Source organism: Pseudomonas sp. lyk4-TYG-107, from assembly GCF_030209055.1.
Lineage (GTDB): Bacteria > Pseudomonadota > Gammaproteobacteria > Pseudomonadales > Pseudomonadaceae > Aquipseudomonas > Aquipseudomonas putida_A.
Genome location: NZ_JARVST010000023.1, coordinates 57672 through 110492, shown reverse-complemented (window position 1 = coordinate 110492; position 52821 = coordinate 57672). Strand labels below are relative to the sequence as shown.

At 59.8% G+C, this 52821-nt stretch carries 60 protein-coding genes (1 of these 60 cut by a window edge); 10 read left to right on the top strand and 50 right to left on the bottom strand.

Annotated elements, in window-relative coordinates:
• Positions 1–117: 117 nt before the first annotated feature.
• Positions 118–1959 (bottom strand): potassium transporter Kup, encoded by a 1842-nt coding sequence (locus QRN61_RS19940; protein ID WP_409347906.1) that lies wholly within the window; start codon positions 1957–1959, stop codon positions 118–120.
• Between the two features lie 349 nt (positions 1960–2308).
• On the opposite strand from QRN61_RS19940, the gene rimO reads away from it, so the two are divergent.
• The 5 genes from rimO (at position 2309) to tsaA (ending at position 6486) form a co-directional block, all read left to right on the top strand.
• On the top strand, positions 2309–3646 hold the full coding sequence (rimO, locus tag QRN61_RS19935) for a 30S ribosomal protein S12 methylthiotransferase RimO (protein WP_003222282.1): 1338 nt from the start codon (positions 2309–2311) through the stop codon (positions 3644–3646).
• A 219-nt stretch (positions 3647–3865) separates the two neighbouring features.
• A complete protein-coding gene (locus QRN61_RS19930; protein WP_096795874.1) occupies positions 3866–4339 on the top strand; it encodes a GNAT family N-acetyltransferase in 474 nt (157 codons plus the stop codon).
• Between the two features lie 188 nt (positions 4340–4527).
• Positions 4528–5238, top strand: coding sequence for an rRNA pseudouridine synthase (locus tag QRN61_RS19925; RefSeq protein WP_096795873.1), 711 nt, complete (start codon positions 4528–4530; stop codon positions 5236–5238).
• A gap of 72 nt (positions 5239–5310) precedes the next feature.
• Complete coding sequence (locus QRN61_RS19920; RefSeq protein ID WP_027611093.1) at positions 5311–5778, top strand: YehS family protein; 468 nt, start codon at positions 5311–5313, stop codon at positions 5776–5778.
• A gap of 9 nt (positions 5779–5787) precedes the next feature.
• Positions 5788–6486, top strand: coding sequence for a tRNA (N6-threonylcarbamoyladenosine(37)-N6)-methyltransferase TrmO (gene tsaA, locus QRN61_RS19915; RefSeq protein WP_027611092.1), 699 nt, complete (start codon positions 5788–5790; stop codon positions 6484–6486).
• A 171-nt stretch (positions 6487–6657) separates the two neighbouring features.
• Here tsaA and fpr read toward each other — a convergent pair whose 3' ends face one another.
• Complete coding sequence (gene fpr, locus QRN61_RS19910) at positions 6658–7437, bottom strand: ferredoxin-NADP reductase (RefSeq protein ID WP_007908723.1); 780 nt, start codon at positions 7435–7437, stop codon at positions 6658–6660.
• Between the two features lie 133 nt (positions 7438–7570).
• Here fpr and QRN61_RS19905 point away from each other — a divergent pair, with 133 nt between their 5' ends.
• Positions 7571–8497: a LysR family transcriptional regulator gene (locus tag QRN61_RS19905; protein WP_007964377.1), complete on the top strand. Its 927-nt coding sequence runs from the start codon at positions 7571–7573 to the stop codon at positions 8495–8497.
• Here QRN61_RS19905 and QRN61_RS19900 read toward each other — a convergent pair.
• The 3 genes from QRN61_RS19900 to QRN61_RS19890 form a co-directional block, all read right to left on the bottom strand.
• Positions 8494–8856, bottom strand: coding sequence for a diacylglycerol kinase (locus QRN61_RS19900; RefSeq protein WP_003222276.1), 363 nt, complete (start codon positions 8854–8856; stop codon positions 8494–8496). The two genes, QRN61_RS19905 and QRN61_RS19900, sit on opposite strands and share 4 nt — an antisense overlap.
• 74 nt (positions 8857–8930) lie before the next feature.
• Positions 8931–9581, bottom strand: a complete 651-nt coding sequence (gene erdR, locus QRN61_RS19895; protein ID WP_027611090.1) for a response regulator transcription factor ErdR — start codon at positions 9579–9581, stop codon at positions 8931–8933.
• 224 nt (positions 9582–9805) lie between these two features.
• The gene (locus QRN61_RS19890; RefSeq protein WP_285374871.1) at positions 9806–10552 is read right to left on the bottom strand and encodes a tRNA-uridine aminocarboxypropyltransferase; all 747 of its coding nucleotides are present in this window, start codon (positions 10550–10552) and stop codon (positions 9806–9808) included.
• A 189-nt stretch (positions 10553–10741) separates the two neighbouring features.
• Between QRN61_RS19890 and QRN61_RS19885 the strand changes: the two genes are divergently transcribed.
• Complete coding sequence (locus tag QRN61_RS19885; RefSeq protein WP_027611088.1) at positions 10742–11167, top strand: PA3611 family quorum-sensing-regulated virulence factor; 426 nt, start codon at positions 10742–10744, stop codon at positions 11165–11167.
• Here QRN61_RS19885 and QRN61_RS19880 read toward each other — a convergent pair whose 3' ends face one another.
• A complete protein-coding gene (locus QRN61_RS19880) occupies positions 11168–11362 on the bottom strand; it encodes a hypothetical protein (protein WP_027611087.1) in 195 nt (64 codons plus the stop codon).
• A 358-nt stretch (positions 11363–11720) separates the two neighbouring features.
• On the opposite strand from QRN61_RS19880, the gene QRN61_RS19875 reads away from it, so the two are divergent.
• Complete coding sequence (locus tag QRN61_RS19875) at positions 11721–12839, top strand: LOG family protein (protein WP_027611086.1); 1119 nt, start codon at positions 11721–11723, stop codon at positions 12837–12839.
• Positions 12840–12895: 56 nt separating this feature from the next.
• Here QRN61_RS19875 and recX read toward each other — a convergent pair whose 3' ends face one another.
• From recX to QRN61_RS19655, 43 genes are all read right to left on the bottom strand, one after another.
• Positions 12896–13366: a recombination regulator RecX gene (gene recX, locus QRN61_RS19870; RefSeq protein WP_027611085.1), complete on the bottom strand. Its 471-nt coding sequence runs from the start codon at positions 13364–13366 to the stop codon at positions 12896–12898.
• An 8-nt stretch (positions 13367–13374) separates the two neighbouring features.
• A complete protein-coding gene (recA, locus tag QRN61_RS19865) occupies positions 13375–14433 on the bottom strand; it encodes a recombinase RecA (protein WP_003222269.1) in 1059 nt (352 codons plus the stop codon).
• Between the two features lie 83 nt (positions 14434–14516).
• A complete protein-coding gene (locus QRN61_RS19860) occupies positions 14517–15017 on the bottom strand; it encodes a CinA family protein (RefSeq protein WP_285374844.1) in 501 nt (166 codons plus the stop codon).
• Between the two features lie 68 nt (positions 15018–15085).
• Entirely contained in the window at positions 15086–15604 is a 519-nt protein-coding gene (locus QRN61_RS19855) for a lysis system i-spanin subunit Rz (protein WP_285374843.1), read from the bottom strand.
• Positions 15583–16149: a glycoside hydrolase family 19 protein gene (locus tag QRN61_RS19850; RefSeq protein WP_285374842.1), complete on the bottom strand. Its 567-nt coding sequence runs from the start codon at positions 16147–16149 to the stop codon at positions 15583–15585. Before QRN61_RS19850 ends, QRN61_RS19855 begins: the two co-directional genes overlap by 22 nt.
• Before the next feature lie 33 nt (positions 16150–16182).
• Positions 16183–16437, bottom strand: coding sequence for a hypothetical protein (locus tag QRN61_RS19845; protein WP_285374840.1), 255 nt, complete (start codon positions 16435–16437; stop codon positions 16183–16185).
• Positions 16437–17597, bottom strand: coding sequence for a glycine-rich domain-containing protein (locus tag QRN61_RS19840; RefSeq protein ID WP_285374839.1), 1161 nt, complete (start codon positions 17595–17597; stop codon positions 16437–16439). The genes QRN61_RS19845 and QRN61_RS19840 overlap by 1 nt, the downstream gene beginning before the upstream one ends.
• A gap of 18 nt (positions 17598–17615) precedes the next feature.
• On the bottom strand, positions 17616–18062 hold the full coding sequence (locus QRN61_RS19835; protein WP_097086504.1) for a tail fiber assembly protein: 447 nt from the start codon (positions 18060–18062) through the stop codon (positions 17616–17618).
• Positions 18063–18959, bottom strand: a complete 897-nt coding sequence (locus QRN61_RS19830; RefSeq protein WP_097086502.1) for a gp53-like domain-containing protein — start codon at positions 18957–18959, stop codon at positions 18063–18065.
• Between the two features lie 22 nt (positions 18960–18981).
• Positions 18982–19548, bottom strand: coding sequence for a tail fiber assembly protein (locus tag QRN61_RS19825; protein WP_183781444.1), 567 nt, complete (start codon positions 19546–19548; stop codon positions 18982–18984).
• Between the two features lie 7 nt (positions 19549–19555).
• Positions 19556–20635 carry a tail fiber protein gene (locus QRN61_RS19820; protein ID WP_183781442.1) on the bottom strand — a complete coding sequence of 360 codons (1080 nt, stop codon included), beginning with the start codon at positions 20633–20635 and terminating at the stop codon, positions 19556–19558.
• A gap of 137 nt (positions 20636–20772) precedes the next feature.
• Positions 20773–21288, bottom strand: a complete 516-nt coding sequence (locus tag QRN61_RS19815) for a phage tail protein (protein WP_096795862.1) — start codon at positions 21286–21288, stop codon at positions 20773–20775.
• Positions 21285–22436, bottom strand: a complete 1152-nt coding sequence (locus tag QRN61_RS19810) for a phage tail protein (protein WP_285374836.1) — start codon at positions 22434–22436, stop codon at positions 21285–21287. Before QRN61_RS19810 ends, QRN61_RS19815 begins: the two co-directional genes overlap by 4 nt.
• A 14-nt stretch (positions 22437–22450) precedes the next feature.
• Complete coding sequence (locus QRN61_RS19805) at positions 22451–23050, bottom strand: YmfQ family protein (protein ID WP_007964344.1); 600 nt, start codon at positions 23048–23050, stop codon at positions 22451–22453.
• Positions 23038–24084: a baseplate J/gp47 family protein gene (locus QRN61_RS19800; RefSeq protein ID WP_135295076.1), complete on the bottom strand. Its 1047-nt coding sequence runs from the start codon at positions 24082–24084 to the stop codon at positions 23038–23040. Before QRN61_RS19800 ends, QRN61_RS19805 begins: the two co-directional genes overlap by 13 nt.
• Positions 24074–24472: a phage GP46 family protein gene (locus QRN61_RS19795; protein WP_103367828.1), complete on the bottom strand. Its 399-nt coding sequence runs from the start codon at positions 24470–24472 to the stop codon at positions 24074–24076. The genes QRN61_RS19800 and QRN61_RS19795 overlap by 11 nt, the downstream gene beginning before the upstream one ends.
• A complete protein-coding gene (locus tag QRN61_RS19790) occupies positions 24472–24981 on the bottom strand; it encodes a phage baseplate assembly protein V (protein ID WP_285374829.1) in 510 nt (169 codons plus the stop codon). The genes QRN61_RS19795 and QRN61_RS19790 overlap by 1 nt, the downstream gene beginning before the upstream one ends.
• 140 nt (positions 24982–25121) lie before the next feature.
• A complete protein-coding gene (locus tag QRN61_RS19785) occupies positions 25122–26165 on the bottom strand; it encodes a phage baseplate assembly protein (protein ID WP_285374826.1) in 1044 nt (347 codons plus the stop codon).
• Between the two features lie 3 nt (positions 26166–26168).
• Positions 26169–27404, bottom strand: coding sequence for a DNA circularization protein (locus tag QRN61_RS19780; RefSeq protein WP_285374823.1), 1236 nt, complete (start codon positions 27402–27404; stop codon positions 26169–26171).
• Complete coding sequence (locus QRN61_RS19775) at positions 27391–29388, bottom strand: phage tail tape measure protein (protein WP_285374820.1); 1998 nt, start codon at positions 29386–29388, stop codon at positions 27391–27393. Before QRN61_RS19775 ends, QRN61_RS19780 begins: the two co-directional genes overlap by 14 nt.
• A gap of 130 nt (positions 29389–29518) precedes the next feature.
• Positions 29519–29815, bottom strand: a complete 297-nt coding sequence (locus QRN61_RS19770; RefSeq protein WP_003222226.1) for a phage tail assembly protein — start codon at positions 29813–29815, stop codon at positions 29519–29521.
• The gene (locus tag QRN61_RS19765; protein WP_007964335.1) at positions 29812–30159 is read right to left on the bottom strand and encodes a phage tail tube protein; all 348 of its coding nucleotides are present in this window, start codon (positions 30157–30159) and stop codon (positions 29812–29814) included. Before QRN61_RS19765 ends, QRN61_RS19770 begins: the two co-directional genes overlap by 4 nt.
• Positions 30160–30226: 67 nt before the next feature.
• Positions 30227–31723 (bottom strand): phage tail sheath subtilisin-like domain-containing protein, encoded by a 1497-nt coding sequence (locus QRN61_RS19760; RefSeq protein WP_115988104.1) that lies wholly within the window; start codon positions 31721–31723, stop codon positions 30227–30229.
• Positions 31723–31902, bottom strand: coding sequence for a DUF2635 domain-containing protein (locus QRN61_RS19755; protein WP_027611066.1), 180 nt, complete (start codon positions 31900–31902; stop codon positions 31723–31725). The genes QRN61_RS19760 and QRN61_RS19755 overlap by 1 nt, the downstream gene beginning before the upstream one ends.
• Entirely contained in the window at positions 31899–32483 is a 585-nt protein-coding gene (locus QRN61_RS19750; RefSeq protein WP_285374816.1) for a phage tail terminator protein, read from the bottom strand. The genes QRN61_RS19755 and QRN61_RS19750 overlap by 4 nt, the downstream gene beginning before the upstream one ends.
• A gap of 172 nt (positions 32484–32655) precedes the next feature.
• Complete coding sequence (locus QRN61_RS19745) at positions 32656–33684, bottom strand: phage late control D family protein (protein ID WP_285374815.1); 1029 nt, start codon at positions 33682–33684, stop codon at positions 32656–32658.
• Between the two features lie 9 nt (positions 33685–33693).
• Positions 33694–33906, bottom strand: coding sequence for a tail protein X (locus tag QRN61_RS19740; protein ID WP_096795852.1), 213 nt, complete (start codon positions 33904–33906; stop codon positions 33694–33696).
• The gene (locus QRN61_RS19735; protein WP_285374812.1) at positions 33899–34282 is read right to left on the bottom strand and encodes a phage tail protein; all 384 of its coding nucleotides are present in this window, start codon (positions 34280–34282) and stop codon (positions 33899–33901) included. The genes QRN61_RS19740 and QRN61_RS19735 overlap by 8 nt, the downstream gene beginning before the upstream one ends.
• Positions 34282–36537: a phage tail tape measure protein gene (locus QRN61_RS19730; protein ID WP_285374810.1), complete on the bottom strand. Its 2256-nt coding sequence runs from the start codon at positions 36535–36537 to the stop codon at positions 34282–34284. Before QRN61_RS19730 ends, QRN61_RS19735 begins: the two co-directional genes overlap by 1 nt.
• A gap of 128 nt (positions 36538–36665) precedes the next feature.
• The gene (locus QRN61_RS19725; protein WP_183781414.1) at positions 36666–37247 is read right to left on the bottom strand and encodes a phage tail assembly protein; all 582 of its coding nucleotides are present in this window, start codon (positions 37245–37247) and stop codon (positions 36666–36668) included.
• Positions 37248–37398: 151 nt separating this feature from the next.
• Positions 37399–37905 carry a phage major tail tube protein gene (locus QRN61_RS19715; protein WP_103367835.1) on the bottom strand — a complete coding sequence of 169 codons (507 nt, stop codon included), beginning with the start codon at positions 37903–37905 and terminating at the stop codon, positions 37399–37401.
• Positions 37905–39071 carry a phage tail sheath protein gene (locus QRN61_RS19710; RefSeq protein ID WP_183781406.1) on the bottom strand — a complete coding sequence of 389 codons (1167 nt, stop codon included), beginning with the start codon at positions 39069–39071 and terminating at the stop codon, positions 37905–37907. The genes QRN61_RS19715 and QRN61_RS19710 overlap by 1 nt, the downstream gene beginning before the upstream one ends.
• Positions 39072–39073: 2 nt before the next feature.
• Entirely contained in the window at positions 39074–39259 is a 186-nt protein-coding gene (locus tag QRN61_RS19705; protein ID WP_007964321.1) for a hypothetical protein, read from the bottom strand.
• A gap of 103 nt (positions 39260–39362) precedes the next feature.
• A complete protein-coding gene (locus QRN61_RS19700; RefSeq protein WP_096795847.1) occupies positions 39363–39872 on the bottom strand; it encodes a DUF4376 domain-containing protein in 510 nt (169 codons plus the stop codon).
• 10 nt (positions 39873–39882) lie between these two features.
• Positions 39883–42720, bottom strand: coding sequence for a phage tail-collar fiber domain-containing protein (locus tag QRN61_RS19695; RefSeq protein ID WP_096795846.1), 2838 nt, complete (start codon positions 42718–42720; stop codon positions 39883–39885).
• Positions 42721–43356 carry a phage tail protein I gene (locus QRN61_RS19690; protein WP_096795845.1) on the bottom strand — a complete coding sequence of 212 codons (636 nt, stop codon included), beginning with the start codon at positions 43354–43356 and terminating at the stop codon, positions 42721–42723.
• Positions 43353–44348, bottom strand: a complete 996-nt coding sequence (locus QRN61_RS19685; RefSeq protein WP_096795844.1) for a baseplate J/gp47 family protein — start codon at positions 44346–44348, stop codon at positions 43353–43355. The genes QRN61_RS19690 and QRN61_RS19685 overlap by 4 nt, the downstream gene beginning before the upstream one ends.
• Entirely contained in the window at positions 44345–44677 is a 333-nt protein-coding gene (locus tag QRN61_RS19680) for a phage baseplate protein (protein ID WP_003222189.1), read from the bottom strand. Before QRN61_RS19680 ends, QRN61_RS19685 begins: the two co-directional genes overlap by 4 nt.
• Before the next feature lie 14 nt (positions 44678–44691).
• The gene (locus QRN61_RS19675; protein WP_285374799.1) at positions 44692–45300 is read right to left on the bottom strand and encodes a phage baseplate assembly protein V; all 609 of its coding nucleotides are present in this window, start codon (positions 45298–45300) and stop codon (positions 44692–44694) included.
• 3 nt (positions 45301–45303) lie between these two features.
• On the bottom strand, positions 45304–45825 hold the full coding sequence (locus tag QRN61_RS19670; protein ID WP_285374796.1) for a hypothetical protein: 522 nt from the start codon (positions 45823–45825) through the stop codon (positions 45304–45306).
• Between the two features lie 72 nt (positions 45826–45897).
• Complete coding sequence (locus QRN61_RS19665; protein WP_003222183.1) at positions 45898–46239, bottom strand: phage holin family protein; 342 nt, start codon at positions 46237–46239, stop codon at positions 45898–45900.
• A 141-nt stretch (positions 46240–46380) separates the two neighbouring features.
• Positions 46381–46785 carry a tail fiber assembly protein gene (locus QRN61_RS19660; protein ID WP_096795841.1) on the bottom strand — a complete coding sequence of 135 codons (405 nt, stop codon included), beginning with the start codon at positions 46783–46785 and terminating at the stop codon, positions 46381–46383.
• Positions 46786–47297: 512 nt separating this feature from the next.
• Entirely contained in the window at positions 47298–48032 is a 735-nt protein-coding gene (locus tag QRN61_RS19655; RefSeq protein WP_027611049.1) for a LexA family transcriptional regulator, read from the bottom strand.
• A 209-nt stretch (positions 48033–48241) separates the two neighbouring features.
• On the opposite strand from QRN61_RS19655, the gene mutS reads away from it, so the two are divergent.
• Both mutS and fdxA read left to right on the top strand, forming a co-directional pair.
• On the top strand, positions 48242–50824 hold the full coding sequence (gene mutS, locus QRN61_RS19650) for a DNA mismatch repair protein MutS (RefSeq protein ID WP_285374792.1): 2583 nt from the start codon (positions 48242–48244) through the stop codon (positions 50822–50824).
• A gap of 163 nt (positions 50825–50987) precedes the next feature.
• Positions 50988–51311, top strand: coding sequence for a ferredoxin FdxA (gene fdxA, locus QRN61_RS19645; RefSeq protein WP_003222178.1), 324 nt, complete (start codon positions 50988–50990; stop codon positions 51309–51311).
• 613 nt (positions 51312–51924) lie between these two features.
• Here the strand turns inward: fdxA and rpoS are convergent.
• Positions 51925–52821, bottom strand: partial view of an RNA polymerase sigma factor RpoS gene (gene rpoS / locus QRN61_RS19640; protein ID WP_007964304.1) — the 3' portion only. The gene runs 114 nt beyond the window's last position; only the last 897 of its 1011 coding nucleotides appear in the window; the start codon falls outside the window, past its right edge; the stop codon is at positions 51925–51927.

Sequence of the window (52821 nt, the reverse complement as noted above, 5' to 3'; positions counted from 1 at the left end):
ATTGAATCCTCCTGAAGATTGGTCAGAAGGTGTAAACCTTATTCAGGACGCGACAGCGGGCACAAAAAAGCCCCCGCCAGCCTTGAAGCTGACGGGGGCTTTTCAGTTGAGGCGGGGTTACATCTCGACCTGCGTCCCCAGTTCAATCACCCGGTTCAGCGGCAGATTGAAGAACCGCAGGTTGCCGTTGGCATTTTTCAACATGAACGCAAACAGCGCCTCGCGCCAGCGGGCCATGCCTTCGAGTTTCGAGGCGATGACCGTTTCGCGGCTGAGGAAGTAGGTGGTGCGCATCGGGCTGAAGTCGAGGTCTTCGAGGTGGCACAGTTTCAGCGCCTGCGGCACGTCCGGCTCGTCGGTGAAGCCGAAGTGCAGGATCACCCGGAAGAAGCCTTCGCCGTGGGCCTCGACTTCGAAGCGGCGCGATGGCGGCACGCGCGGGATGTCTTCGTAGACCACGGTCAGGAGCACCACTTGCTCATGCAGTACCTGGTTGTGCAGCAGGTTGTGCAACAGCGCATGCGGCACCGCGTCGGAGCGTGCGGTGAGGAACACCGCCGTGCCCTGCACGCGGTGCGGTGGTTGCACGCGGATGCTGCTGATGAAGATCGGCAGCGGCAACGCGCCTTCGTCGAGGCGTTCGACCAGCAATTGCTTGCCGCGCTTCCAGGTGGTCATCAGCACGAACAGCGCAATACCGGCGATCACCGGAAATGCACCGCCCTGCACGATCTTCGGCACGTTGGCGGCGAAATACAGACCGTCAACCAGCAGGAAACCGATCAGCACCGGCACCGCGAGGACCGGCGGCCATTTCCACAGCAGCAGCATGACGGCCGACACCAGAATGGTGGTCATCAGCATGGTGCCGGTCACTGCCACGCCGTAGGCCGAAGCCAGGGCGCCAGAGGATTCAAAGCCGAGTACGAGCAGCACTACGCCGACCATCAGCGACCAGTTCACCGCGCCGATGTAGATCTGACCTTGTTCATCGCTGGAGGTGTGCTGAATGTACATGCGCGGGATGTAACCGAGCTGGATCGCCTGACGAGTCAGGGAGAACGCGCCGGAAATCACCGCTTGCGAGGCGATCACCGTGGCCAGCGTCGACAGCCCCACCAGCGGAATCAGCGCCCAGCTCGGCGCCAGCAGGTAGAACGGGTTACGCGCCGCTTCCGGATTTTCCAGCAGCAAAGCACCCTGACCGAAGTAGTTCAGCACCAGTGCAGGCAGCACCAGCAGGAACCACGCACGGGCAATCGGCTTGCGCCCGAAATGGCCCATGTCGGCGTACAGCGCTTCGGCACCGGTCAGCGCCAGTACCACCGCGCCGAGGATCGCCACGCCCATGCCGGCGTGCACCATGAAGAAACGCACCGCCCAGACCGGATTCAACGCATGCAGCACTTCCGGGTAATGGCTGATGCCATACACCCCGAGGGCGCCGAGCACCAGAAACCAGGTGACCATGATCGGCCCGAACAGAATGCCGATCCGCGCCGTACCGTGGCTCTGGATCAGAAACAAGCCGACCAGCACCACCAGCGACAGCGGCACCACCCAGTGGTCGATGCCGTCGAACGCCAGGCCCAGGCCTTCGATCGCCGACAGCACGGAAATCGCTGGGGTGATCATGCTGTCGCCGTAAAACAACGCCGCGCCGATCAGTCCGCAAACCACCAGCAACGAACGCAACCTCTTGCGCTTGCCCGCCGCACGGCGTGCCAGTGCGGTGAGCGCCATGATGCCACCCTCGCCCTGGTTGTCGGCGCGCAGGACGAACATCATGTATTTGATCGAAACGACCCAGATCAGCGACCAGAAGATCAACGACAGAATACCCAGTACCCCATCGTGATTGACGGGCACGCCATACGCGCCGGAAAACACTTCTTTGAGGGTGTACAACGGGCTCGTGCCGATGTCGCCGTAAACTACCCCGACTGCCGCGACCAGCATGCTCAGCGGTTTTGCAGCCGAATGCTCGGCGCCCGCCGCCTGACTACTTGCCTGACCCATCCAACACTCCTGATTCTCGAACCGGCTTCTTTGAATGAAGCACTATGCTTTGTGGTGCAGCATGCGCTGTTTTACCTGTTGTTACAGACGTTTTGTTGACTGTAAAAAATTGGTAAAGCTCAACGGCGCGAAGCATAGCGCAGCACTCGTCGTATTTCCCTGCATAAAGCTGGTCAAGTGCGTTGCTCATCGCTAGAATTGCGCACTTTTTGATCAGAGGCGCACCCTAAGCGCCCATCCGTCGGCTTTCCCACACGGCAAGCGACGTCACAAAACACCGAGGTTAGACATGTCCACCACTCCTGCGCCGGCCAATCCAAAGGTTGGCTTCGTATCTCTGGGTTGCCCGAAAGCACTGGTCGACTCCGAGCGCATCCTGACCCAGCTGCGTATGGAAGGCTATGACGTGGTGTCCACCTATCAGGACGCCGACGTGGTGGTGGTCAACACCTGCGGCTTCATCGACTCGGCCAAGGCTGAGTCGCTGGAAGTGATCGGTGAAGCGATCAAGGAAAACGGCAAGGTGATCGTCACCGGTTGCATGGGCGTGGAAGAAGGCAACATCCGCGACGTACACCCGAGCGTGCTGGCCGTGACCGGTCCGCAGCAGTACGAGCAAGTGGTCAACGCCGTGCACGAAGTGGTGCCGCCGCGTCAGGATCACAACCCGCTGATCGACCTGGTACCGCCGCAAGGCATCAAGCTGACCCCGCGTCACTACGCGTACCTGAAAATTTCCGAAGGCTGCAACCACAGCTGCAGCTTCTGCATCATCCCGTCGATGCGCGGCAAACTGGTCAGCCGTCCGGTGGGTGATGTGCTCGACGAAGCTCAGCGTCTGGTCAAGTCCGGCGTCAAAGAGCTGCTGGTGATTTCGCAAGACACCAGCGCCTACGGCGTCGACGTAAAGTACCGCACCGGCTTCTGGAACGGCGCGCCGGTGAAAACCCGCATGACCGAACTCTGCGAAGCGCTGAGTACCTTGGGCGTGTGGGTCCGTCTGCACTACGTTTACCCGTACCCGCACGTCGACGAGCTGATCCCGCTGATGGCCGCCGGCAAGATCCTGCCGTACCTGGACATCCCGTTCCAGCACGCCAGCCCGAAAGTGCTGAAGGCGATGAAACGCCCGGCGTTCGAAGACAAGACCCTGGCGCGGATCAAGAACTGGCGCGAGATCTGCCCGGATCTGATCATCCGTTCGACCTTCATCGTCGGCTTCCCGGGCGAAACCGAAGAAGACTTCCAGTACCTGCTGAACTGGCTGACCGAAGCCCAGCTCGACCGCGTCGGCTGCTTCCAGTATTCGCCGGTCGATGGCGCCCCTGCCAATGATCTGGACCTTGAAGTGGTACCGGACGACGTCAAGCAGGACCGTTGGGAGCGCTTCATGGCGCACCAGCAGGCGATCAGCTCGGCCCGTTTGCAAATGCGCATCGGCCGCGAGATCGAAGTGCTGGTGGACGAAGTCGACGAGCAAGGCGCCGTCGGCCGCTGCTTCTTCGATGCCCCGGAAATCGACGGTAACGTATTCATCGACAACGGCAGCAACCTCAAGCCGGGCGACAAGGTCTGGTGCAAGGTGACTGACGCTGACGAATACGACCTGTGGGCTGAGCAGATCTAAGCACCACAAAATACCTGTGGGAGCGGGCTTGCTCGCGAAGGCGGTGTATCAGTCACTGGATATGCCGACGGATACACTGCTTTCGCGAGCAAGCCCGCTCCCACAGGGGATAGTCGTGTCATCAAAAGCCCCGCTCTTTTTTACGAGATGCGGGGCTTTTTTACGGCTATCGTTTACCGGGGGAAGGACTCCCTTGAAACGAACAAGAGGCCATCGGGCATGCGTCAGCATTCGGTCATTCACACGCCGAAACTCAGCGATTATCAGGAACTGACCCGGGTCTGGGAGGCCTCGGTCCGCGCGACCCATGATTTTCTGCCGGACAGCTACATCGAGTTGCTGCGCAATCTGGTGCTCACCCGTTATCTGGACGCGGTGATGCTGATTTGTACCAGGGATCATCAGCAACGCATCACCGGATTCGCCGGGGTGGCGGCGGGCAAGATCGAAATGCTGTTCATCGATCCCGAGTATCGTGGCCAAGGCTTGGGCAAGAAACTGCTCAACTACGCCATGCAACATCTGAATGCCGATGAACTGGACGTCAACGAACAGAACCCGCAGGCGCTGGGGTTTTATTTCAAGCAGGGTTTTGAAGTGATCGGCCGCTCGGAGGTGGATGGCATGGGCCAGCCGTACCCGTTGCTGCATATGCGCCTGCGGCAGCCCCAGCAGCGCTCAAGTAACGGCTGACACATCGTAGAACCCTGTGGGAGCTGGCTTGCCAGCGATGCAGGCGACTCGGTCTGACAGATGCACCGAGGTGATGCCATCGCTGGCAAGCCAGCTCCCACAGGAATTGCGAACCCCTGCAAATGGAACCGGGCTTAACCGGCGCCAGGCAGGTACAATGCCCACCCCTTTTTTGTTACGGCCCTGTCATGACTGACCCGATTCGCCTCTCCAAACGCCTCATCGAACTGGTCGGTTGCTCCCGCCGGGAGGCCGAGCTGTTCATCGAGGGCGGCTGGGTCACCGTGGACGGCGAAGTGATCGACGAACCGCAATTCAAGGTCGGCGACCAAAAGGTCGAGCTCGACAAGGACGCTCAGGCCACCGCGCCGGAGCCGGTTACGATTCTGCTCAACGTGCCGGCCGGCATGGATGTCGACACCGCCATGCAGTCGCTCAGCGCCGACACCCTCAGCGACGAGCACCGCTACGGCAAACGCCCGCTGCGCGGGCACTTCCTGCGCCTGACGGCCAGCGCCGATTTGCAGCCCAAGGCCAGCGGCCTGCTGGTGTTCACTCAGGACTGGAAAGTGCTGCGCAAACTGACTGCCGACGCGGCCAAGATCGAGCAGGAATACGTGGTCGAGGTCGAAGGCGACATGGTTGCCCACGGCCTCAACCGCCTGCAGCACGGCCTCACCCACAAGGGCAAGGAGCTGCCGCCGGTCAAGGCCAGCTGGCAGAACGAAAACCGCCTGCGCTTCGCCATGAAGAACCCGCAGCCGGGGATCATCGCCCAGTTCTGCGAAGCGGTTGGCCTGAAGGTCATCGGCATCCGCCGCATCCGCATCGGCGGCGTGTCGATTGGCAAGGTTCCGGTGGGCCAATGGCGCTACCTGTCCGGCAAAGAGAAGTTCTAAGGCTTCCACTGCCGCCACACATTCCGGCAGCGCGCCTGCGTGCTGCCCACAACGATTATCAGGATTACCCACATGATTCATAACGACGTACTGCGCAGCGTGCGCTACATGCTCGACATCAGCGACAAGAAAGTCATCGAGATCATCAAGCTCGGCGGTCTGGACGTGGAGCTCAAAGACGTCGTCGCGTACCTCGACAAGAAAGAAGAAGACGAAGAAGGCTTCGTGCGCTGCCCGGACGAAGTCATGGCGCACTTCCTCGACGGTCTGGTGGTGTTCAAGCGCGGCAAGGACGAAAGCCGTCCGCCGCAGCCGATCGAAGTGCCAGTGACCAACAACATCATCCTGAAGAAGCTGCGCGTGGCCTTCGAACTCAAGGAAGACGACATGCACGCGATACTCAAGGCTGCCGAGTTCCCGGTGTCCAAGCCTGAGCTGAGCGCACTGTTCCGCAAGGTCGGCCACACCAACTACCGCGCGTGCGGCGACCAGTTGCTGCGCAACTTCCTCAAGGGCCTGACCCTGCGCGTTCGCGGCTGATAACGAAACGTGACTTACAGCGTCTCACCCATCGGCTTCGTGCGCTCCTGTTTCAAGGAGAAGTTCGCCATCCCGCGCCAGCCGCAACTGGCTCCCGCCGCCCGTGGCGTGCTGGAACTGGTGGCGCCGTTCGATCAGGGAGACGCCGTGCAAGGGCTGGAGCAGGTCAGCCACGTCTGGCTGTTGTTCCTGTTTCATCAGGCGCTGGAAGAAAAGCCGCGTCTGAAGGTGCGGCCACCGCGTCTGGGCGGCAACAAGTCGATGGGCGTGTTCGCCACCCGGGCAACGCACCGGCCCAATGGCATCGGGCAGTCAGTGGTGAAGCTGGACAAAGTCGAGGCCAATCGGCTGTTCATTTCGGGCATCGATTTACTCGATGGCACACCGATTCTCGACATCAAACCCTATGTACCTTACGCCGACATCATCGCTGACGCCTCCAACAGCATCGCCAGCGCCGCGCCACAGCTGATTGACGTGCGGTGGACGGACGCCGCACTGCAACAGGCACACGGCCATGCTCAGCGCCTTGGCGAGCCTTTGGTCGAGCTGATCGAGCAGTGTCTGGCGCAGGATCCGCGTCCGGCGTATCAGACGCCGACACCAGAGCGCGAATACGGTGCGCAGTTCTGGGATCTGGACGTGCGCTGGCATTACCCGACGCCGGAGCAAATCCGGGTACTGGAAGTCATCCCCGCCAACACCTGAACCCCGGAAACGCAAAAGCCCGCGCTGCCTTCTCAGGCAACACGGGCTTTTCTGCGTAGCACGAAACCATTGTGGGAGCGGGCTTGCTCGCGAAAGCGGTGCGCCATTCAACATTGACGTCGACTGACAGCCCCCCTTCGCGAGCAAGCCCGCTCCCACAGGTATTGCGGGTTACTTCTCGACGAATGCACGCTCGATCAGGTAGTCACCCGGCTCGCGCATACGCGCCGAGATCTTCAGGCCGAAGCTGTCGAGCACTTCGCTGGTCTCGTCGAGCATGCTCGGGCTGCCGCAGATCATTGCGCGGTCGTCCTGCGGGTTGATCGGTGGCAGACCGATGTCGCTGAACAGCTTGCCGCTGCGCATCAGGTCGGTCAGACGGCCCTGGTTCTCGAACGGCTCGCGGGTCACGGTCGGGTAGTAGATCAGCTTGTCACGCAGCGCTTCACCGAAGAACTCGTTCTGCGGCAGGTGCTCGGTGATGAATTCGCGGTAGGCGACTTCGTTGACGTAGCGTACGCCGTGCACCAGGATCACTTTTTCAAAGCGCTCGTAGGTTTCCGGATCCTGGATCACGCTCATGAATGGCGCCAGACCGGTGCCGGTGCTCAGCAGATACAGATGCTTGCCCGGGTTCAGGTCGTCCAGCACCAGGGTGCCGGTAGGCTTTTTCGAGATGATGATCTCGTCGCCTTCCTTCAGGTGCTGCAGCTGCGAGGTCAGCGGACCATCCTGCACCTTGATGCTGAAGAACTCGAGATGCTCTTCCCAGTTCGGGCTGGCGATCGAGTAAGCGCGCATAAGCGGGCGGCCGTTGGGCTGTTGCAGGCCGATCATCACGAACTGACCGTTCTCGAAGCGCAGGCCCGGATCACGGGTGCACTTGAAGCTGAACAGAGTGTCGTTCCAGTGATGAACACTGAGGACACGCTCGTGGTTCATGTTGCTCATGTACGTGGGACTCCTGGATATTGGGTCTGCGCTCGCCTTTGCGGCCAACAGTGCGCAATTGCATCGCATTCTAATAGCGACGACAATATCTGTTAACTGGATTATTAAGATAAGGGTTATCGGTTATATCGATATGCGATTTACTCTTCGTCAACTGCAAGTCTTCGTCGCCGTCGCCCAGCAGGAGAGCGTATCCCGTGCTGCGGGTCTGCTCAACCTCTCGCAGTCGGCGGCGAGCACCTCGATCACCGAACTGGAGCGCCAGTCCAGCTGCCAGCTGTTCGATCGCGCCGGCAAACGCCTGAGCCTGAACGCCCTCGGTAAACAGCTGTTGCCGCAAGCGGTGGCACTGCTCGACCAGTCCAAGGAAATCGAAGACCTGCTCAACGGCAAATCCGGTTTCGGCTCACTCTCGGTGGGCGCCACCCTGACCATCGGCAATTATCTGGCGACCCTGTTGATCGGCGGCTTCATGCAGCGCCACCCGGAAAGCCAAGTGAAGCTGCATGTACAGAACACTGCCAATATCGTGCATCAAGTCGCTCATTACGAAATTGATCTGGGTCTAATCGAAGGCGACTGCAGCCATCCGGACATCGAAGTGCAGAGCTGGGTGGAAGATGAACTGGTGGTGTTTTGCGCGCCGCAGCATCCGCTGGCCAAACGCGGCAGCGCGACCATGGAAGAGTTGACGCACGAGGCGTGGATCCTGCGTGAACAGGGTTCCGGCACGCGCCTGACCTTTGATCAGGCCATGCGGCACCATCGCAGTGCGTTGAATATCCGCCTGGAGCTGGAGCACACCGAAGCGATCAAACGCGCGGTGGAATCAGGGTTGGGGATTGGCTGTATTTCGCGGCTGGCGCTGCGCGATGCGTTTCGGCGCGGCAGCCTGGTGGCGGTGGAAACCCCGGATCTGGATCTGGCCCGGCAGTTCTACTTCATCTGGCACAAGCAGAAATACCAGACTTCGGCCATGCGCGAGTTTCTCGATCTGTGCCGCGCCTTCACCGCCGGGGTGCAGCGCAGCGACGAGATCGTCTTGCCGAGTATCGCTTAAAGCAGAATCACCGCCCACACCAGGGCAATCATGCTCAGGGCCACGAATTGCGCGGCGCTGCCCATGTCCTTGGCGTTCTTCGACAGCGGGTGCAGTTCCAGGGAAATGCGGTCAATCGCCGCTTCCACCGCCGAATTTAGCAACTCGACGATCAGCGCCAGCAGGCACACAGCGATCAGCAGTGCCTGTTCGACGCGACTGACATTCAGGAAGAACGTCAGCGGAATCAGCACCACATTGAGCAGCACCAGTTGGCGGAATGCGGCTTCGCCGGTGAAGGCTGCGCGCAGGCCGTCCAGCGAGTAGCCGGATGCGTTGAGGATGCGTTTCAGGCCGGTCTGGCCCTTGAAAGGTGACATAACGTAAAAACCAACCAGAAAGGAGTGGGAAAGCTAGAGCAACAAAAGTCAAAAAAGCGTGAAGACGCCAGCCTTTATTGGCTCGGAATTGACTCAAGTTGTTGCAGAAGTAATGCCGCCTGAGTCCGGGTGCGCACATTCAACTTGCGAAAGATCGCCGTGACGTGGGCCTTGATGGTCGCTTCGGACACGCTCAACTCGTAGGCAATCTGCTTGTTGAGCAGGCCTTCACAGACCATGGTCAGTACGCGGAACTGCTGCGGGGTAAGGCTGGCCAGGCCGTCGCTGGCGGCTTTGGCTTCATCGGAGACACTGACGGCTTCGAATGCCTGCGGGGGCCAGAACACATCGCCATCGAGCACCTTGCGCACAGCTTGCTGAATCACATTCAGGTCGCTGGACTTGGGAATGAAGCCACTGGCGCCGAATTCCCGGGACTTGACCATGACCGAAGCTTCTTCCTGGGCCGAGACCATCACCACCGGAATCTGCGGGTACTGCCCGCGCAGCATGACCAGACCGGAAAACCCGAACGCGCCGGGCATGTTCAGGTCCAGCAGGACCAGATCCCAGTCGGATTTTTCGGTCAGGCGCGCTTCCAGCTCGGCGATGCTCGCCACCTCCACCAGTCGCACATCCGGGCCAAGGCCCAGTGTCACCGCTTGATGCAGCGCGCTACGAAACAGAGGGTGATCATCGGCAATCAGGATGTCGTATGTGGCCATTTTTCAAATGATCCTGTTTTTTGATGGCAGACCCGACGCATTCGGGCCTCGCCAAAGCAACTCGAGATACCGCCGCACAGCGCTATCCACAGGGGCACGTTCAACGCCAATCACGAGCAAACACGGCGTTTCAAACCTTGGCCGCACCCCAATCGGCGCCAAGCATGCCCAGCGTAGCCGGGGTGGTCAAGCAGCACGGCCGCCACTGGGTGAAGTATGGGCCACTATCGGGCCAACACCGCTTGCGGCTTTCGTATATAAGGCAAGAGCTCGGCGTGGGCCGGAGTCGACTCGTTGAGCGGCAACTGTTGTTTGGCGCCCAGATAGTGCTGGCTGAACACATCGAAGTAAGCGTCCAGTGCCGACGCTGCGTCGCTGTCCCCGGCCAGTTCCAGGCACAAAGCCGCGACTTCGGCGGTGCACAGGTGCTCGCTGCGGGTCGAGCGGCGCAGGCGATAACGCGAGAGTCTGTCGGGCAGCAGGCTGAGAATCGGCAAACGGTCAAAGTACGGACTCTTGCGGAAAATCTTGCGCGCCTCGGTCCAGGTCGCATCCAGCAGGATGAACAACGGACGCTTGCTGCTATCGGGCACGACGGTGTTGGTCACCCGCGACGGTTCTACATATTCGCCGGGAAATACAAGGTACGGCTGCCATTTCGGGTCGCTGAGCAGCGCCAGCATCCGCGGGTCGGGTTCGGTGCGCGACCAGATGAACGCATGGTTGTCGCGCACCACATCGGCGATCAACCAGCCAGTGTTGCTCGGCTTGAACACTTCCTTGCCGGTCATGATCAGACACACACCGGAACGGGTTTCGACGGTCGGCCGCCAGGCGCACAGGCAGTGGCTGATGATCACCCGGCAGTCGCGGCAACGCTCGGAGCGAAAACCACGGGCCTGAATCGGCTTGATACCTTCGTCCTCGCGCTGGTCACGCAAGCGGGCTACGGCGTTGGGGGCATGATGGATCACGGGCAACGCCTTATGGCAGGAAAACTCGACACACACAGCACTCGGCAAGGCAATAAAGGCCGGCAGTTTACCAGAGCGACGAGCGCAAACCTGTACCGTCCCGACCGGCTCCCCTATAATCCGGCGCCACTGAACGCACAGCCACGGGGCTGGTCGAACCACCAGTCACTGAATCAGGAGAGTTTCATGCTGCGCCTTATCGTTCCTACCGCGGCCATCGCACTGGCGTTGTCCTTCAGCGCACAAGCGGCGTCCTTGAAAGAGCAGAATCTGAACAAAGAACTGCGCAACATCGCCGAGCAAAGCAGCGTCGGCACGCCGCGGGCGATCAATGAAGACATTCTCGATCAGGGCTACACCGTTGAGGGCGTTACCCTGATCAACCACCTGAGCGTCCAGGCCAGCCACGCCGAAAAGATGCGCGCTGACCCAAAAGCCGTGTATTTCCAGCTGGGTGCTTCGGTGTGCAATAACCCGTCGTACCGCAAGCTGATGGCCAAGGGTGCGATCATGCGTTACGACTTCAGTGAATATAAAACCAACAAGGCCATCGGCTCGGCCAGCTACCAGGATTCCGATTGCCCGAAAGCTGCCCCGGCGAAGAAGAAGTAATCATCGGGTATTGGCGCGCCGTTGTTCATCCTCGGCGCGCAATTCGGCCACCAGGGCCTGCAAGTAGCGAGAACGCCGTTCTCCACCTGCCAACCGACGGCAGCACTCCTCTTCGAGACTCACTTGATTGGTCTCGGCTGATGCTTTCAGCATCCGATACAACTGCGTATCGATTTCCAGAACCACTCTGGCCATCTCTCCCGCCTCCATGCCTGCTACCCGCGAATCCTTGAAAAGCGCGCACCCTGCGTACGGTTGCCGACTCAAAGCTGTCGTACAGTGCCTGTAGGTTAGTAAATCAGAGTGATTGCTCTACGGCGTACGTTCGGACGAGTGGTGAATATTCATTGCCAGCCAGCCCGCAACGGTTGCCAGGAAAGCCTGCGCGGCGTAAAGATCAACTCAGCGCAATGGCTCGCAAGGGTCTAGATTCAAAGTATTCCCGATCACCTGTTCACGGCAGAAAAAGGAGCTGCCGAGTGTGTGTGTTTTTGCAGCACGGCACTGACGCCGCACGTCAGGGCCACCCGCTCTGTGCAGAAGGAGACGTTGAATGCCTTACCAACCGAATGACCTGCTCAGCCGGCATTTTCAGGAAAGCGGCCCCGACCTCATCAGCAAGGTTGAAGAACAGCTCAAGCAGATTTCCCCCGACAGCCCGAACCTGCCGATTTATCGCGACATGATCCTGACCGTGCTGCGCATGGCCCAAGAGGATCACAACCGCTGGAACGCCAAGATCACCCTGCAGGCCCTGCGTGAACTGGAGCAGGCGTTCCGGGTGCTGGAACAATTCAAGGGACGACGCAAAGTCACGGTATTCGGCTCGGCGCGCACGCCGGTCGAGCACCCCCTGTATGCAATGGCCCGGGAACTCGGCGCGGCCCTGACGCGATCAGACATGATGGTCATCACCGGTGCGGGTGGCGGGATCATGGCCGCCGCGCACGAAGGCGCCGGGCGTGACCACAGCCTCGGGTTCAACATCACCCTGCCCTTCGAGCAGCATGCCAACCCGACTGTGGACGGCACCGGCAATCTGCTGCCGTTCCATTTTTTCTTCACCCGCAAACTGTTCTTCGTCAAGGAAGCCGATGCGCTGGTGCTGTGCCCTGGCGGGTTCGGCACCTTGGACGAGGCACTGGAAGTACTGACGCTGATCCAGACCGGCAAAAGCCCGTTGGTGCCGGTGGTGTTGCTGGACGCGCCGGGCGGAACCTTCTGGCAAGGCGCACTGGATTTCATTCGCCAGCAACTCGAAGAAAACCACTACATCCTGCCCACCGACCTGAAATTGATGCGTCTGGTCTATAACGTCGATGAGGCGGTGGATCAGATCAACCAGTTCTACAGCAACTTCCACTCCAGTCGCTGGCTCAAGCGTCAGTTCGTGATTCGTATGCATCACAAGCTCAGTGACGTGGCGATGGCGCATATGCAGGAGGCTTTCGCCGATCTGTGCCTGAGTGACCAGTTCCATCAACACGCTTACAGCGGCGAGGAACATGACGAAGCGCAGTACAGCCACCTGGTGCGGTTGGCTTTCGCGTTCAATGCCCGAAATCATGGCCGTCTCAGGGAACTGGTGGATTACATCAACCTCCCCGAAAACTGGGCTCACACCCAACCGCAGACCGCCCAACGTGCACGTGAGCCATCAAAGGTAATTTGAAGGCAAAAAAAAACGGCCGGCTATTTTCATAGCGGGCCGTTTCTATTTAAACCGACTTAATCGTCCATGCTTCTGCCGCTGAACAAGCGGTTGATCATCTCCATCGAAAAACCCCGATAGGCGAGGAATCGGCCTTGTTTGGCGCGCTCCTTGGCGTCAATCGGCAAGTGTCCCGAGAACTTGCGTTGCCACGTCTCGCGAAGCTGCTCCTGCCAGTCGATACCGCTTTCACGCAGGGCGAGTTCGATATCGGCGCGTTGCAAACCACGCTGACCCAGCTCTTCGCGAATGCGCAAAGGGCCATAGCCGGAGCGGGCACGGTAGGAAACAAAGCTTTCAAGGTAACGGGCTTCGGAAAGCAGCCCCTCTTCCGTCAACCGGTCGAGGGCTGTTTCGATCATTTCCGCCTCAGCGCCGCGCTGACGCAATTTACGCGTCAGTTCGACTCGACCGTGCTCGCGTCGAGCGAGCAGGTCCATGGCAGTTCGCCGCACCGCGACGAGGGTATCGAGTACAGCGGTGGTCATCGCTGCGATCAGATATCAGCGTCAGCCAGGTCGTCTTCGGTCTCTTTGACCGCAGAAGCCTTGGAGTCGGCGATCACCGCTGGCGACAGCAGTTTGTCACGCAGCTGCTTCTCGAGCTTGGCAGCGACTTCCGGGTTGTCTGCCAGGAACTTGGCCGAGTTGGCCTTGCCCTGACCGATCTTGGTGCCTTCATAGGCATACCAGGCGCCGGATTTCTCGACGAAACCGTGCAGCACGCCCAGGTCGATCATCTCGCCATTGAGGTAGATGCCCTTGCCGTAAAGGATCTGGAACTCGGCCTGACGGAACGGCGACGCCACCTTGTTCTTCACAACCTTGACGCGGGTTTCGCTGCCGACCACTTCGTCGCCTTCCTTCACCGCGCCGGTACGGCGGATGTCGAGACGGACCGAGGCGTAGAACTTCAGCGCGTTACCACCGGTGGTGGTTTCCGGGCTGCCGAACATCACGCCGATCTTCATGCGGATCTGGTTGATGAAGATCACCAGGCAGTTGGCGTTCTTGATGTTACCGGTGATTTTACGCAGCGCCTGGGACATCAGACGGGCTTGCAGGCCCACGTGCATGTCACCCATTTCGCCTTCGATTTCAGCCTTCGGTACCAGTGCCGCCACCGAGTCGACGATGATCACGTCTACTGCGTTGGAGCGCACCAGCATGTCGGTGATTTCCAGTGCCTGTTCGCCGGTGTCCGGCTGGGACACCAGCAGGTCGTCGACGTTGACGCCCAGCTTGCCGGCGTACTCAGGGTCGAGGGCGTGTTCGGCGTCGACGAAAGCGCAGGTCGCGCCGGCTTTTTGAGCCTGGGCGATCACGGACAGTGTCAGTGTGGTTTTACCGGAAGATTCAGGACCGTAGATTTCAACGATACGGCCTTTTGGCAGACCGCCAATGCCGAGTGCGATGTCCAGACCCAGAGAGCCGGTGGAGATAGCCGGGATCGCCTGACGGTCCTGATCGCCCATACGCATTACGGCACCCTTGCCGAATTGACGTTCGATCTGACCCAGGGCCGCAGCCAAGGCTTTCTTCTTGTTGTCGTCCATTAAAGTCCTCACGTAATCAATAAGGCCTGACGGCCAACACCTGTATAAGTAGCCAGTATTATTCCACAGCGTTCGCGGATCGCCTACCCCTGATTTTCGATTTCTCGTGCCGCTAGTCGCAACAGCCCCTCTAGCGCGGCCTTCACCGTTTGTCGGCGGACTTCATCGCGGTTGCCGGGGAAGTGCTGAACCTCACTGGAAACCGCATCGCCCACGCCCCAGGCCAGCCACACCGTGCCCACCGGTTTGTTCGGTGTACCGCCATCGGGCCCCGCCACGCCGCTGACCGCCACGGCAAACCGCGCCAGACTGTGCTTCTGCGCACCACGCACCATCGCCTCGACGACTTCGCGGCTGACCGCACCCACCGTGCCGAACAAGTCGGCGGGCACATTCAGTTGCTGGGTCTTCTGCCGGTTGGAGTAGGTCACGTAACCGGCCTCGAACCACGCCGAACTCCCGGGAATCCGCGTGATCGCCTCAGCAATCCCGCCACCGGTACACGACTCGGCCGTGGTGACGTGGGCGTTGAGCAACTGCAAACGTCGGCCAAGCTCGGCAGCCAGTTGAGTGATCTCTTTCACGGTGCGCTCCGGATCGGGTGGAATGACTACCACCGTACACGACCCGGTTGCGCTTTCAATACACAGACTCATTCAAAATGTTCAGGCGCCAGCGCTCTGACATAGGCCTGACAGGCCTGCAAGGCAATCAGTCCGCGGTCGCCGGTGTCGGTGATGGCGATAATTCGTTGAGCATGCGCCGGGTCAAGTCGGGCGCGTACGGCTGCATGATCCACGCCGCCGGCGCCGGCGGTGGCTGGCACCCCGCAGCCTTGGGCAGCGTCGCCGGCGTCGATGAGGACTGACAGGCGCAGATCAGCAGTGGCAAGACGATCGCGCAGGCGATCCTGATCGCGTTGGGCATCACTGAGTGCTCGATAGTGGGTTTGTTCACTGGCCGCGAGGCGTTGCTCAAGGGCCAGACGTTTATCCTGCTCGACCTGCTGCGCGCTGGCTGCGGCCACATTCAGCTGATTGAGAGTGTCGGCGTTTAACCGCGCCTGCTCCGCGAGTTGGCCCCCGTAACGCCAGTCCTGAAACTGCCAGGCCAGCGCAGCGCCCCCCAAGGTCAGCAACAAAAAGCCGGTTAAACGCCAGGAGACGGACATAGCACCGCCCTCGCCCGCGCCCAGATGTCCAGACGATCCTGCAGGCCATTCAACCCGCCGTTGATTCGGCGGGTGATGCTGTTGAACTGGTCGCGGTCGGCCAGATCGTTCAGGCCGTTCTGCTCCCAGAACCATGCCGCCGATTCCGCTGCCCATTGCGGTTGCTCAAGCAATTCCGGCAAGGACAGCAAGCGCTCATCGCCGAACAGGCCGAGGCTGCACTGCCGATAGTTGCTGCGCCCGGTGATCTGGATCAGCCCGCGACCACGGTACTTCTGTCCGTCGCCGTCGGCCTCGGGCGTGTTGCCCAGACGTAACGCCAGCGTGCCGGTGTCGTATTTGCTCAGGTACTGGTTGTTGCCCAGCTCGCGCACGTATTGCAACTGGCCCGACTCGTGACCGATCTGCGCAAGAAACGCGGCGATGCGTTTTGGCGAGTCGATATGGCGGTGATTCATTGCGTTATTCAGTGCAGAAACAAAAACGCCCGCTTGGGAGCGGGCGTTGGGCATGATGGTTTTAAGGTTGTCTTCAGTGATTTGCATGATGCGTAATCCTCCCTGGATGCTCCGATTGAATCATGGTTGACGGGCAACAGCCCCCAGCCATTTTTTTGCCAGAGTTGTCAGGGTGTTGTTCGGGGCCGCGACCTCGGGGGCCGTGAACACCCAGCCGAGAGTGCCGAAGTTGGCGTTCCAGTCGATTTGCGGTGTCGGTGTCACGTCGGTGATGTCGACCCACAGCAGTTCCGGATGGAACATATTGGCCATGTTGCCGTCAGTCGAGAACAGTTCGGCCACAGTGTTGTTGACGATGCGTGCGTAGGTTTTCATCAGGCGTACTCGTAGATAATCACTGCACCAGGGGCACCGGAAGCCCCCGGTCTGCCAGATTGACTGGGGGCGTTGGCAATGCCGCCCGCCCCGGAACCGAACCCGGAACCAGGGGCCGCGATTGCTCCCTGCGCACTGCTGGCAACACCACCATTGCCCAAGGGCGAGTTGGCACCATGTCCGGCCAGGGTCGACGCATTGATGGAAATACCTGTCGAACCGGCAGAACCCGCCATGCTGACGATGTTCCCGCCTTTCGCAGCTTGGCCGGGATACCCACCAACATACAGACCGGTCCCTGGGAAGCTGGTGTAACCCAAAGAGGTCGAACCAGCACCGCCAGGCGCTGAAACCAACGATCCCAAGGAGCTGGTTCCGCCCGTTCCAGCGTCGGATGCGATCAAACCTGCGGCGCCACCAACGCCCACCGTGACGATCTGACTGGCTCCAACCGTTGCGGCCGAAAGCCAGGCTTCCGCGTAACTACCAGAGGCCCCTCCACCTGCAAGCGAATACTGGGAAGCAGTTGTCCCAACAATGCCTGCACTCCCGCCCCCTCCGCCGACAACTTTCACCAACACATTCTTCATCCCCACCGTCGGCACATAAGTGCCAGACGAGGTGAACGCCCTCACACTCAACAACCGCCCACTGGCACCACTGCCACCGCCGGCATACACCAGCACCCAACTGTCCAACGCCGCGCTGTACACCACCGAACACACACTGCCGCCGACAATCTCGGCAGGCCGCAATGCACTCGATGCAAGATTTACCAGCGGCTTGGGCATCAACCCGTTCGGTGCAAAGGTACTCGCTCCGGTATTGGCATTACCGGCGGTAAAGCGCAGCGCCAAGCCGTCCTTCAACGCGGTGATGGGAGGCACATAATTGGCCATGTATAGATTGGCGGCGCCGATGTCAGTGGCATGTTTGTCTTCACCTGCCTGACTGAGTTTTTGCACCGCTTGCAACAATTGGGTTGCATCGGCTTCGCTTGGCTCAAGGCCGGCGGATTTGACGACGTTCAACAACTCATCGGTGACGCTGTTGCCCCAGGTCGCCGGAATCAACGATCCGGGCAATCCCGCGACGACATCTTCATTGACGAACTTGCCGTTCACCAGCCCGACGCTGGGAACGCTTTTTGGATAATCCATGTATGTTTCCTCTACGGCTCAAACCGCATTTGCCAACCAACGCGGCGCTACAGGCCGATGCTCACTGAAAGGAAAAAAAGAACCCTGCGGCCAATCGCGCAATTCGCGGCGATAGGTTTGCAGCTCGGCATATTGCTCGCTGGTCAGCGTCGTGCCACCACCGTCTTCAAGCTCATCACGATCACGTGCAACCAGACCATCGGTGGCAGCCAGTTGTGCTGTACGCCAGCTACGTTCAGCATCTGCCGCTTCTTCTGCCGAATAAGGTGGTGGATCAACCAGAGTCGGATAACCGTTATCCGCGTGCACACCGACCACTTTTGCACTCACCGCCAGTTGCTGCAGCAGTGAGATCCAATAGGTCTGGGGAATTTCAATGACGTCATCCGGAATATCCGATGAGTTGATAGCGGGAACATAAACCCCACGGGTGCTGGCGCTGAACAAGACATTGAACGGATTCATTTAATAACCCTTTGCGAAGAAGTTGATACCCCAGCCTGCAGACACTTCGCCGCTGTAGCTTCGAACTTTCAGACGGCACCCCTGCTTCGACGCAGAGTTCGCGTACATGACGACCATCGCTCCATCGCCTCCTACGTGCATGGCGATGATCGAAGAAAACGCGGTAGGGAAAGAGATCGGAAAGACGACGTTGACATCGCCATTGGCATCCGTCGTGCCAACACCCCATTGATCGATATTGCCGCTGGCATAACGCTGGTAGCCAATGTTGCCGTACACACCGGAGTGCGCCGACGCATATCGATCACTCACCGAGCCGCCATAGAGGCGCCACTGTCCCGTGAGTTTGATCAGGTAGGCAGTGTCACCAATACCCAACTTGAGCGGGCCGGATGTGCCATTACAGGTGAGAAGCCCATCGTTACCGGAAGGATTGACGGTCAACACGCCGGTACCTGCGTTGATTACGTGAATGGTGCTCGCATGGGCCACACCATTGGTAGACGGCAGCGTCGCAGTCAGCGCGCTGGCACTGGAGAAACTCGCGACACCGCCAATATTCGCAGCGTTCAATACCGTGCTGGCGGCGTAAGAAGCAAAACCGGAGAACTGTAATCCCGCCCGCGTAACAAACTCAGTGGTGGCCATCGACTGATCATTGGAGAACTGCGGTGAAGTCAAAAACAACTTGTTGCTGCGTAATGCGGTTAACACCTGATCATCTTTCGCTTCCGTCGGAGCGGTGCCGCCAGCATTGATGATATTCAACAACTCTTGGGTAACGCTGTTGCCCCATTTCGCCGGAATCAACGACCCCGGCTTGCCGGTCAGCGGGTCTTCATCGACAAACCGGCCGTTGACCAGACCGGCACTCGGGACACTGTTTGGGTAGTCCACGGTACTTCTCCTTATGTGTGAGTCAGGTGTTTACTGCTGATTCGGGCGCAACCGGCCAGGTAATTTCGTCAGGAAAACCAGCCTGTTTTTCGATCCGGTTCAGCTCGACGCTGTAGAGCTTCCATTCGATCAGCAGCAGTTGTTCGTCGTGGCTGGCATCGCCAATATCCTCGGCGTATTGCAGCGGGGCGATGCGCAGGACGGCGTCGCGCAGCAGTGCGTCGCGCTTGCCGAGACATTGCTGTCTGATGCTCGCCAAACGAGCCTGCTCATCCAGCACCCAGGCGTTGTCGCGCCAGAGGTGGAATTCACCTGGCCATGGTTGCGCGGTCAGGGTGTCAGGCAACTCACCCAGCTCGGTCCATATCTGTTGCGCGCCACCGTCCTTGCGATAAACCATGCCACGGCGGTCTATCAACTCACGGGGAACACTGTTAACCAAGGTCCACACTCGGCCGCTCTCAGGCGCCGGCAACTGGAAAGAAAGTTGAATCGCATTACTCGGCAGTTGAACACCAAGACCCGGTGTGACATCGAACTCGACAGGGCCTGTCAAACAGCCCAAGTGATCAATCAGATAATTAAACATGGGCACCTCAGATAAGTTTGATCCGACCCGGATAGGCAATATTTCGAGGGCGCGTGATACCGCCATGGTTCAGCAAATCAGCGTCCGAGATTGGCGTAACCGGCGCTGCAGGTGTGATGTATTTAACAGTGGAGCCCACGTAATCGGTGTAGTTACCCATATCAAAGCCCAACTGAGGTTTTTGGGAGTTGATATGTGTTGCGAACAAAATGTTGTCGCCCATTCCATTGTCGCCCTGAACTAAAGAGCCTTTTTGCCAAGAGCCAGGTGCACGTCCCGGGTCGATCAATCCGCCTTCAGCGAGTACCCGTAAAAATTCACCGCGAGCCTCTGGTAAACGGAAGTTCGTGGCACCATCTCCAGGCGTCCACGCACCACCACGATCAGCTTCGGAACGCAGCATTCCGGACTGTTGCGCGTGATCCCAAAGCCACGGCCACTCTGCGCGACTGAGTAACGAACCGTTCAAAGCGGCATAGCCACCCGGTAATACTGCCAGCGCAGTTTCAAAGACAATGTGCCCCAGTGAAGAGCCGTCGAAACGACCGACCGGCCACCAGTTACCCGCGCCATCACTGCGCAGATGCCACCAGTCACCTGCGCCCATCAACACCAGAAATGGATACCCCGAGGTGTTCAGGTGGGTATGGAATTTGATTGAGTCACCACTTGAAACTTGAACAACCAGACGACTACCGCTGTTATCCAGCCGCCGGACAATAACGTCTCGCACCCCCAGACCCGCATTGGCTGACGGCAGGCTGACACTGAGTGCGCCAGCACCGGCATCAATGAGGACCAGGCCTAGCTCTTCGCTGGTCAACAACCGGGATGAGTTGACCCGTGTGATGGACGAACGCATGGGGCTGGCCTTGCCGATAATCGACTGAATTGCCTTGAACAGCTGCCCGGTATCCGCCTCGGACGGCACCAACCCGCCACCGTAAATCACACTCAGGATCTCCTGAGTCACGCTGTTGCCCCACACCGCCGGAATCAACGACCCCGGTGTGCCGGCGACCGGGTTTTCATCTACGAAGCGGCCATCGACCAGGCCAACGCTGGGGACGCTTTTTGGATAATCCATAGGTTTCTCGTTCCTCTGAAATAACAAATGAACCGCGTCGTGGCGATCGCGAGTACGAGCCAGCGGCGGTCTGTTTTCTGAAAATAAAAAGCCCACGGTGAAGTGGGCTTGGGTGAAGCAGAACGAAAGCGTTACGACTAGAGATTCTGGCTGCTGAGCAGTTCGCGAATCGCCGCCAACGCGTCATCGCTCGCACTTCGCGCCAGATCGAGATTGCCTTTGGCCGCATGCGCGCGGATCTGGCTTTTGGCCTTCAGGCGCAAGGTGCGCAGGGTCAGCAGATGATCGGTGAGTTGGTCGGCCTTGCTCAGGATCTGCTCGGCTGCCTGTTTGGCAGTTCGACCTTTGACTACCCACGCAGCGACCGACAATGGCACCTCTTTTTTCGGATAGCCGGCGTCTTGATAAACCTGAGCGTCGGCAGCAGCCTGGGCGTACTCCATGGCCTTGAGCGGGTCGCCGGCCAAAACGGTGCGAGCACTGTCGGCGGCCGCGTCGACCTTGGAACACAGCTGTTCGGCTTCCTGAAGTTCCAGCTCGGCAACTCTGGATGCATTCAGCTGCCATTTTTCTCCATCCCAATCATGGGCAATGGATGGCTGGGCCGGGCGCAAGCCTTCCTCGAACTGATGCAACTCTTGAATGATGATCATCGGATCAGCTCCCAGGAAAGATTGATATTCACCGCCGCTGAAAAATTGAGCGCAACACCGTTGGCGTAGTCGCTTGGGAGGAGATTTTTGATGCCCATGCTGAACAGCAATTCGTCACTTGAACCGTTATCGGCACCAAAAGCGTGTTCGGCTTGATAGGTCTGCCACAGGGAACGCAACATGCTGTGGTCGAAGCTGGCGGTCAGTGTCGACACGGTTGTGTCACTCACCTCGTTGTTGGTAATAACCCGTACCGTCTCACCCGCAATGGCCCAACCATCCCAATTGCTCGACGCGGCAGCCTTTGGATTGAGAAAACAGTAGTTGGCACCCAGCCATCCGGGTGTAGCAAAATTCACGGCTGTGACGAGCGTCGGATGCGGCGTCGCATTGCCCACCACCAGCCGCGCGGCACGGGCATGCGGGTCAAGTGGCAGGTACACCACGCCATTACCGCTGATTGTTTGCGTCCACGACAAGCGACCGCGATTATAAATCGGTCGGACAATCGGCACCGAGCCAGGGCCTGCTGTCACCACCCATGCCAGACAAATATCCAGCGGCGTCGTCTGAAAACCGCCTCCCGCCGCACCATTGATCGTGCCCTTCAAGCCTTCGGGCGTAGCGTCATAGATAATGCCGCGCTGCGTGTAAAAGGTCAGCACACCGGCAACTATTTGCGCACGCAGAAAGTAATTAGAGTTAGGCAACAGATCGGCACTGCTCCAGGCTTGTGTCGTAAATGTGCGCGCACGCCCCAACTGCCCGGCCACCACTTCCTGACCAAGACTGATCAGCACGCCCGCCGGAATCGAGATCCGTCCGCCACTGGTGGCAACCGCTGCCGGAGTGATCGCCAGACGACCGTCCGGCGTCGCCACCGTCGCGGTCGGCAACGACCCGATCGGCAACGCCGAATCCAGATTCCAGCCCTTGGCCGAAACGTTCTGAATCGCCTGCAACAACTGATCGTATTTCTTCTCGTCCGGGGTCAGATCCCCGGCCTTGATCACGTTGAGAATCTCCTGCGTGACTCCGTTACCCCAGTCAGCTGGAATCAGCGACCCCGGCGTCCCGGTCAGCGGGTTTTCATCAATAAACTTGCCGTTCACCAGACCGGCGCTGGGCACACTCTTCGGATAGTCCATCCCGTCATTCCTCCCTAGTCATAATTGATGTGCACCTTGGTATGCGCCGGCGCACTGCGGTGGATCAGGCACTCGAGTGCCGAGCCCGGGTTCACGCCAAAGCGCTCGCCCCAGTAGCTCGCGCCGTAGCGCCGGCCGAGCAGCAAGCGGCCGCCGGTGTTGAGCGTCCACATGAACTGCGCTTCCCAGGTGCCCCAGTGCGCTGCGCCGAAACGCGAGCGGCCCATGCGGGGGGCTTCGTGTTCGGTGATGCTGGCGTTGGGGTAGCCCTGGCTTTTGGCGATGTCGAGGTAGTAACCGACAGCCTGACTGCCGACCGCGAGCAATCTGCGGCGCACGGCGAGGCGGCGGTCGTCGAACAGCGGTGTGGCGCCCAGGCACGGGTCGGGCAGCTCCATCACCCGTTCCCAGTCCGGCACCAGTTCGCTGACGCCGGCCGGGTCCATCTCGTTGAGCAGGTCGGCAGCGCGGGCGTCGAGGCGCGCCAGTTCGACGGCCACGCCTTGCAGCACTTCCTCAAGTTCCGGGACGCGTTCCGGATCCCACGCCGGGCCGCTCGGCAGCAAGGCGCGCAGTTGCGCCTGGTATTGCGCGGCGGTTCTTATGCCCCCCATACGCAGCCTCCGAAGGTCAGCAGTTCGCTTTGCCCGGCAGGCACGTCAGCGGCCGGCGCGGTCAGCGTGTGATCGTACTCACCGCCGGCGCTGCTGATGGCTTCGCGGATATGGCTGATCAGCAGCGGCACACCCAGATCGGCCTCGCGGTTGTGCAGGTCGCGCAGTTGCGCTTCAACGGCGGCGCGCACAGCAGTGGTGTCCGGGTTGACGCTCTTGAAGCGATACACCACCGGCACCTGAATCGGCCGCTGCACGTGTACTTCCGCCGTCACCGGACGCAGCGGTTCGATGTACTCCTGAACCTCCGCCAATTGCTCATCGTTGGGCACCGGTTGCGGGTCTTCGTCACGCATGATGAACACCGTCACTGTGCCTGGCCCGAGCAGGCCGCCACGGCACCAGGCCCGCGTCACACCCGGCACTTCCAGCGCCCAGGTCTCGTAATCGCTCGCCGAACCGCCGTGGGGGATCACGCGATAAGAGCGGATCACCCGCGAGCGCAACGACTCCAGGCTTTCTCGCGCCACGCCACCACTGAGGCCGGGCGCGAGCACCACAAAACTGTTGCCGACTACACCGGCGATCGGCTGCACCGGGTTCAGCGCCAGACCGGCGTCGGCATTACCGAGGCTGCCAGCGTCGAGCGCAGCAATCGTGGTGGTGTTGCTGCCATTGACGGTGGTGCGCGCGGTGGTGACTTTATAGGTACGGCCATCGCTCGCTTGCAGCAGCGTGTCGACATCCAGCACCGCACCGGCGGTCGCGGTAAAACTGACGCTGCCGGTGGCGACTTGCGCCGGTTTGCGTGGCTGGTTCAGGCGCAGCGCGGCGATGCGTTCCAGGGTCGATTCGTCGGCTTTGTCCGGCAGGATCTGCTCGGCAATCCAGTCGAGATAACCGTACAGGCCATAGGCGGCGCCACCGAGGGTGCGGGCCAGCACTTGCGCATCGGACTGGCGCAGCGAATCGCCGGCCAGGTCGCTTTGGGTGCGCTTGATCAGCACCGGCAGCGAAGGGGTTTCAAACGGCATAGATCACCTGCCAACTGTTATCGGGGTTGATGTCCAGACGTTCGCCGTCGGCCAGGGTCAGGACCGTGCGCAGGTTCAGGCGCTGGGCGTCGAGGCGTTCGCTGATGATGTCGATGGCGCTGCAGTGGCCGTCGTCCATCAGCCATTGCAAGGCTTCGCGGGCATAGAACTCGGCGTCCATCTGGGTCTGTCGGGTCAGCTTGACCCGACGCAACAGCCACAGCCGCGAACCGATGCGATCGTCGGCGACGGTGGGAAAGCTGTCGCCCCACCAGCCGAAGCGCTCCTCGTCGTCGAGGGCGTCGTCATCGGCGGCGCGGCGCCAGGTGAACAGGCTGATGAGCACGGCGCGGGTCAGTGCGGCGTGGAGGTTCTGGCTGACAAGCATTATTTGCCTCCTGCCGGCGCACCGGTCTGGCCGCTGCCGGCCTGCACGCCGACGTGCACGTGTTTGATCTGGCTGATGCTGCCGGCGAGTTGATCACCGGTGGAAACGATCTTGCCGGTCTGGTTGATCACCGGCGTGTCGAAGTTCACCGCGCTGCTGGCGCGGATGTTCAGGGTGGCGGTTTCGATGTCGATGATCCGCCCGCGCTTGAAGTGAATTTTGTCGCCCTCGTCGGTGTAGATCGCCACTTCGCCAGAGGCCAGTGACTGCAAGCGATAGCGGCGGTCGGCGACCACCAGGGCGATGGCGTGAGACCGGTCACCGCCGAGAAACGTGACGATGCCTTCGGCGCCGGCCAGCGGGTTGCTGGTGAAACCGTAGGGTTCGAAATGCTCCATGTCGTCGTTCACCTCGCCGGCGGTGAGGCGCATTTGCAGCGATTGCAGCTTGGATGCCGAATGGGCGAGCACGACAGTGCCGCGCGCCAGCAGGCGTGTCAGTAGGCTCATGAATTGTCCTCAAAGATAGGCATCACGCGCTCCACTGTGGGAGCGAGCCTGCTCGCGAATGCGGTGGGTCAGGCGATTTGATGTTGAAGCTGCCAGCGCTTTCGCGAGCAGGCTCGCTCCCACAGGGTTCGGTGTCAGGCTCAGGTTTTTTTCGGGGGGGTGGGATCAGGATCGAAGGTATGCGGTGGCGCCACTTGCAGCGTGGTCACCGAGCCCTGCGCCGAGAGCGAATACGTGACTTTGGAGATCAGCATGTCGCCGTCAAAGCCGAGCACCGGATCCGTGACCTTCACCAGCGTGTTGTGGCGCCACAGATCGCCATTGGCCTGACGCCAGCCCTGCACCTGATAGGTGGTGGTCTGCGCCCGGCCCATGCGGGTGGCGCTTTCCCATTGGGCGCGTTGCTGGGCCAACTCGAACGTCAGCGCGGTGCCCTCGTTGATGATCGTGGTGCGGCGGCGCTTGAAGCTCAGATCAGCCGCGCTGGATTGAACCTCGCTGACGGCCGCCCCGCTCTTATTGTCCGAGCCTTTCTGCTGACCGATCACTCGGTATTCAGAAAACACCTGGCTCTGATCCATCGGCGCGTTCGCCGACAGAATGTTCTTGCCCAACTCCAGCGCGTCACTGGCCCGACCACCACTACCGGGCTTGGCCAGCACCAGCCGGCCCTGCTCGTCATCGGTGGAAAACACCCGGAACAGCGAGAGCAATCGGTCGATCGACTGGAACACCGTTTCGCCCGGCACGATGGTGTGTTTGGCGAGCCGCGCGGTCTCGGGAATTTCGTTGACCACGTACAGCGAGTATTCCGCCGCCAGAGCCTGGACGATGCTCAGCAGCGGTTGCTCCTGCCATTGGTTCGGCCGGTTGGTGGCTGCGCAATCGACCAGATCCTGAGTCTTGGAGCTACCTTCGATGCTCAGGCTGATCTGGCGTCCGTCGTAACTGATCGGGGCCTTGAACACGTAGCCAGTGAGCACCAGGTCCTGGCCAATTTTCACTTCGCACGGGTCACCCGGTTTAATCCGTTGATCCACCGTCTGCCCCGGCCACTGCCAGGTGATGTCGAGTTTGAAGGTGCGAAACTGGCGCTCAAGATCGGCGGTGATTTCCACGCTTTTCCAGCCGCCGTATTCCATGTTGTTGACGGTCAGCGTGACATGGTTATCCATCTCGCTCATGGCTCACTCCCTGGACACTTTTACGTCGTTGGGAGAAAAGCCCGGATGGTTCATCGCGTTGCTCTGCGTCACTTGAGTCACCCGTGTGGCATCGGCAAATTGCTTGTAGGCCACCACCAGCGCCGGCAGGCTTTCCTGAAACGATTTGGTGACCTGGCGCACACCGGATGACGCCACTGCCTTGAGATGCGCAATCAGCGCTTCCTTCACATCGTTAATTGCCTGGTGATGTTTGGGATCGGCCTTGTCCAGCATCGGGTCAATTGCCACCCCGACCGCCTTCTGCAGTGCTTTCATTTCTTCGGTCACCGGCACTTCCTGACGAGTCACCGGTTGATCCGCCTGATGCGCCACCGAAGGTGTCGACGACAGCTTCACCGCCGGAGTCGCCACCGGCATCGACGCTACCCACTGCGCCACTTTCACCAGCATGGTGTCCTGCACCAGATCGGCCATGGCTTGTGCCGCCGCGTTGGTGTCCTTGCCGGTGGTGATCTTCGGCGCATCGGCCTTGCGGATGGCTTCGAGTTGTTGGGACACGTCGGCAATCACGCCACGGTAGCCCTCCTTCGCGAATTCCTTGAGCTCCTTGATATCGCCGAGCAAGCCCTTGAACTCCGCCGCCACTTCCTTGGGCAACTCCTTGACCGCTTTGACCAGTTCGGTGATCTGCCGATACTGCTCGATCAGCGGTTTGAGCTGCTCTTTGATCACCTCATACACGCCGGTCAGGCTGTTGCGCAGATTGGCGATGCCGATCCGCGCAGCCTTGATCAACGTCATCGCCTGCTCGAAGCGCGCCACCGCAGAACCCAACAAAGTGTCAGCCTTGGCCAACAGAACTTTTTGCGTACTGACGGTAGCGGTCGGAAACGGCAACGGCCGGTCCGGGTAAAACTTCAGACTGAACGTCACCAGCCCGCCGTCCTGGCGGGTGTGGGTCATGTCGCATTCGCCGACCTTGACTTGCAAGCGTCCGAGCCACGGATGCACCAATTCACCACTGCCCGCCTCCAAGGCCTTGAGCAGCTTGTCGCGCTGCTCCAGACAATCGGCGCCGATGATGAACGCCGTCAGGTCGTGGGTCTTGGCCTGCTGGCCGAGATCCTCGAAATACGGCAGGTCGCGTTGCGGGTATTCGTGCAACTGACCTTTGCGACCGACCGGGGTTTTCGCCTGATCGATCCAGAATCCGACACCGCGAAACGATGCCGGCAACAAACGGTCACGCCAGTTCATTGGAACCTCCTGCCGACAGCGAGCGATAGCCGATGCGCGAAGACAGCGCCAGGCCCGGTTGATTGCTTTGTGGTTGATCGGTGCGCAGCCCCGCCGGTGCATTTTCGAAGCGCACGGTCAGGCCGCCTTCGAGTTGCGTACGGTTGTTGGCAGCGCTCTGCTGGATCAGGGCGCTGGAGGTTTGTGGCAGCGAACTGCTTAACTTCGGGGCACCGGCAGGCGCTGCCGGGGCAGTACCGGTGAGGGTTGCAAAGACACCGGAGAAATTGCCACCGAACAGTTCTTTAAGCTGCCCGAAAATCCCTTGCAGGTTTGTCCACATGTCGCTGAACCAGGTCAGTACCGGCTGCCATTTCTGCTGGATCGACTCCAGCGGCGACTGGCTGAACAGATCGCCGAAGATGCTCTTCACCACTTGTGCATCCGTGGTCAACGATGCCCACAGACCGGAGAAGTACGCGCTCACGCCATTCCACTTCGCCATGACCGCTTCCACAGGCGCGCTGCCAAACAGGTTTTGAAACTCGTCTTTCAACGGCTGGGCTCCAGCCCTGAGTACGTCCCACAGCGCGAAAAAAACGGGCGCCAAGGGTTGCCATGCCGATTCAATCATCGCCACCGGCGATTGCGTGAAGATCGATTTAACCTGCTCCCACTGCGCCGCGGCGTTATCGGCAACACCGCCAACAAGATTGCCAAACACATTGTTCAGCGAACCCCAGGCGTCAGTAATCGTCTGCACTGGCGACCAACTGAACTTCGCCTTGAGCGCGTCCACACCGGCAGCAGCTTTGGCCTGTGCGCCAGCGAAGAAATCACTGACGACATTGCTCGCGGTTGCAAAAGCCTTGCTCATCACTTCACTCGGCGAGAAATCGAATTTCGCCCTGAGCCTGTCGATACCCGCTTGCGTATCCGCCATGGTGCCAGCGAAGAAATCACTGACAACGCTACTGGCCTTCGCCAACGCCTTGTTCCACACCTCACGCGGTGAGAAAGCGAACTTCGCACTGAGCTTGTCGATCCCTACTTGTGCATCCGCCATCGTGCTGGCGAAGAAATCACTGACAACGCTGCTGGCTTTCGCCAACGCCTTGTTCCACAGCTCACTCGGCGAGAAGTCGAAAGCCGCCACGAGCTTGTCAGTGCCTGCCTGCGCTTTCGATACCAAGCCGTTGTAAATATTGACGACGCTGTCGACGCCGGCAAAAAATTCCGCGCTGATCTCTCCCCACGTTTTGCTGATCAATGCGCCCATCGATTCGACTGCCTGGGTGGTCGCCGCAACTCCAGCGTTGAATTTCGTCGAAACGTAGTCCCACATCCTGCCGAAGAATCCGGAAATCGACGCCCAGTTATTGGTAATCAACCGTGCGCCAATCACGATGATGGCCACCGCTGCCGCGATAGCCGCCGCAATCAGCCCGATGGGCGAGGTCAGAATCCCCAGCACCGCGACCAGCCCCATCGCCCCGACCGTGACCACCGTAAACGCTACGGCAGCGGCCGCCAGCCCTTCGACCAGATACGGATTGTTGGCGACAAACTGGCCAATCGAAGTCATCACCGGTGTCAGCGCCGTGACGATGCCGTTAACCGCCGGCAACAACGCCTGACCGATTTTCAGCGAGATGTTATCCAGCGCCTTGTTGAATTTTTCCAGGTTGGCCGAGGTTTCGCCCTGGACCACCTTCGGCACTTTAAGGCCCTTGAGTGCCCTGGCTTTCTTCGCCAGCGCATCCTGCGCTTCGATGGCTTTTTTGATGCCGTCCTGAAACGGCTTGAGCAAACCACCTTCGGCAATGAAACCGGCCACGTCCAGCGGCTCGAGGCCGCTGTCTTCCATGCTTTTCTTGAATGCTGCGACCTTGCCGCGCAGCCCCTTCATCTCGGTCTCCATTTTCTCGGCGCCCTTGAGCACCACGAGCATGTTGACCGTGACGGGAAAGTTCTGCGGGATCAGGCTCAAATTTGTATTCGCCATCACTGCACCTGCTGCATCGCATTGATCCGTTGCGCGTGCTCCAGCGATTCGCGGAGCACATCCAGTGGCCTGGCCATCATCTGTTCGGGGTCAACCTTCCAGAACCAGGCCAGGTCATAGGCGACTGCGATCAGGTCGGTGATGGCTCCGACGCCGCACTCATGAAAAAACTCGCAACGGCCCAGCTCAGCGCGTTGAGGTCAGCCAGATCGAGCTGGTTGACCGACGACGGTGGAATACCGGCGCACACGGCGATGTATTTGGCCGCCACGTCCATGTCGAGGCTGACTTCTTCGCTTTTGTCGATCTTGTACGGCAGCGCCTTGATCGCTCGCACTTCCTGCACCGTCGGACGGCGCAGGACGAGTTCGGTCAGGGGCTCGCCGTGAGCTTCGATCGCAACCTGAAGCTTCACGGCGCCGCTCATTGCCAGGTCCCCTTGATGCCTTCGAATTTCAGTTCGATGGTGGCGTCATCGCCCTTGGAAACCGGCTCTTCGACCAGATAGGCACCGGCCAGCACGTAGACTTTGCCGTTGCTGAATTCGCAGGTGACGGTGATGTCGGTGCCTTCGATCAGCTTCTTCAGCGGAAAGTCGGCGGTGTGCAGCGCGGTCACTTTGAAGGACGGCGCGACGTCGGTTTCCTTGTAGAAACCCGGTACGACGGTTTCGCGTTTGACGGCCATCAGCGGGGCTTCGCAGCCGCCGTTGATAGTCAGTTGTGCACCGTCGACTTTGACGTAGCAGGTGCCTGCAATCACTTGACCCATGGTGTTACTCCCTTCAAATAAAAAAGCCCACCGGAGTGGGCTGAATGCTTACGGCCAAACGCGGCGATCAGGCCGCGTCGTCGTATTGCAGACGGAACTGGTTGAGCAGTGCGAACACGCGCAGACCGTTGATGTAATCCGGCGGGAACAGCACGTTCACGCGGCTCGGATCCTGCACGTCGCGCTCGACGATCAGGTGCTCGGCGAACAGCTCGGCGTTCTCCACGTGGCCTTCCAGTTCCAGCTTGGCGTACTGCGCAATCAGCTCGCCGCGAATGGTTGCCGGAGTGACGATCGGCTGGCCGGCGCCGAAACGGGTGCCGTCGGAGGCCAGTTTGTGCCGGCCGTATTTGCTGGTGATCACGCTTTGCAGACGACGCACGATGAACGCCGACTGGTGCATGGTTTCGCTGTCCAGGTAGGAGTTGTCAGCCTGACCGTAAGCGTTCTTCTGGTAGGTGGTGATCGAACGCTGGATGCGCACGTAACCGCCTTCGTAGTACGCGGTAGCGATGCCGTAGTTGAGCAGCGACTGCCGCTCGGTCAGAGTGAATCGCTCGCTGGCCGGCGCCGGATCAACACCCGGCAGGCTGCCGCTTTGGGTCGGACGGCTGGCATCGGCGGAGATGAACACCGCGGTGCGCGCAGCCAGTGCGGCAGCTTGTACCCAGAACGGTTGCGGTACGCCTGGCTCCAGCGCCTGAATGGTCATGTGCTGGTCGTTACGTGCCTGGCCAGCAGCAACCAGGGTGCCGACGGTGCCGCGCTTGGCGCTGTAGACGTGACCGAACAGTTGCTTGGCCCAGGACCAGCGACCGGTGCTGTCATCCATCACTGCTTGCCAGGTGTTGAGGGTCGACAGATCCGACCACGGCAGTGCGATGAACTCGAACGGCTCGTCGCCCAGTGCAGCCACGGCTGCGACCTGATCCGGCACACCGGCGCCGCCAGTCATGGCGGTGATCGCAGTGGTCAGGCCGGCCGGGGTTTCTTCGCCGTTGCTCTTGCCCAGGCGATTGAACTGCAGGCTGATGTCGTTAGCGCTGTCGCCGGTCCACTTGGCGTTCAGGGTGACCACACCTTCAGCCGCCGCGGCGCTCACCGGCAGATCGGCGGTGGCGTTGATTTTCTGCGCCAGTGCGGTAGCCGCTTGAGCAGCGGTGGCGCCGTTGACCACGGTGGCCTGCACACGCACACCGGCGACGTACAGGTTGAGCACGCCAGCCTGAGTCGCGGTGCCGGTCAGGGTCAGCACGCCTTTGGCGATGGCGCCTTCAGTGTTGTGCAGCGGCAGGCACCAGATCTCGCCGATCGGGTCGGCCTTGCGGAAGGTCTCGTACATCGAGGCGAGCATCGAGCCCTGACCGCCGATGCTTTTTGCCAGCGCGACGCTGGAGACCAGCACCAGTTTGCCGACTTCAGTCGGAGCGATGTTGTCGTTGACCTGAGCGACGATCAGACGGCGCATGGCCGAAGTCGCACTATTGGCGGCCGAGTTGTCCATTTCGGCATAGAACAGCGGTACACGAATGTCCGCAGGGATGTTGCTGAATCCGATCGCCATTATTTGGCTCCCTGTGCTTTGACTTTTACGGTTTTAAGAGTGATATCGCCGTCGGCCAGACGTCGGCGCCACCAGGCGCTGTCCAGCACTTCACGGCCTTCTTTGGGCAGCAGATCGCCCGCTTCCGGGTCAGGCACGGCACGGCCAGCGGCCGGCAGTACGGTGATGCGATTGCTCATGGGGTTACGTCTCCAGAGAAAGTCAGTTCCACGCGCCCGTCAGGGCCCGGGTGTTTCAGATTGGGGTCGGCCGGGTCGATCGCATCGACCCGCACGGTGACCCCGGTAAAGGACGACAAACCGTCCAGTTCACGTTCGTGCCAACTCTCCGCAGGCTGACTCGGCAGATTGCGGCCGAGCTGGAACTCGGTAAAAAAGCGCAGCCGATAGAAGGCCCGGCTGCTGTTGATCGAGACCATCTCGCCGCCGTCGTAGACGATGGCGCTGTAGTTGGAATCGGGCTTGAACCCCACCAGCGCGCGCCACAGTTCGGCGCGCAGGTCGTGCAACAGATCCAGCGCTTTTGTGCTGTCGCTGGCGTCGAGCGCCAAGACGATTTCGAAGCGGTCGCGGATCGGTTGCGCGGTGAGGTTTTGTGCGGTGCTGGTGCTGGCGAGATCCGCCAGGGGCAGAACATGGGCCGAGGGTGTCGGCAGATCGGCATTGCCTTGCAGCAAGGCCAGATCGACACCCACCGCAATGTGGTTGGCAAGGCTTGGGCATTGCCCACGCAGCTGCGTGAGGATCGGGGTGATCTTCATGGTGGTGTTCCAGAGTTGAATGAAAAGCGGTCTGCAGAACACTGCAAAACCTGTGGGAGCTGGCTTGCCAGCGATGGCGGTGGATCAACCGGCATCTCTTTTGAATGGGTTGGCCTCTTCGCGGGCAAGCCCGCTCCCACAGGGATCTTCATCGCAGTGACAAAGCGGGGAATCAGTCCTTGGCTTCGGCTTTCGGGTCGAGGCACGCGGCATCGATCACGCAGCGATAGCTGTTCTCGCGATTGCCGCTGGCGGTGACTTTTTCGATCGACCAGCGCCCACGCATGAAGTCGGGCCAGGTCTCATCGAGCAGCACAAGGCCTTCGGCGGCCAGCAGTGGATTGCCGGGGCAGGTGATTTTCACCTTGTATTTTTGCCGGAGCATCTTGCGCACTTCGCCTTCGCCGACGGCGATCGCATCGGCTTCGCTGGGTTGTTTCTGGCGCAGGGTCTTGAACGGCGCAAGCCCCGTTTCAACCCAGCGCAACACGCCGGCAGCACCATCCCAGAAACAGGTCTTGCAACCCTTGGTCTGCTCGCGGGCAGACTCCTCCAGCGTGGCGCTGACGAACGCGTGATCGCCGGGACGGTTGTTGCTGGTCACCGACAAGATCACGTCCGCCAACACCTGGCCCGACAACGATTTGGTCTGGCCGGGACGGGCCAGCACGTACACGTCGTTGTAGGGTTTGGTCACCGCGTTGTACTTTTTCGCCAGGCGCGTCAGAAAGCTCATGTCGGTTTCGTTGGACTGGTCGACGTGCTCGATCCTGATCATCGCCACCTCGGGCGCAACGCGCGGTGAAAAGCCATGGCTCGAAACCAGTTTGCGAAACAGCGCACCCAAGGTGGTCGGGCCATGGCTGGCCGTGCGACGTTGCTTGAAGCCCGTTTCGTCATCCTTGCTGAACGGTGCCGCCGTAGCCACCAGCGTCAGGCGAAACGGGAACAGCGTCGGCGTCAGGCGCGTCACTTTGAACTGGCCCTTGTCGACCATTCCCGACTCCAGATAACCGACCTCAAGGCCGATTTTCCCGCCCAGATCCGGCAGCCCTTCGAGGCCTTCAAGATCGATCGTCAACGTCAGTTGATCGGACTCGAAACCGGCTGCATCGATGTGTTCCCAACTGATCAGGCGTTGATTGAGCAGGGCCGAATGGGCCCCGTAGAGTCTTACCGCCGGGGTGAAACCCAGTGCCATGCAACCTCCTTAATCCCAGGCCGTGAGCGGTTTGATCGTGGCCGGTTTCGAGTCGAGTTCCGGCAACGTGACCCAAACACCCGCCGGCAGGATCGGGCCGTGTTCGGCCAGGGTCGGGTTGAGTGTCCACAGAGCTTCTTCGGCGGCGTCATCACTGCGCCCGGTTTCGCGGTAGAGCAGCAGATTCACTGAATCACCGGCCACGCTTCGTACCTTACGCATTGTTGAACTCCGTTAACCCAACCACCCACTTGATCACCATCGCGGTGCCGTCATCGATGACCTCGCTCTGGTTCTCGTCGATGCTGTTGATCCGCCACAGGCCCCAGTTGCGCCCGATACCGTCAATCAACGGCAGCGGCACCCGCTGTGCCTGAAGTGCGCGTAATTCATCGAGTCGATCCATGGCCACGGCATACATCGAGGTGCCGCTGATGGTCAGCGATTCCGCTTTCTGCCCGGTCTGAGTGGACTTGGGTTTGCTGGTCAGGATCTGGATGTCGCTCCAGCCTCCGTCGGACTTTCGCGCCAGCGTGCTGTAGGCGAAGTTGCGCGACAGGCCGAAGATGAAACTGCCCAGCGCCATTTGTTGTTTCATCAGGCGACTCCATCGGTGAGGGCTGCGTCACGGCGGGTGGCGAGGGGGTTGTTTGTCAGCAACGGCAGGAACTGGCCGTGGAATTGCCCGCTCAGTTGTTGCCCGATAATCGTGCGAATCTGCTCGGCAGTATCTGGCGCCGGACAGGTGACCTGGATCAGTGGGGAGAAGGTGACTTGCTGGTTTTGCGTCTGCGCGCTCGGCAGTTCTTTGGCAACCTCTACCGGCGGGGCGAGTTGGTTCGGTGCAGGCGTCGCGAGTTTTTCACCCAATGCGCTTCCCCACTGATTGCCATAGTAGGTGCCAGCTGCTCCGCCAACCCCTCCACCGACAAGTGCCCCGGCAGGACCGGCGAAAGCCCCCAGGAAGGCACCAACGCGCGCCCCCAGGTAATTTCCAGCAACCCCACCCACCAGGCCGCCCGCTCCTCTGGCTGTTTGTTTGCCATCGGCATCGAGCAAGCCGTTGACCACGTCCATACCGGAGTCGAGCATCATCAACGGCATACTCAGAGGGCCAGCTACACGACCGATACGGGCACCTTGACTGACCAGACTTCGGCCTGGACCGGATGTCAGGTATTTAGCTCGGTCAAGCGCAACGGATCCCAGAGTCTTGGCATTGCTAAGCCCAGCGGAACCCCAAGTCTTGGCATTGTTCAGCGCAACGCCCCCCCAAGCCTTCGCACCGTTAAGCGCTGCGGAACCCCAGGATATGGCAGTTGTGCCGACGAACTTGAGGTTGTCGATAGTGGATGTCGTTCCTCTAATGCCCTTGGCCAGCATCGATCCAGCGACCTGCACGCCCTTGATACCGGCAATACTCAAAATCAACGTCCGCGCGAGCTCCGGTGACTCTTCAGCCATGCTGCTCAAGCCATCGGTCGCCCACGCCATCACCCCCGTGAGCCTGTCAAAATCAGGCAGCACAGCAGCGCCAGCGGAGCTAAGGAGACGATCTTTCTGAGCGGTGAAAATGTTCCAGCCCGTTTGCGACGTATCCGACAGCTTCAGCGCAGCCTGATTGACTGCTCCGCCCTCCTCGCCTCGCGCCGAGGATGCGTACTGCTGTTTATCTTTGACGAGATCAAATGCACCTCGCACATCAGCGCTGCGCTCGAGCATTTTCACAACCGGCTGGTCGATCGAAAAAAGCGTCATCGCCAGGCTGGCTTGCTGCTCGGGGGATTTTGTCTTCAGCGCCTCAAGCACCTTGAGAATCGCGCCGGGGGCGTCCCCTTGCATCTGCGCAGCGAGGGCCTTTGGATCGAGGTCAAGTTGAGCGATCACCGCTTTCTGACTAACTGATGCGTTGTCGCCCAACGCCAGCGTCGTGGTGATCCTCTCCAGTGCCACTCCGGCGTCAGCCCTGTTGACGTTGACATTGAGCATTGCCGCAGCAAAAGCCGCAGTCTGTTCGGGACTCAGCCCCGCACCTTTTGCCGAAGCGCCGTAGTTGCTGAGGATCGAACCAATGTCAGCCACCGTGGCACTCAATCGGCTTCCCAGCACGCTGGTGGCATCGGCGAGGTCGAGGGTCTTGGCTCGGTCGAGCCCCATTGAGGTGCGCCAGCCGATCAGCAGATCCGCAACATCCGGCGCCTTCATCTCAAAGGCTGTGGCCGTGATGCCAGTGTCTCGAGTGAAATCACTGAGGTCTTTTTGCCGAGCGGCTTCATTCTTCTGTTCGCTGCCAACTCCACCCTTGACACCGGCATACATCACGCCTGCCAGATCCAGCACCGTGGTACCGCCGGCTGCCACTTTGCGCTCGGCGGCCATTTTCTCCAACGACACCCGCAACGCATCGCGTTGATCGCCCTCAACGCCTGCAACCCGTCCCAGTCGCGCCATCGTGCTATCAAGGTTGATCGCTGGCTGCAGGTATTTGAAAGGTTGCGTTGCGCCATTGACGCCTGACGGTTTCGACTCAGCTCCCACGGCCGCGCTGCCCGCTAGTGCTGGCCGGTCATTGAGAGACTGTTGCAGCGAGCGCTGTGAAATCAGCACAGCGTGTATCGACCCCAACACATCCCTGAGCTGAACCTGCTCGGCGGTCAGATTTCGCAATTCGCTGGTGGCATCGGCCAGCGCCAGGCTTAGCCCGGCAACACTGCCGTCAAAGTTCGAAGCAGGTGTTGCGGCTCCTGCTGACATCGTCGGAGCCATCAAGGCGGCAGTCTTGCTGGCCGTGCTCAATGCCCGGGTTTCTTGATTGACCTCAGCGAACGTCAACGCATAGTTATCATCTGCCATGCCGCTCTACTCCTGTTTCACGCCAAGGCGAGTGATCGCTATGTCGTAGCGGCGCAACGCCTTTTCGGCGTCCCATTCCAGAATCTCCGCCTCACTTACCGGGTAAATGAGCGGGACGATATCGAGGATTACTTCGATGTCGCGTTCCGAAAGTAGGCCGCCGGCTGGTTTAAAAAATCGTCGATGCGCACCTGCAATTGGGTCCAGTCAGGGACGCTCAGCTGGGCCAGATCGGGGATCATCAGACCGGTGCAGTGGGCAGTGATGAACTCGGCGCGTTCCTTGGCCGTTTTCAGTTTCTTCATCACTTTGGTGGCGCGCAGTGCGGGCATTTCCAGCGACAACGAGGTCACGGTGCGGCCGGTCACGGCGAGCGGTTGCAGCAGTTGCACTTCGTCAGGATCGTCGGACTTTTCCGCGTCCTCGACCTGCTCCAGAAAGTACGCCGCCGGACGGGTCGACATCTCGTGCACGTACTGGGCGATGCTCACGTAGTCCGGGCGTTTCAACTGGTCGAGTTCCTTGACCGACAGGCCGGTGGCGAGCAGCGCCAGTTCGAAGAACTGATCGTCTTCATCATCGCCGGCGCGTTCCAGCGCTTCTTTTTGCGCGGCGTAGAACAGTGGTTTGAGCTGAATCTGTTCGATCTGCGCGCCGTCGTCGCCGGTGATCGGCGACAGCAGGTCATGCTTGGGTGGCATCCACGACATTTATGAATTCCTTGGTGATTCTTTTAGATCCACTGTGGGAGCGAGCTTGCTCGCGAAAGCGGCCTGACATTCAGCATTGATGTCCACTGACCTGGCGCCTTCGCGAGCAAGCTCGCTCCCACAGGGTTTTATAATTGCCTGTAAAACGGGGTTACGGCATCAGCACCGCACGACGCGCATCACCGAGGATATCGACGCCGTTAAGCACGAATTTCTGGGTGCGCACGTCGATGTCGATCACCGGGATGCCGTTTTCCAGGCGGTTGTAGGTGCGGCAGGAGAACTCCAGAGTCGTCAGGGCTTTGCCGCCCATCTTGATCGCGTCTTCGCCCATGGTTTTGAGCTTGCCGCCGATGGTGTGATAGGTGAACCAGGTGTTGCCGTCCTGATCCTGACCGGCTTCACGCACGTTCAGCAGGATGTCGTCGCCCAGCTTCACACCCATCGCCAGCAACACTTCTGCACCGGTGCCTTGCAGCTTGAGCGTGGCGTTCAGCGGCTTGGCGCTCTTGGCCATTTCCTCAACGATGAAGCGCCCGCCCGTCATGCTTTCCATGTCGAAATCGATTTTCGGCGGGGTGAACTCTTCCACGGTCGCCGACAACGGCAAACCTTGCAGGGTGGCCGCGATGGCCTGTCTTACGCGGTTGGTAAACATTAGAGAACGTCCTCCAGGAACTGCTCGATGATTTCATCGCGGGCGTTGAGTTGATAAACCATGTGTTCGTTCGGCGCGTAGCGGCCGTAGTCGATGACCACGTACCAGGTGCCGTTCTTGTACTTCTCGACGCTGTTGAGTTCCGGGTGCAGATAGACGCTGCCGCCAGGAATGGTTTCGTCGGCGACCAGGGTCTGCAGCCAGTCGTTGATGCGTTTGACCTCCTGATCCATGAACGACTTGGTCAGGTTCTTGGCCATGGCTTTCTGGCCGGCCTTGACCAGCTTGCGGCTAATCGCATCTTCAAGGCCGACGTAGCTGATGAACTTGCCGGTAATCGAACGGTTACCCAGCAGCGAGAAGCCGCCGAGCACGGTGCGGGCGTAGTAGCTGACGCCGTAACGGTTGAGCAGATCGCCTTCGGTGGAGGTGTCGAGGATGTTGTACTCAACGACCCGGGACACGTCTTCGGCGTAGGTCACCTGGTTGCCCGGGCTTTCCCACTGCTTGACCTTGGCCAGTGCGGCAATCGCCAGACTGGACGGCGCGAGGAACACATTTTTCTTTGCCGCTTTCGAGTACACCGCCGGCATGTTGTGCACCACCAGGCAACGGTCGAAACCGAGATCGGCGCCGCCCAGTTCCTGGCTGTAAGTCACTTGATCAGCGACCGAGGCATCCTTGCCGTCCAGCACCACACGGGCCTTGATGCGTTTGCCGAACGAAGCGAACTCGCTGGCCACTGCTTTGGTACCGGTGAAGCCCGGCGCGCCGATGATGGTCAGGTCTTCCGGGACACTGCCCAGTGCCGCCAGACCGAGCTTGCGGCCAGTGGTTGGATCGACGCCGCCGATCACTGCGTTGACGGTGTCGGCCGGGGTCGCGCCCGCTTCGACGATCACCACGTACACCGGCACCTTGACCACTTTGAGGATCTGGTAAACCGCGTGATACAGCGTGCCCTCTTCGGCGCCGGTCGGATCGAGCAGCGCGTGAGTGGTGAAGTTGTTGATGCGGAACGGTGCGTTGCGCGGAATCAGCGGATCGGCTTTCGGCGCGGTGCCGACCAGACCGATGACGTTGTCACCCAGGCCACCCATGGCCTCGGGGGATTCAGTGGCATTGACGGTAATGCCGTTGTGCTCGAAGTTCAAAACCTCAGCCATGGTTAGTCAGCCTTCTTGGCAGCGGCCTTTTTGGCCTGGGTGGAGGGTGTTTTCAGTTCCAGTCGACCGGCGCTGTGCAGCGCACTGGCCTCGACGTCGAGCAGATCAAGGTCTTGACCGACGCTCGACCAGTGCCCACCGCCGGTGGGGAATGGAACGAGCACGGTGTAGGTTTGGCGGGTTGCCATTTTTCGTTTCTCCATAAACGGGAAAGCCCCTCAAAGGGAGGGGCTTGGCGGGTGTTGATTTGTTTTAAGCGGACAAGAAAACGCCCCGGGGTGCAGGGGCGTTTTACTGAAGGTTTGGGACTGGCGTTTCAGGCAAGGAATCTGGCCAGCCCTCGGTCAGCATTTCGTTGCCGAACGTTCCTGCTCGAGCAGACTCGGACAGCGCTTTTTCCCGATCAAAACAGGCCTGAACATGAGACCGTACAGCCTGTGCAATTTGCAGGATCTGTTGAGCTGTCAAATCGACAAACCCGGCAACAGACTTGTAGCTGCAACGATATTCAGGATCGAGCATCGCGGAAACCGCCATTCCAGCAATCAGCGATTGACTGTCACGGGATGAATCGATAATCAAACCGGCGACCACGATACCCGAACCTTCTCGGCGAAATCGCTCCTGCGCAATCAGGTCCAATTGGCGCTTCAAGACCAGCTCGCCGTTCGCGAAACCAAATGAGTTTTCCAGTTCCTGAAGGGTGGGTTCATGGTCGAAGAGTACTTCACCGTCAGCCAATGGCCAGTCCGAGGCGACACATCGAAAGGTCGTCCCCACATTTGAGTAGGCTCTCAACATAGATGACTCCTTAAAAAGTGTATTGGGAGATGTGGACATCGTTTGCACGAGAGACCGACGCATAGAGACGGTAATAGATCGTCTGTGGAGTCGCCATGACCAGGTCCGAGAACGGACTTAGAACACCCAGTCCGACGATTCCACCAATGCCGCATGCTTTCATACCTACTTCGGTAACATCCGGAGAAAGCCCCAGAGAGCCACCGCCCGGAAAATCAGCGCTACCAATGTAATGAATGTAGCCACCGACGGTTTTTGCATTCTTCGGAACAACAGAGGCCAGCGAGATCGGTGTCGGCGACATCGACATGCCGTTTTCCAGCACTACCGTCCGAGCAATGGAAATTGAACGCTGATGTTGAATGCCGGGGTTCATCAATCGACTGGCACCGGTTTGCCACACGCTGACCAGCGCACTGGCGCTATAACCGGCGGGCATATTAGTGCCCGCATAAATTTCAGGAGCGGTACTCAATGTCGCATTGACGCCCAGCAGCTTCGCAACCTTCAACTCGGGGTTGTAGATGACGTAAATCCCGACACTGCCGTTTGCTGGAGCGATACCGGTGTCCATGCCACCTGCACCGACGGTTGTCAGATCGAGCGATAGATTGAGATTCGCCAACTTGTACTGCGCGACACCCGGCTGCTCGACAATCAGTTGATCAGCAGTAACCGTTGCAACGGAAGCCGCGACAGGCAGCGATACTCTCAGATTACGCATGGCGCCTACTTCCGCACCATTTAGGCGAGCCAGTTTGACTTCAGTAGCCAGAGAGGCGATATCGATGCTTCCCTGATTGATCGGTGCGTTCCAGGCTTTGATGCACCACATGACGGCGAGGTTTCGAGGCCTTGACCGCATGAAGTCCACGCCGATATAGGCGGTACCCGGAGTCTGCACTCCATCCATGTTGAGCCCTTGCGAGGCAGCAGTAGTCGTGCCATTAACCGTCACGGACTCGACAACCGCCGGAGTCGTGTCGTACTCAAGCCCAAGAACCCTCACATGTTTGGGGTCATTCAGGTTCGGGATCGGCAGATTGACACCATCACCATCGCCATAAGTTGCGGTGCCTACTTGCCAGCTACCAATTGCCCGCCCCGTGTCAGCACCACGCCCATGATCCCAACCACGGAGAAACTCACCGCGCGAATCCGGCAAGCGGAAGTTGCCCGCGCCCTCATCTCCCTTGTTGTAAGTGGTACCGAGAAAAGCCGCCAGATCCGGATAAGTCGCAATGCTCTGCACACTGCCATCCAGTTCCAGATAACCCGGCGCGACGATCCCCGTTGGGAATGCCAGAACGGCCCCCACCGGAACAGCGGATTTGAGCCGTTCGACTTCCTTGGCCAGTGCGGCTACATCGATGGTTCCCTGATTGACCGGGGCGTTCCAGGCTTTGATGCACCACATGACGGCGATGTTGCGTGGGCGAGTTTCATTTCCCCCTGCATTGACGGTAGTTGTGGGCGACGTCAGATTGTTTGAATCAGGCCCTGAAGTTGCCAGATACCCACCCGTAGCGGGAGGTGTTACGACACCGTTAACAACTCCAGCGCCCGTACCCCCAAAAGGGTCAATGTTTGCAGCTACGCTGTCAAAGTACCGGTGACTGTGACTTTTATAATCATCAGCCTGAAGGCTACCGACTTGACGTCCCAGGTCGACTCCCCGTCCATGATCCCAACCGCGTAAAAATTCCCCACGCGCTTCCGGCAAACGGAAATTCCCGACGCCCTCATCACCCTTGTTGAACTTGCCTCCCAGATAAGCGCTCAAGTCCGGGTAAGTCGCACTGCTCTTGACGCTGTTATCCAGCTCCAGAAAACCCGGCGGCGGTGCATCCACCGGGAACGCCACAATCGAACCCACCGGCAATGCCGATGCCTTGGCAATCAACGCCTCGACTTCAGCCTTGGTGTAGGAATCCTTGATGCCAAACCCGGCCAACGTTTCAGGATTCGCACCTGCCGTCGCTCGACCATATTCATCAACCGTCAGACTCTTGTATGTACCCGCAGCAATCCCGGTACGCCCCGCGAGCATCTTGAACGTCAGCGCCGTGGTGCCGAGGGTGATCGGCGCGTTGGTGGTCAGGTGCCACAGCGAATCTCCGTTCGCCGTGCCCTCCTCCACCATGACCGTCAGGCCCGGCGTGACCTTTGCACTGATATTGGCATCCGTCGCCCGCACCCAGTCGCCATTGGCGACAATCCACAGGCCGTTGTCCTTGGCCAGCGTCTGGTTCGCCAGCAGCACACGGTCGCCGGAAATCACGGCCACGCCGTCGATCTGTTGCGCACCGTTCAGCACGATGTTGGTAGAGGCCGCGACGCGCACCGATTGCTTGCCATCGAGTTTGCCGAGTTCTTCGGCGAGGTAACTCATGACCCAGGCACGGGTGGCCTTGACCACGGTGTCGTCGATCAGCAGCGTTACCAGCGATGCATTGCTGGTCTCGAAAATCGAGCGAATATAGAACTCTTTGCCCGAGCCCGACGTGGCTAACACCGGTTTGAACGACTCCGGATATTTGACGATCGCGTAGAGAATCCCGGTGTCGGTCCAAAGCCCCGCTTCACGCACGTACCAGCCGCCGACATCCGGCGGAATGGTCACTTCGGCGAGAAGCCAGCTCGGATTCTTCTCGTCCTGGAACAGGGCGTTGAGCGGCCCGCGCCAGACTTCGCGTTTCAGCGCGGTGGCGGTCGCGGCCGGGTTGTAGACCGCGCCGCCGCCGTCGCCGACAGAAATCTGCGTCAACTTGATCGGCACGCCCGCGGCCTTGCACGCCGTTTCGTAGGCAATCCCTGCGTTGGTGAGCAGGGTGTAATAGTCAGCCATTCAGGCCCCCTGAGGATAAATAGTGGATGTTTCGACGGTGTACATCGCGGCGGCCATGAACGCCTCGCCAGAGGTTTCGAGCCCTTCGATGAACACTGGATAAACCGTGGTCAGCTCACCGCAGAAAGTCGCGGCGGCGATGCAATGGCTGCCGAATGCGCTCAAGCCAACCGTCACCGAGAGAATGTCCCGTTCGCTCTTGGCATCGGCCAGGCGTCGGTCGAGACGGGCGTCGATTTCTGCGCTGTAGGGTTGCTCGCTGAAGGCCCGCACGGAGAAGCTGTAAGGCACGCCGGGCGGCGTCTGTTCGTACCAGGCGCGGACTTCGGGGCGCAGTTGCAAACCCTTGGCCGCGTTCTCCAGCGCCTTGCGAGTGCCGGCCTGCCGCGCGGTGGGCCAGGCCAGTTCGACGGTCAGGCGCTTTTCCGCTTCCGGTGCGCTGGTGCTCCATTCGGAGACACCGCGATCCGCTGCCAGATACGGCAGGAATCCGACCGGTGTTTCGCTCGGGTTCATCAGTTCGGGGAACGGCGGCACGATGCGATCAAGCAATGCGCCAAAGCCCAGATCCAGCCCGCGCTCGAGTGCCGAGCTGTTGGCCGGCAGCAACGTCGGGCTATGCGTTGGCTCACTCATAGCGTCAGCACCTCGACCTCGACCGCCGTGCAGTACGGCGCCTGAAACGCCGTGGTGACGATCGGCGCCAGCGGTTCAAGAATCTGCAGTTGCACGGCGCCAGCGCTGTGCAGTGTGTAGTCGATCCAGCTCGGGTCGACCCGCCCTTCGAGGCGATGGCAACTGTCGGCGTAGGCCTGCAATTGTTGCTGCGCGGCGACTTTGGTCAGGCCCGAATCGGGGCCGGAATTGATCTTGGCCACGACACGAATCTTGTAGCGCTGAATGTCGGCTGCCTTGACCGTGACCAGATCGGTTTCCGGTCGCACATCAGGGCGGGCGAAGTGCTGACGAACGCCATCCAGCAACGCTGCAGACGGAGTGCCATCGCCGTCTCGCGACAACACCGTGACCTGCACTTCGCCCGGCGCCGTGCGCCGACCATTGCCGTCCTTGACCTGTGCCGCCAAGCCGTCCGGGTTGAAGGTGTAGGTGACGTTCACCACACCGCCATCGCTGGATTCGACCTTCACCGTTGGCCGTTCACCGAGGGTGAATACCTCGCGGCGATACTGCATTCGCGAACCCGCAGCCGGGGCGTGCGGTGCCAGGTAATAGCGCAGCCGGGCGTCGTCGTCGCTTTCATAAATTGGTGGTACCGGCGGGAATGCCGCAGGGTCACCCGCATCGAGCAACTGCCTTTCAAGGCCCATGTCCGCCAGCCGTGCATCGAGGTTGCTGCCGGTCGCCCACCACGCCAGCATCTGCTTGATACGGGCGTTGTATTTGCGTTCGTGGGTTTGCAGGCGCACGCAGAAAGCTTCCAGCGCGAGGGTCAGCAATTCGCTTTCGTTATCGAGGCTGGTCTTGAGTTTCGCCGCGCTGTCCGGCGCCCGGGTGCCGACGTATTCGACAACGAAGGTCTTGAACTCGGCAAGCAAGTCTTCGAAGGCGTCGACAGTGATCAGCGCCGGTTCGGCCAATTGGTTCTGGCCGGGGATCAACATGCTCATGTCACGACCTCGAATGTCTGTTGACGGTTTTTCCAGGTGCCGGCGAAACGCAGCAGCAGACCGGCGCCCTGACGGCTGGCGACGATCACGCTCGGCTGAAAATCGCTGATCCCGTTCTGCGCGTTGTAGAACGCCTGAGCCGCGTGGCTCTGGGCCAGAAGCAGAACGTCGTCACCGAGGTTCTGCCCCAGCAGCGTGGGGATCAGCGAGCCATAAAGGGGCCTTTTTTGCCGGGTGCCCAGCGGCGTGGTCAGGGCCCGGGTCGCGCGCTGCACAAACTGCAGCCAGTCGTCGACCGTGGCCCCGGAGTCTCTATCGATTCCGATCATGGGAAGCTCTTGATTCAGGGGCTGATGACGCGGCCCTGGTGATCCACCAACGGGCCGCTGAAGTGCACGCCCGAGGCGTCGATGCTCAGGCCGACGCCGCCCAGTTGCAGGCTGATCAGCTGTGGCGTCATCGTCAGTTGTGCCGGGCCGATGCTCAGTGCAAGCGATTCGCGAGAACCGGTGAAAGCCGCCGGGCCGTTCTGCCAGTGCAGAATGTGTGTGGCGTCGTCGTAGCCGCTTTCACTGCCATCAACGTGCACCCGGCGCGTCAGCGTCGGTACCGTCGCCGTCGGTGGAAAGCGGTCACTGTTCAAGCCGAACAACGCCACGCTTTGCGCGCCGCTTTCACCGCTGCCGTAGTTGAGCAGCAGACACTGCTCGCCCACGCTGGGAATTCGTGACTCGCTCTGCGCTCCGGCGCTCGGGTTGAAAAACTTGATCGCCGGTGTGAGCAGTCCACCGTGGCTGACCTGGCAGGTGTTGCTCGCGGCATCGACGGTCTGACAGACACCGATGCGACAGAAACTCTCGGCGCGGCGGTGCAGGTCGTCGATTTCCGCTTCCATCTCGGCCAGCCGCTCGATAATCGGCCCCAGTTGCATGCGCAGTAGTGCGTCGAACATCGGTCAGGCCTCCAGCGCGGTGTATTGGTCGGGGTCGTCGATGTCGCTGACTTCCCAGGTACGGGCGAATTTCGGCGTGCCGAGCGGGTCGTCGAGCAAGGTCGGGCCGAGATAGAGGGTCTGGGTGAAAGTCAGGGTCCAAGCCTTGTATTGCTGATCGGCGCGTGTGAGCACTGACGGCAGCCCATCAATGTTCATCGGCAAATCGCATTGATCGCCGGGCAGGCTCCAACGGTTGTCGGTGATCAGGTTTTTCAGCACCGCGATCAGGTCGCAGGCGGCAAATGCGCTCGCAGAAAGTGCCGGAATGACTTGCAGCGATACCGTCATGACGTGGGCAATTCGCCCGTCAGCGGCACGTGCACCGGGTGCATTACGGTCGAAGTCGATCAATGCCCAGGCCTGAGCGCCGGGTGCCGTGAAGTCGTCATGATTGCCGACCTGCAGATTCAGGCCGGCGCTGTTGCGCAAGGTTGTCGCCATCGCCGTGAACAGCTGCGAAGGCTGCTGGATCGGTGCGGGCATGCATGACCTCCTTTTCAATTGTCCACGCGCAGCCCCGCCGCATCAGTTGCAGCGAGGCAGGAAAGTGTTGAGTTACTGGGGATCGCGCGGCGGGGGAACTTCGCAGACGCCGATGCGCTTGGCGGCCCAGCGTTCGTACAGACCGATGGCGACGTCGGCACCGGCCATGGCGGTCAGGCAACCGAAGGCACCGGCGGCCCAGATGGATAGCCCGGCGGCGTACAGCAGCATGATCGCCGAGACGCCGCAGATCATGCAGGCGCCGGAGCGCAGGGCCAGACGCCGCAGCAATGACCAGCCACGAGCGCCCTCCTTGTCGGCGCGCCACATTTCGCCGGACACCCCGCCCACCACGGCAAGGAGGATGACCAGCCAGATCGGCATGTCCGCCAACGCTTGTTGCTCGTTTGTCATGTCACGCCTCCTGGTTCTAGTTGATGAGTGTTGTGTGTTGGGTTCAAGCGATGTCTCTTCAGGTAGGCATTCCAAAAAGCCCGGCGTTGAGGCAGGGCTTTTCAGTAATGCGCTCCAGATTTTGATAACGATGGATTTGAATCAGAAGGGGGCGACTGGCCACACGATAGTTGCGGGATAATCCGGCTGTTTATCGACGTCGCTGACGGCGATGCAATATTGTTTGTACGCCAGCAGCAGGGCTTGCTCTGTTGGAGTGGCAATGCCGGTGTCAACTTTGTAATTCAGCGAGTTGAGCAGCAGCCAGCCCGCAGCGAAATTCAGCAACTGCCATTTCTGCTGTTCAGCTTCATTGCGCAGGTCTTGCTCGGAGGGCGGCGTGAACGTCCAGACGCCATCGAATGTTGCGCCCCAGCCGACGCGAATCTGCGTATTACCTGTTACATCAACCCAAAACGAAGTTGGCGAAGCAGGTGCTTCCGGGCTGACTTCACTTTCCTTGAGCTGGGTAACTTTGCTGTACTCAACCAGTGCATAGAGATTCATTTAGTCTTCCTTTGTGTAGTGTTAGCGATGAACGTCGTGATGAAACCTGGCAGGCATTCCAAAAAGCCCGGCACTTAGCCGGGCTTTTCAGTAATGCGCTCCTTCGCCTTCCTTCAAATCCTGTATCCGAGAAGGAAGCTGACTTTTCGGCGCTACTGGCGCGGTACGAGTCCATTCAAATTGTTTTTCCGACCGCGGTCCCTGCCCGCCGGATAACTGCTCTTGGTGCTTTACGCTGCACACCCGGGTCAGTTGCCAACCCTCTGAACCGTTGAGGCCGGTTCATCGCTGCCTGTTCTTGTGGAACTAAAGAGCTGTTGTTGCCAGCCGCTTTGTCGAGCGGCTTGGTGGCAAGAATATGCATGGATGCATATACAGTCAATGCATAAATGCATTTATTTATGCGAAGGAAATGCACGAACGCATGCAGGCCGCATAAATCAAGGGCTCGAGGGTTTTATTCAGGCGAAAAAAAACCCGCTAGGAGGCGGGTTTCTTTGACGGGTGAAAATCTATCGGGCGTACATGCCCCACCAGAAGACGTGACCGAGGATGACGATCTGCTCGTCCTGCATATCCTGGAAGCTGTAGTCCTCGTCCGGATGTTCATCGCGGTTGAAACTGCGCAGACGGATACCGGTCGGCAGGCGATAGAGCTGCTTCACGCGCAACTGGCCGTTGTGGTTGATCGCGTACAGATCGCCATCGATGATATCGCCGATGCCGCACTTGCCGGCATTGACTCCGACCGTGGCGCCGTCACGCAACACCGGCATCATGCTGTTACCGCGCACCGTCACGCATTTGGCCTGGTCGAACTGCACACCGTTATGGCGCAGGCTGCGTTTGCCGAAGCGCAGGCTAGAGCGTTCGCTCTCTTCGATGACGAATCTTCCTGATCCAGCAGCCAATTCAACCTCACGAAGAAAGGGCACCGACACCTCGTCGTCATCGACAGGGGTATCGTCGTCCCACAGGCTTATGTCCTTGAGTTCCGCATGCACGTCATCGCGCGCGCCACCGGTCGCGATCGCGACATCGGCGCGGCCACGTAATTGATCAGTGCTCACATTGAAGTATTCGGCGATCTTCGAGATGTGTTTATCCGAAGGATCGACGATCTTCCCGCTGAGAATCCGCGAGAGCGTTGATTGAGGCACGCCGGTGCGACGGTGGAGCTCCGTGGGGGAGATCCCGTGTTGGTCGAGCAGTGCTCTTAAGACGGAGGATACGTTGCGTTTTTGCATAACGCGCATAGTGCTTGAAGTTTTTTCCGAAGACAAATGCTGATTTGCATAAATCGTGCATAAATCACAATTAAACGCAAAAAGTGTCAGCCGGCCGTCATGCCTGCGTCGAGCCGACCGCCCATGGTAACCTTGCGCCCATCGCGGAAAAGCCCGGCGGTTGCCCTCGCTTTTGCCCTACATCATTTAACGAGTTACCTGACAATCCGATGAATAAAGCCGTCTCCGACCTGTCCTCCCACACCCCGATGATGCAGCAATACTGGCGCCTGAAGAATCAGCACCCGGATCAGCTGATGTTCTATCGCATGGGCGACTTCTACGAGATCTTCTATGAAGACGCGAAGAAGGCGGCCAAGTTGCTCGACATCACTCTGACCGCGCGCGGCCAGTCGGCGGGGCAAGCGATCCCGATGTGCGGGATTCCTTACCACGCGGCGGAAGGTTACCTGGCGAAACTGGTCAAGCTCGGCGAGTCGGTAGTGATCTGCGAGCAGGTCGGCGACCCGGCCACCAGCAAGGGCCCGGTAGAACGTCAGGTGGTACGCATCATCACACCGGGCACGGTCAGTGATGAAGCGCTGCTCGATGAACGCCGCGACAACCTGATTGCCGCCGTGCTAGGCGACGAGCGCCTGTTCGGTCTGGCTGTGCTGGACATCACCAGCGGCAACTTCACTGTGCTCGAGATCAAGGGCTGGGAAAACCTGCTGGCGGAGCTGGAGCGAGTCAACCCGGTGGAACTGCTGATCCCGGACGATTGGCCGAAAGACCTGCCAGCGGAAAAACGCCGTGGTGTGCGTCGTCGCGCGCCGTGGGATTTCGAGCGTGATTCGGCGCTGAAAAGTCTCTGCCAGCAGTTTTCCACGCAAGATCTCAAAGGCTTCGGTTGCGAAACCCTGACCCTGGCCATCGGCGCTGCCGGTTGCCTGCTGGCCTATGCCAAGGAAACCCAGCGCACCGCCCTGCCCCATCTGCGCAGCCTGCGCCATGAGCGTCTGGATGACACCGTGGTGCTCGACGGCGCCAGCCGTCGCAACCTCGAACTCGACACTAACCTGGCTGGTGGTCGCGACAACACCTTGCAATCGGTGGTTGATCGCTGCCAGACCGCAATGGGCAGCCGTTTGCTGACCCGTTGGCTGAACCGTCCGCTGCGCGATCTGACCGTGCTGCTGGCGCGGCAGACCTCGATCACTTGTCTGCTCGATGGCTACCGCTTCGAAAAGCTGCAGCCGCAGCTCAAGGAAATCGGCGACATCGAGCGGATTCTCGCGCGGATCGGTCTGCGCAATGCGCGCCCTCGTGACCTCGCTCGCCTGCGCGATGCGCTCGGTGCCCTGCCGCAACTGCAAGTGGCGATGACCGACCTCGAAGCACCGCACCTGCAACGCCTGGCGACTACCACCAGCACCTACCCGGAACTGGCGGCGCTGCTGGAAAAAGCCATCATCGACAACCCGCCAGCGGTGATCCGCGACGGCGGCGTGCTGAAAACCGGTTACGACAGCGAACTCGACGAGTTGCAATCGCTGAGCGAAAACGCCGGCCAGTTCCTTATCGATCTGGAAGCCCGGGAAAAGGCCCGCACCGGTCTGACCAACCTGAAAGTTGGCTATAACCGTATTCACGGCTACTTCATCGAACTGCCGAGCAAACAAGCCGAATCGGCTCCAGCCGATTACATCCGTCGTCAAACCCTCAAGGGCGCCGAGCGTTTCATCACGCCCGAGCTGAAAGAATTCGAAGACAAGGCGCTTTCGGCCAAGAGCCGTGCCCTGGCTCGCGAGAAAATGCTCTACGAGGCGCTGCTGGAAGACCTGATCAGCCAGTTGCCACCGCTGCAGGATACTGCCGGCGCATTGGCCGAGCTGGACGTGCTGAGCAACCTTGCCGAGCGTGCGCTGAACCTTGACCTGAACTGCCCACGCTTCGTCAGCGAGCCGTGCATGCGCATCACCCAGGGCCGTCACCCGGTGGTCGAGCAGGTGCTGACCACGCCGTTCGTGGCCAACGACCTGAGTCTGGATGACAACACCCGGATGCTGGTGATCACCGGCCCGAACATGGGCGGTAAATCCACCTACATGCGCCAAACCGCATTGATCGTGCTGCTGGCGCATATCGGCAGCTTCGTGCCGGCGGCCAGTTGCGAGTTGTCGCTGGTGGACCGGATCTTCACCCGAATCGGTTCCAGCGATGACCTGGCCGGCGGTCGGTCGACCTTCATGGTCGAGATGAGCGAAACCGCCAACATCCTGCACAATGCCACCGAACGCAGTCTGGTGCTGATGGACGAAGTCGGTCGTGGCACCAGCACCTTCGATGGTCTGTCCCTGGCATGGGCCGCCGCCGAGCGTCTGGCGCATCTGCGTGCCTATACTCTATTTGCCACGCACTATTTCGAACTGACCGTGTTGCCGGAAGCCGAGCCGCTGGTGGCCAACGTGCACCTCAACGCCACTGAGCACAACGAGCGCATCGTGTTCCTGCACCACGTGTTGCCGGGGCCTGCCAGCCAGAGCTACGGCCTGGCGGTGGCGCAACTGGCCGGCGTGCCGAGTGAAGTGATCGTGCGTGCCCGTGAGCACCTGAGCCGACTGGAAGACACCGCATTGCCGCATGAAGCGCCCAAGCCTGCCGTCAAAGGCAAACCGGCCGTTCCGCAGCAGAGCGACATGTTCGCCAGCCTGCCGCACCCGGTGCTCGATGAGTTGGCGAAAGTGGATCTCGATGACCTGACCCCACGTCGAGCGCTCGAATTGTTATATGCACTTAAGAACCGGATCTAAGCAGCGAAGAACCGGATATAACGCAAACGGCTTCAAGCTGTTAGAATCTCGCGCGGTTTGGGATGCTGCTGGCTAATAGCCTGGCTGGCAGACATCGCTCCCGAACCTGGCGACCCCAACCGTGAAGGGGCTACGCTGCCGCCGCCTGAGGAGAAAATTAGAAATGACCTTCGTCGTCACCGACAACTGCATCAAGTGCAAGTACACCGACTGCGTAGAAGTCTGTCCGGTGGACTGCTTTTACGAAGGCCCGAACTTCCTGGTGATTCACCCGGACGAGTGCATCGACTGCGCCCTGTGCGAACCGGAATGCCCGGCCGTCGCGATTTTCTCCGAGGACGAAGTTCCGGAGGATATGCAGGAGTTCATTCAACTGAACGTTGAATTGGCCGAAATCTGGCCGAACATCACCGAGAAGAAAGAATCGCTGCCGGATGCCGAAGAGTGGGATGGCGTCAAAGGCAAGATCAAAGATCTCGAACGCTGATCTGTCGCGCGTTACCAAAAGGCCCCTTGCGGGCCTTTTTGCTTTTTCGGATTTTACTTTTCTACAGGCAAAAAAAGGGGCGGTTTGACCCGCCCACATTTTTTCCCTATTCCCTGTATTCCTTTTCATCGTCCTGATGAATCGCGTCCTGCGATGTCCGTTCCCCTCTTCCTTGAAGGGCGTGTCTGTCCGTCGACACAGTGCTGATACTAGAGAGTTTTCTGCCGAGAGCAATCGGCCCGGCGGGGTGAAAGTCGCTGTAATAAGCACTTCATATTAAAAAATAAGCATATAAATCAATTGGTTAAAAACGACTCTCGGCAGAAGTCGACGTCTACCGTCCTGCAAAAATGGGGAACGCTTACGAAAGAGTAAGCCAAGGCTTACACCGCAAGACTACAAACGATGGAAATGCTGACCATTTGTCCGGCAATGAACTTTGTGGCGAGGGAGCTTGCTCCCGCTTGAGTGCGCAGCGCTCATGAACCTTTAGGGTTGCTGTGCAACCCGGCGGGAGCAAGCTCCCTCGCCACAGACAGACTTCAGCCGATCTCCGAACCATAAAAAAACCCCGAACCAGTCGGGGCTTTTTATGGGCGGGCGTCAGAGGCGCTTACTGAAACAGCGACTCGCTCGACAGGCCATTCTTCTCGAGGATTTCGCGAAGGCGCTTGAGGCCTTCCACCTGGATCTGCCGCACCCGTTCACGGGTCAGGCCGATCTCCAGGCCTACGTCTTCCAGCGTGCTGCTCTCATGGCCGCGCAGGCCGAAACGGCGTACGACCACCTCGCGCTGCTTGTCGGTCAGTTCCGAGAGCCATTGATCGATGCTCTGCGACAGGTCGTCATCCTGCAGCAGTTCACATGGATCGGTCGGACGGTCATCCGTCAGGGTGTCCAGCAGGGTTTTATCCGAATCCGGACCCAGCGAGACATCGACCGAAGAAACCCGCTCGTTCAGGCCGAGCATGCGCTTGACCTCGCCCACCGGTTTTTCCAGCAGGTTGGCGATTTCTTCGGGTGAGGGTTCGTGATCGAGCTTTTGCGTCAGCTCCCGTGCCGCCCGCAGGTACACGTTGAGCTCCTTGACCACATGGATCGGCAACCGGATGGTCCGGGTCTGATTCATGATCGCGCGCTCGATGGTCTGACGGATCCACCAGGTCGCGTAGGTCGAGAAGCGGAAGCCACGCTCGGGATCGAACTTTTCCACTGCGCGGATCAGGCCGAGGTTACCCTCTTCGATCAGATCGAGCAGCGACAGCCCCCGATTGACGTAACGCCGGGCGATCTTCACGACCAGCCGCAGGTTACTTTCAATCATGCGCTTGCGCCCGGCAGGGTCGCCACTTTGCGACAGACGCGCAAAATGAACTTCTTCCTCCGGGGAGAGCAGTGGTGAAAAGCCGATTTCGTTGAGATACAGCTGCGTGGCATCGAGTGCCCGAGTGTAGTCGATGTACTTGTGTTGTTTAAGTGAAGCGGATTGTCTGGATTTGGAACGAACGGA

Bases quoted from the DNA above. Each gene is read 5' to 3' on its own strand.
- QRN61_RS19855 (WP_285374843.1), bottom strand. From the start codon at position 15,604: ATGTCCGTCTCCTGGCGTTTAACCGGCTTTTTGTTGCTGACCTTGGGG.
- QRN61_RS19825 (WP_183781444.1), bottom strand. From the start codon at position 19,548: ATGTTTAATTATCTGATTGATCACTTGGGCTGTTTGACAGGCCCTGTC.
- QRN61_RS19760 (WP_115988104.1), bottom strand. From the start codon at position 31,723: ATGGCGATCGGATTCAGCAACATCCCTGCGGACATTCGTGTACCGCTG.
- QRN61_RS19655 (WP_027611049.1), bottom strand. From the start codon at position 48,032: ATGCAAAAACGCAACGTATCCTCCGTCTTAAGAGCACTGCTCGACCAA.
- QRN61_RS19765 (WP_007964335.1), bottom strand. From the start codon at position 30,159: ATGGGTCAAGTGATTGCAGGCACCTGCTACGTCAAAGTCGACGGTGCA.
- QRN61_RS19775 (WP_285374820.1), bottom strand. From the start codon at position 29,388: ATGGCGAATACAAATTTGAGCCTGATCCCGCAGAACTTTCCCGTCACG.
- QRN61_RS19800 (WP_135295076.1), bottom strand. From the start codon at position 24,084: ATGCCGTTTGAAACCCCTTCGCTGCCGGTGCTGATCAAGCGCACCCAA.
- QRN61_RS19660 (WP_096795841.1), bottom strand. From the start codon at position 46,785: ATGAATCTCTATGCACTGGTTGAGTACAGCAAAGTTACCCAGCTCAAG.
- QRN61_RS19740 (WP_096795852.1), bottom strand. From the start codon at position 33,906: ATGCGTAAGGTACGAAGCGTGGCCGGTGATTCAGTGAATCTGCTGCTC.
- QRN61_RS19680 (WP_003222189.1), bottom strand. From the start codon at position 44,677: ATGATCGGAATCGATAGAGACTCCGGGGCCACGGTCGACGACTGGCTG.
- QRN61_RS19750 (WP_285374816.1), bottom strand. From the start codon at position 32,483: ATGAAGATCACCCCGATCCTCACGCAGCTGCGTGGGCAATGCCCAAGC.
- QRN61_RS19785 (WP_285374826.1), bottom strand. From the start codon at position 26,165: ATGAGCGAGATGGATAACCATGTCACGCTGACCGTCAACAACATGGAA.
- QRN61_RS19725 (WP_183781414.1), bottom strand. From the start codon at position 37,247: ATGTCGTGGATGCCACCCAAGCATGACCTGCTGTCGCCGATCACCGGC.
- QRN61_RS19820 (WP_183781442.1), bottom strand. From the start codon at position 20,635: ATGGATTATCCAAAAAGCGTCCCCAGCGTTGGCCTGGTCGATGGCCGC.
- QRN61_RS19665 (WP_003222183.1), bottom strand. From the start codon at position 46,239: ATGACAAACGAGCAACAAGCGTTGGCGGACATGCCGATCTGGCTGGTC.
- QRN61_RS19795 (WP_103367828.1), bottom strand. From the start codon at position 24,472: ATGCTTGTCAGCCAGAACCTCCACGCCGCACTGACCCGCGCCGTGCTC.
- QRN61_RS19690 (WP_096795845.1), bottom strand. From the start codon at position 43,356: ATGAGTGAGCCAACGCATAGCCCGACGTTGCTGCCGGCCAACAGCTCG.
- QRN61_RS19685 (WP_096795844.1), bottom strand. From the start codon at position 44,348: ATGAGCATGTTGATCCCCGGCCAGAACCAATTGGCCGAACCGGCGCTG.
- QRN61_RS19700 (WP_096795847.1), bottom strand. From the start codon at position 39,872: ATGTTGAGAGCCTACTCAAATGTGGGGACGACCTTTCGATGTGTCGCC.
- QRN61_RS19940 (WP_409347906.1), bottom strand. From the start codon at position 1,959: ATGCTGGTCGCGGCAGTCGGGGTAGTTTACGGCGACATCGGCACGAGC.
- fpr (WP_007908723.1), bottom strand. From the start codon at position 7,437: ATGAGCAACATGAACCACGAGCGTGTCCTCAGTGTTCATCACTGGAAC.
- QRN61_RS19815 (WP_096795862.1), bottom strand. From the start codon at position 21,288: ATGATCATCATTCAAGAGTTGCATCAGTTCGAGGAAGGCTTGCGCCCG.
- QRN61_RS19835 (WP_097086504.1), bottom strand. From the start codon at position 18,062: ATGAATCCGTTCAATGTCTTGTTCAGCGCCAGCACCCGTGGGGTTTAT.
- mutS (WP_285374792.1), top strand. From the start codon at position 48,242: ATGAATAAAGCCGTCTCCGACCTGTCCTCCCACACCCCGATGATGCAG.
- QRN61_RS19850 (WP_285374842.1), bottom strand. From the start codon at position 16,149: ATGCAAATCACTGAAGACAACCTTAAAACCATCATGCCCAACGCCCGC.
- QRN61_RS19755 (WP_027611066.1), bottom strand. From the start codon at position 31,902: ATGAGCAATCGCATCACCGTACTGCCGGCCGCTGGCCGTGCCGTGCCT.
- QRN61_RS19670 (WP_285374796.1), bottom strand. From the start codon at position 45,825: ATGCCCGCACCGATCCAGCAGCCTTCGCAGCTGTTCACGGCGATGGCG.
- QRN61_RS19845 (WP_285374840.1), bottom strand. From the start codon at position 16,437: ATGAAAACCTACGCACGCATCGTCAACAACACTGTGGCCGAACTGTTC.
- fdxA (WP_003222178.1), top strand. From the start codon at position 50,988: ATGACCTTCGTCGTCACCGACAACTGCATCAAGTGCAAGTACACCGAC.
- QRN61_RS19875 (WP_027611086.1), top strand. From the start codon at position 11,721: ATGCCTTACCAACCGAATGACCTGCTCAGCCGGCATTTTCAGGAAAGC.
- recX (WP_027611085.1), bottom strand. From the start codon at position 13,366: ATGACCACCGCTGTACTCGATACCCTCGTCGCGGTGCGGCGAACTGCC.
- QRN61_RS19675 (WP_285374799.1), bottom strand. From the start codon at position 45,300: ATGTTCGACGCACTACTGCGCATGCAACTGGGGCCGATTATCGAGCGG.
- QRN61_RS19925 (WP_096795873.1), top strand. From the start codon at position 4,528: ATGACTGACCCGATTCGCCTCTCCAAACGCCTCATCGAACTGGTCGGT.
- QRN61_RS19695 (WP_096795846.1), bottom strand. From the start codon at position 42,720: ATGGCTGACTATTACACCCTGCTCACCAACGCAGGGATTGCCTACGAA.
- QRN61_RS19805 (WP_007964344.1), bottom strand. From the start codon at position 23,050: ATGGGGGGCATAAGAACCGCCGCGCAATACCAGGCGCAACTGCGCGCC.
- QRN61_RS19880 (WP_027611087.1), bottom strand. From the start codon at position 11,362: ATGGCCAGAGTGGTTCTGGAAATCGATACGCAGTTGTATCGGATGCTG.
- QRN61_RS19885 (WP_027611088.1), top strand. From the start codon at position 10,742: ATGCTGCGCCTTATCGTTCCTACCGCGGCCATCGCACTGGCGTTGTCC.
- QRN61_RS19900 (WP_003222276.1), bottom strand. From the start codon at position 8,856: ATGTCACCTTTCAAGGGCCAGACCGGCCTGAAACGCATCCTCAACGCA.
- QRN61_RS19920 (WP_027611093.1), top strand. From the start codon at position 5,311: ATGATTCATAACGACGTACTGCGCAGCGTGCGCTACATGCTCGACATC.
- QRN61_RS19770 (WP_003222226.1), bottom strand. From the start codon at position 29,815: ATGAGCGGCGCCGTGAAGCTTCAGGTTGCGATCGAAGCTCACGGCGAG.
- QRN61_RS19735 (WP_285374812.1), bottom strand. From the start codon at position 34,282: ATGAAACAACAAATGGCGCTGGGCAGTTTCATCTTCGGCCTGTCGCGC.
- recA (WP_003222269.1), bottom strand. From the start codon at position 14,433: ATGGACGACAACAAGAAGAAAGCCTTGGCTGCGGCCCTGGGTCAGATC.
- QRN61_RS19730 (WP_285374810.1), bottom strand. From the start codon at position 36,537: ATGGCAGATGATAACTATGCGTTGACGTTCGCTGAGGTCAATCAAGAA.
- erdR (WP_027611090.1), bottom strand. From the start codon at position 9,581: ATGGCCACATACGACATCCTGATTGCCGATGATCACCCTCTGTTTCGT.
- QRN61_RS19710 (WP_183781406.1), bottom strand. From the start codon at position 39,071: ATGGCTGAGGTTTTGAACTTCGAGCACAACGGCATTACCGTCAATGCC.
- QRN61_RS19715 (WP_103367835.1), bottom strand. From the start codon at position 37,905: ATGTTTACCAACCGCGTAAGACAGGCCATCGCGGCCACCCTGCAAGGT.
- QRN61_RS19790 (WP_285374829.1), bottom strand. From the start codon at position 24,981: ATGAGCCTACTGACACGCCTGCTGGCGCGCGGCACTGTCGTGCTCGCC.
- QRN61_RS19930 (WP_096795874.1), top strand. From the start codon at position 3,866: ATGCGTCAGCATTCGGTCATTCACACGCCGAAACTCAGCGATTATCAG.
- QRN61_RS19745 (WP_285374815.1), bottom strand. From the start codon at position 33,684: ATGGCACTGGGTTTCACCCCGGCGGTAAGACTCTACGGGGCCCATTCG.
- rimO (WP_003222282.1), top strand. From the start codon at position 2,309: ATGTCCACCACTCCTGCGCCGGCCAATCCAAAGGTTGGCTTCGTATCT.
- QRN61_RS19810 (WP_285374836.1), bottom strand. From the start codon at position 22,436: ATGGACTATCCGAAGAGTGTGCCCAGCGCCGGTCTGGTGAACGGCAAG.
- QRN61_RS19905 (WP_007964377.1), top strand. From the start codon at position 7,571: ATGCGATTTACTCTTCGTCAACTGCAAGTCTTCGTCGCCGTCGCCCAG.
- QRN61_RS19840 (WP_285374839.1), bottom strand. From the start codon at position 17,597: ATGGATTATCCAAAAAGCGTTCCCAGCGTCGGGCTGGTGAACGGCAAG.
- QRN61_RS19780 (WP_285374823.1), bottom strand. From the start codon at position 27,404: ATGAACTGGCGTGACCGTTTGTTGCCGGCATCGTTTCGCGGTGTCGGA.
- QRN61_RS19705 (WP_007964321.1), bottom strand. From the start codon at position 39,259: ATGGCAACCCGCCAAACCTACACCGTGCTCGTTCCATTCCCCACCGGC.